This is a genomic window from Alkalihalophilus marmarensis DSM 21297 (genome assembly GCF_000474275.2).
Classification (GTDB): domain Bacteria; phylum Bacillota; class Bacilli; order Bacillales; family Bacillaceae_D; genus Alkalihalophilus; species Alkalihalophilus marmarensis.
The window spans coordinates 1-57,671 of the sequence record NZ_ATAE01000026.1; the positions used below are offsets into that span (position 1 = coordinate 1).

The 57,671-nt window shown below is 39.6% G+C and carries 57 protein-coding genes (1 of these 57 running past the window's edge); 7 read left to right on the forward strand and 50 right to left on the reverse strand.

Annotated elements, in window-relative coordinates; translation table 11 throughout:
- Window positions 1-112 precede the first annotated feature (112 nt).
- The gene (locus A33I_RS08670; RefSeq protein ID WP_022628078.1) at window positions 113-2,623 is read right to left on the reverse strand and encodes a transglycosylase domain-containing protein; all 2,511 of its coding nucleotides are present in this window, start codon (window positions 2,621-2,623) and stop codon (window positions 113-115) included.
- A 485-nt stretch (window positions 2,624-3,108) separates the two neighbouring features.
- Between A33I_RS08670 and A33I_RS08675 the strand changes: the two genes are divergently transcribed.
- Complete coding sequence (locus tag A33I_RS08675) at window positions 3,109-4,137, forward strand: peptidoglycan-binding protein (RefSeq protein WP_022628079.1); 1,029 nt, start codon at window positions 3,109-3,111, stop codon at window positions 4,135-4,137.
- 43 nt (window positions 4,138-4,180) lie between these two features.
- Here A33I_RS08675 and A33I_RS08680 read toward each other — a convergent pair whose 3' ends face one another.
- Entirely contained in the window at window positions 4,181-4,375 is a 195-nt protein-coding gene (locus A33I_RS08680; protein ID WP_022628080.1) for a hypothetical protein, read from the reverse strand.
- Between the two features lie 100 nt (window positions 4,376-4,475).
- On the opposite strand from A33I_RS08680, the gene A33I_RS08685 reads away from it, so the two are divergent.
- Window positions 4,476-4,871, forward strand: a complete 396-nt coding sequence (locus A33I_RS08685) for a GNAT family N-acetyltransferase (protein WP_022628081.1) — start codon at window positions 4,476-4,478, stop codon at window positions 4,869-4,871.
- A 49-nt stretch (window positions 4,872-4,920) separates the two neighbouring features.
- Here A33I_RS08685 and ald read toward each other — a convergent pair whose 3' ends face one another.
- Window positions 4,921-6,048, reverse strand: coding sequence for an alanine dehydrogenase (gene ald, locus A33I_RS08690; protein ID WP_022628082.1), 1,128 nt, complete (start codon window positions 6,046-6,048; stop codon window positions 4,921-4,923).
- Window positions 6,049-6,374: 326 nt separating this feature from the next.
- Between ald and A33I_RS08695 the strand changes: the two genes are divergently transcribed.
- A complete protein-coding gene (locus tag A33I_RS08695) occupies window positions 6,375-6,806 on the forward strand; it encodes a DUF2621 family protein (RefSeq protein WP_022628083.1) in 432 nt (143 codons plus the stop codon).
- A gap of 51 nt (window positions 6,807-6,857) precedes the next feature.
- Here the strand turns inward: A33I_RS08695 and A33I_RS08700 are convergent, their stop codons facing one another.
- Window positions 6,858-7,367: a CcdC family protein gene (locus tag A33I_RS08700; protein ID WP_022628084.1), complete on the reverse strand. Its 510-nt coding sequence runs from the start codon at window positions 7,365-7,367 to the stop codon at window positions 6,858-6,860.
- A gap of 229 nt (window positions 7,368-7,596) precedes the next feature.
- On the opposite strand from A33I_RS08700, the gene A33I_RS08705 reads away from it, so the two are divergent.
- Window positions 7,597-7,848: an aspartyl-phosphate phosphatase Spo0E family protein gene (locus tag A33I_RS08705; protein ID WP_022628085.1), complete on the forward strand. Its 252-nt coding sequence runs from the start codon at window positions 7,597-7,599 to the stop codon at window positions 7,846-7,848.
- 32 nt (window positions 7,849-7,880) lie between these two features.
- On the opposite strand, the gene A33I_RS08710 is transcribed toward A33I_RS08705, so the two are convergent.
- The 8 genes from A33I_RS08710 to A33I_RS08745 form a co-directional block, all read right to left on the reverse strand.
- Window positions 7,881-9,671 carry an ABC transporter ATP-binding protein gene (locus A33I_RS08710; RefSeq protein WP_022628086.1) on the reverse strand — a complete coding sequence of 597 codons (1,791 nt, stop codon included), beginning with the start codon at window positions 9,669-9,671 and terminating at the stop codon, window positions 7,881-7,883.
- On the reverse strand, window positions 9,671-11,425 hold the full coding sequence (locus A33I_RS08715; RefSeq protein ID WP_022628087.1) for an ABC transporter transmembrane domain-containing protein: 1,755 nt from the start codon (window positions 11,423-11,425) through the stop codon (window positions 9,671-9,673). Before A33I_RS08715 ends, A33I_RS08710 begins: the two co-directional genes overlap by 1 nt.
- A 199-nt stretch (window positions 11,426-11,624) precedes the next feature.
- Window positions 11,625-11,843, reverse strand: coding sequence for a YneF family protein (locus tag A33I_RS08720; RefSeq protein ID WP_012959284.1), 219 nt, complete (start codon window positions 11,841-11,843; stop codon window positions 11,625-11,627).
- A gap of 123 nt (window positions 11,844-11,966) precedes the next feature.
- A complete protein-coding gene (sirA, locus tag A33I_RS08725) occupies window positions 11,967-12,407 on the reverse strand; it encodes a sporulation inhibitor of replication protein SirA (RefSeq protein WP_022628088.1) in 441 nt (146 codons plus the stop codon).
- A gap of 140 nt (window positions 12,408-12,547) precedes the next feature.
- Window positions 12,548-14,545: a transketolase gene (gene tkt, locus A33I_RS08730; RefSeq protein ID WP_022628089.1), complete on the reverse strand. Its 1,998-nt coding sequence runs from the start codon at window positions 14,543-14,545 to the stop codon at window positions 12,548-12,550.
- A 211-nt stretch (window positions 14,546-14,756) separates the two neighbouring features.
- Complete coding sequence (locus A33I_RS08735; RefSeq protein ID WP_022628091.1) at window positions 14,757-14,999, reverse strand: DUF896 domain-containing protein; 243 nt, start codon at window positions 14,997-14,999, stop codon at window positions 14,757-14,759.
- A 137-nt stretch (window positions 15,000-15,136) separates the two neighbouring features.
- On the reverse strand, window positions 15,137-15,835 hold the full coding sequence (locus A33I_RS08740) for a YneB family resolvase-like protein (protein WP_420796755.1): 699 nt from the start codon (window positions 15,833-15,835) through the stop codon (window positions 15,137-15,139).
- Window positions 15,798-16,091 (reverse strand): hypothetical protein, encoded by a 294-nt coding sequence (locus A33I_RS08745; protein WP_022628093.1) that lies wholly within the window; start codon window positions 16,089-16,091, stop codon window positions 15,798-15,800. Before A33I_RS08745 ends, A33I_RS08740 begins: the two co-directional genes overlap by 38 nt.
- 148 nt (window positions 16,092-16,239) lie before the next feature.
- Between A33I_RS08745 and lexA the strand changes: the two genes are divergently transcribed.
- Window positions 16,240-16,863 carry a transcriptional repressor LexA gene (gene lexA / locus A33I_RS08750; RefSeq protein WP_012959290.1) on the forward strand — a complete coding sequence of 208 codons (624 nt, stop codon included), beginning with the start codon at window positions 16,240-16,242 and terminating at the stop codon, window positions 16,861-16,863.
- 142 nt (window positions 16,864-17,005) lie between these two features.
- Here lexA and A33I_RS08755 read toward each other — a convergent pair whose 3' ends face one another.
- The 3 genes from A33I_RS08755 to A33I_RS08765 form a co-directional block, all read right to left on the reverse strand.
- The gene (locus tag A33I_RS08755; RefSeq protein WP_022628094.1) at window positions 17,006-17,266 is read right to left on the reverse strand and encodes a hypothetical protein; all 261 of its coding nucleotides are present in this window, start codon (window positions 17,264-17,266) and stop codon (window positions 17,006-17,008) included.
- A 64-nt stretch (window positions 17,267-17,330) separates the two neighbouring features.
- Window positions 17,331-17,564 carry a hypothetical protein gene (locus tag A33I_RS08760; protein ID WP_022628095.1) on the reverse strand — a complete coding sequence of 78 codons (234 nt, stop codon included), beginning with the start codon at window positions 17,562-17,564 and terminating at the stop codon, window positions 17,331-17,333.
- A gap of 41 nt (window positions 17,565-17,605) precedes the next feature.
- Window positions 17,606-17,938 carry a hypothetical protein gene (locus A33I_RS08765; RefSeq protein WP_022628096.1) on the reverse strand — a complete coding sequence of 111 codons (333 nt, stop codon included), beginning with the start codon at window positions 17,936-17,938 and terminating at the stop codon, window positions 17,606-17,608.
- A 184-nt stretch (window positions 17,939-18,122) separates the two neighbouring features.
- Here A33I_RS08765 and A33I_RS20830 point away from each other — a divergent pair, with 184 nt between their 5' ends.
- Window positions 18,123-18,284 (forward strand): hypothetical protein, encoded by a 162-nt coding sequence (locus tag A33I_RS20830; RefSeq protein WP_022628097.1) that lies wholly within the window; start codon window positions 18,123-18,125, stop codon window positions 18,282-18,284.
- 35 nt (window positions 18,285-18,319) lie between these two features.
- Here the strand turns inward: A33I_RS20830 and glnA are convergent, their stop codons facing one another.
- From glnA to spoVK, 5 genes are all read right to left on the reverse strand, one after another.
- A complete protein-coding gene (gene glnA / locus A33I_RS08770; RefSeq protein ID WP_022628098.1) occupies window positions 18,320-19,669 on the reverse strand; it encodes a type I glutamate--ammonia ligase in 1,350 nt (449 codons plus the stop codon).
- Between the two features lie 107 nt (window positions 19,670-19,776).
- On the reverse strand, window positions 19,777-20,172 hold the full coding sequence (locus tag A33I_RS08775; RefSeq protein WP_022628099.1) for a MerR family transcriptional regulator: 396 nt from the start codon (window positions 20,170-20,172) through the stop codon (window positions 19,777-19,779).
- 171 nt (window positions 20,173-20,343) lie between these two features.
- Window positions 20,344-21,591 (reverse strand): methionine gamma-lyase family protein, encoded by a 1,248-nt coding sequence (locus A33I_RS08780; RefSeq protein ID WP_022628100.1) that lies wholly within the window; start codon window positions 21,589-21,591, stop codon window positions 20,344-20,346.
- 1 nt (window position 21,592) lies between these two features.
- Window positions 21,593-22,864 carry a GTPase HflX gene (gene hflX, locus A33I_RS08785; protein WP_022628101.1) on the reverse strand — a complete coding sequence of 424 codons (1,272 nt, stop codon included), beginning with the start codon at window positions 22,862-22,864 and terminating at the stop codon, window positions 21,593-21,595.
- 75 nt (window positions 22,865-22,939) lie between these two features.
- On the reverse strand, window positions 22,940-23,893 hold the full coding sequence (gene spoVK / locus A33I_RS08790) for a stage V sporulation protein K (RefSeq protein ID WP_022628102.1): 954 nt from the start codon (window positions 23,891-23,893) through the stop codon (window positions 22,940-22,942).
- A 174-nt stretch (window positions 23,894-24,067) separates the two neighbouring features.
- Between spoVK and A33I_RS08795 the strand changes: the two genes are divergently transcribed.
- Window positions 24,068-25,057, forward strand: coding sequence for a tyrosine-type recombinase/integrase (locus tag A33I_RS08795; RefSeq protein ID WP_022628103.1), 990 nt, complete (start codon window positions 24,068-24,070; stop codon window positions 25,055-25,057).
- A 43-nt stretch (window positions 25,058-25,100) separates the two neighbouring features.
- Here A33I_RS08795 and hfq read toward each other — a convergent pair whose 3' ends face one another.
- The 30 genes from hfq to A33I_RS08945 all read right to left on the reverse strand — a co-directional run.
- A complete protein-coding gene (gene hfq, locus A33I_RS08800; protein ID WP_012959300.1) occupies window positions 25,101-25,331 on the reverse strand; it encodes an RNA chaperone Hfq in 231 nt (76 codons plus the stop codon).
- 50 nt (window positions 25,332-25,381) lie between these two features.
- Window positions 25,382-26,320 carry a tRNA (adenosine(37)-N6)-dimethylallyltransferase MiaA gene (miaA, locus tag A33I_RS08805; RefSeq protein ID WP_022628104.1) on the reverse strand — a complete coding sequence of 313 codons (939 nt, stop codon included), beginning with the start codon at window positions 26,318-26,320 and terminating at the stop codon, window positions 25,382-25,384.
- A gap of 3 nt (window positions 26,321-26,323) precedes the next feature.
- Window positions 26,324-27,115, reverse strand: a complete 792-nt coding sequence (locus A33I_RS08810) for a class I SAM-dependent methyltransferase (protein WP_022628105.1) — start codon at window positions 27,113-27,115, stop codon at window positions 26,324-26,326.
- Window positions 27,116-27,144: 29 nt separating this feature from the next.
- Complete coding sequence (gene mutL, locus A33I_RS08815) at window positions 27,145-29,121, reverse strand: DNA mismatch repair endonuclease MutL (protein ID WP_022628106.1); 1,977 nt, start codon at window positions 29,119-29,121, stop codon at window positions 27,145-27,147.
- Window positions 29,122-29,153: 32 nt separating this feature from the next.
- Window positions 29,154-31,796, reverse strand: a complete 2,643-nt coding sequence (gene mutS / locus A33I_RS08820; protein ID WP_022628107.1) for a DNA mismatch repair protein MutS — start codon at window positions 31,794-31,796, stop codon at window positions 29,154-29,156.
- 142 nt (window positions 31,797-31,938) lie between these two features.
- A complete protein-coding gene (locus A33I_RS08825) occupies window positions 31,939-32,514 on the reverse strand; it encodes an outer spore coat protein CotE (RefSeq protein ID WP_022628108.1) in 576 nt (191 codons plus the stop codon).
- Window positions 32,515-32,761: 247 nt separating this feature from the next.
- Entirely contained in the window at window positions 32,762-33,190 is a 429-nt protein-coding gene (locus tag A33I_RS08830; protein ID WP_022628109.1) for a YlbF/YmcA family competence regulator, read from the reverse strand.
- The gene (miaB, locus tag A33I_RS08835; RefSeq protein WP_022628110.1) at window positions 33,190-34,815 is read right to left on the reverse strand and encodes a tRNA (N6-isopentenyl adenosine(37)-C2)-methylthiotransferase MiaB; all 1,626 of its coding nucleotides are present in this window, start codon (window positions 34,813-34,815) and stop codon (window positions 33,190-33,192) included. The genes A33I_RS08830 and miaB overlap by 1 nt, the downstream gene beginning before the upstream one ends.
- 186 nt (window positions 34,816-35,001) lie before the next feature.
- A complete protein-coding gene (locus A33I_RS08840; protein WP_022628111.1) occupies window positions 35,002-35,868 on the reverse strand; it encodes a 2-oxoacid:ferredoxin oxidoreductase subunit beta in 867 nt (288 codons plus the stop codon).
- Window position 35,869: 1 nt separating this feature from the next.
- Window positions 35,870-37,612 carry a 2-oxoacid:acceptor oxidoreductase subunit alpha gene (locus A33I_RS08845; protein ID WP_022628112.1) on the reverse strand — a complete coding sequence of 581 codons (1,743 nt, stop codon included), beginning with the start codon at window positions 37,610-37,612 and terminating at the stop codon, window positions 35,870-35,872.
- A 339-nt stretch (window positions 37,613-37,951) separates the two neighbouring features.
- Window positions 37,952-38,212, reverse strand: coding sequence for a stage V sporulation protein S (locus A33I_RS08850; protein WP_012959310.1), 261 nt, complete (start codon window positions 38,210-38,212; stop codon window positions 37,952-37,954).
- Between the two features lie 187 nt (window positions 38,213-38,399).
- Window positions 38,400-39,194, reverse strand: coding sequence for a TIGR00282 family metallophosphoesterase (locus tag A33I_RS08855; RefSeq protein ID WP_022628113.1), 795 nt, complete (start codon window positions 39,192-39,194; stop codon window positions 38,400-38,402).
- Between the two features lie 139 nt (window positions 39,195-39,333).
- Entirely contained in the window at window positions 39,334-40,899 is a 1,566-nt protein-coding gene (gene rny, locus A33I_RS08860; RefSeq protein WP_022628114.1) for a ribonuclease Y, read from the reverse strand.
- A gap of 162 nt (window positions 40,900-41,061) precedes the next feature.
- The gene (locus tag A33I_RS08865) at window positions 41,062-41,739 is read right to left on the reverse strand and encodes an ATPase (RefSeq protein WP_012959313.1); all 678 of its coding nucleotides are present in this window, start codon (window positions 41,737-41,739) and stop codon (window positions 41,062-41,064) included.
- On the reverse strand, window positions 41,732-41,983 hold the full coding sequence (locus tag A33I_RS08870) for a hypothetical protein (protein ID WP_012959314.1): 252 nt from the start codon (window positions 41,981-41,983) through the stop codon (window positions 41,732-41,734). The genes A33I_RS08865 and A33I_RS08870 overlap by 8 nt, the downstream gene beginning before the upstream one ends.
- A 14-nt stretch (window positions 41,984-41,997) precedes the next feature.
- On the reverse strand, window positions 41,998-43,425 hold the full coding sequence (locus A33I_RS08875; protein ID WP_022628115.1) for an AAA family ATPase: 1,428 nt from the start codon (window positions 43,423-43,425) through the stop codon (window positions 41,998-42,000).
- Window positions 43,418-44,410, reverse strand: a complete 993-nt coding sequence (locus A33I_RS08880) for a metallophosphoesterase family protein (RefSeq protein ID WP_022628116.1) — start codon at window positions 44,408-44,410, stop codon at window positions 43,418-43,420. The genes A33I_RS08875 and A33I_RS08880 overlap by 8 nt, the downstream gene beginning before the upstream one ends.
- A 138-nt stretch (window positions 44,411-44,548) precedes the next feature.
- The gene (gene recA / locus A33I_RS08885) at window positions 44,549-45,598 is read right to left on the reverse strand and encodes a recombinase RecA (RefSeq protein WP_012959317.1); all 1,050 of its coding nucleotides are present in this window, start codon (window positions 45,596-45,598) and stop codon (window positions 44,549-44,551) included.
- Window positions 45,599-45,831: 233 nt separating this feature from the next.
- The gene (locus tag A33I_RS08890; RefSeq protein WP_012959318.1) at window positions 45,832-47,451 is read right to left on the reverse strand and encodes a DEAD/DEAH box helicase; all 1,620 of its coding nucleotides are present in this window, start codon (window positions 47,449-47,451) and stop codon (window positions 45,832-45,834) included.
- Complete coding sequence (locus A33I_RS08895) at window positions 47,451-48,701, reverse strand: competence/damage-inducible protein A (protein ID WP_022628117.1); 1,251 nt, start codon at window positions 48,699-48,701, stop codon at window positions 47,451-47,453. Before A33I_RS08895 ends, A33I_RS08890 begins: the two co-directional genes overlap by 1 nt.
- 14 nt (window positions 48,702-48,715) lie before the next feature.
- Window positions 48,716-49,294, reverse strand: coding sequence for a CDP-diacylglycerol--glycerol-3-phosphate 3-phosphatidyltransferase (pgsA, locus tag A33I_RS08900; protein WP_012959320.1), 579 nt, complete (start codon window positions 49,292-49,294; stop codon window positions 48,716-48,718).
- A gap of 35 nt (window positions 49,295-49,329) precedes the next feature.
- On the reverse strand, window positions 49,330-49,824 hold the full coding sequence (locus tag A33I_RS08905) for a YajQ family cyclic di-GMP-binding protein (protein WP_012959321.1): 495 nt from the start codon (window positions 49,822-49,824) through the stop codon (window positions 49,330-49,332).
- A 206-nt stretch (window positions 49,825-50,030) separates the two neighbouring features.
- On the reverse strand, window positions 50,031-50,933 hold the full coding sequence (locus A33I_RS08910; protein ID WP_022628118.1) for a helix-turn-helix domain-containing protein: 903 nt from the start codon (window positions 50,931-50,933) through the stop codon (window positions 50,031-50,033).
- Between the two features lie 21 nt (window positions 50,934-50,954).
- Window positions 50,955-51,722, reverse strand: coding sequence for a DUF3388 domain-containing protein (locus tag A33I_RS08915; protein WP_022628119.1), 768 nt, complete (start codon window positions 51,720-51,722; stop codon window positions 50,955-50,957).
- A gap of 284 nt (window positions 51,723-52,006) precedes the next feature.
- Complete coding sequence (locus tag A33I_RS08920) at window positions 52,007-52,258, reverse strand: DUF3243 domain-containing protein (RefSeq protein ID WP_022628120.1); 252 nt, start codon at window positions 52,256-52,258, stop codon at window positions 52,007-52,009.
- 73 nt (window positions 52,259-52,331) lie between these two features.
- Window positions 52,332-53,054 carry an elongation factor P 5-aminopentanone reductase gene (gene ymfI / locus A33I_RS08925; RefSeq protein ID WP_022628121.1) on the reverse strand — a complete coding sequence of 241 codons (723 nt, stop codon included), beginning with the start codon at window positions 53,052-53,054 and terminating at the stop codon, window positions 52,332-52,334.
- A 23-nt stretch (window positions 53,055-53,077) separates the two neighbouring features.
- On the reverse strand, window positions 53,078-54,364 hold the full coding sequence (gene yfmH, locus A33I_RS08930; RefSeq protein WP_022628122.1) for an EF-P 5-aminopentanol modification-associated protein YfmH: 1,287 nt from the start codon (window positions 54,362-54,364) through the stop codon (window positions 53,078-53,080).
- Window positions 54,364-55,644, reverse strand: coding sequence for an EF-P 5-aminopentanol modification-associated protein YfmF (yfmF, locus tag A33I_RS08935; RefSeq protein ID WP_022628123.1), 1,281 nt, complete (start codon window positions 55,642-55,644; stop codon window positions 54,364-54,366). Before yfmF ends, yfmH begins: the two co-directional genes overlap by 1 nt.
- 33 nt (window positions 55,645-55,677) lie before the next feature.
- Window positions 55,678-56,403, reverse strand: a complete 726-nt coding sequence (locus tag A33I_RS08940; protein ID WP_022628124.1) for a GntR family transcriptional regulator — start codon at window positions 56,401-56,403, stop codon at window positions 55,678-55,680.
- 38 nt (window positions 56,404-56,441) lie between these two features.
- Window positions 56,442-57,671: the 3' portion of an FtsK/SpoIIIE family DNA translocase gene (locus A33I_RS08945; protein ID WP_022628125.1), read on the reverse strand. Its footprint extends 1,137 nt past the window's final position; 1,230 of the gene's 2,367 nt are visible here — the last part of the coding sequence; its start codon lies off the right edge, out of view — the gene reads right to left on this strand; its stop codon occupies window positions 56,442-56,444.

The following is a 57,671-nucleotide window of genomic DNA, read 5'->3' on the forward strand; positions in this document are numbered from 1 at the left end:
AAGCCCTATGGAATACAGAGCTAAAGCCGCTTAAATCCTTTTTATTATTTCCACTGTCTACTTGACAGGGGGCAGTTCATTATAGATTGTGAAGGGCTTTTCTCACTTTTATTTAATTATCTTCTTCCTCGCTATCACTGTCGCTTTCTTCACTGTCAGACTCATCATCTGAGCTGGAAGAACTTGATTCATGGTTTTCCTCGTCTTTTTCCTCTTCTTTCTCATCCTCTTTTTCCTGCTTTTTCTCCTCCTTCTCTTCTTTCTCTTCCTTCTCTTCTTTCTTTTCTTCTTCTACATTGTCTTCTTCATCAGACCCTTGCTCATCGTCATTTGAGGAATCATTCGGCTCTTCATTTGATTCATCGTCACTTGGGTCAACTTCAATATTCAACCCGTCCTCATCGACGACCTCACTCTCATTCTCATCGTTATCGGTCTCTTGCTGTTCTTCTTCTCTACGTTCTCTTTCTTCTGATCTTTCACGTTCTCTTCTTTGTTGTTCCTGTTTAGCTCTTTCTTCCTCTCGAGCTTCTTTTTGCTTTTTCTCCCATTCATCTTCTACTAGACTGTAAGCATCTTTAACAGTGGTCCCAGTGACAAATAGTTCTGTTACGAGATCACTTCTAGAAGAACTCGAGTCTGCACGTTCACCCGTTGAAGTATCTATTGTAATTTCTTCAACCGAATCAGGTTTTGCAAACTCTCCTGTTTCTTCATTTACCATACCGCTCATCACTTCACGGAAGATATGCTGAGCGATCTGACGGTCTTCTCTTGTTTTAATATAACTATTCTCATCAATCCTTGGATATCCTGTCCAAACTGCAGCTGTATAATTGGAAGTATAACCGGCGAACCAAACATCAGGGACGCCCTCATCAATATTGTATTTTTGCTTTGTTTCTTCATTAAAGTTGGTCGTACCAGTCTTACCGGCAACCGGCACTCCGCCAATGGCTGCGACCTGCCCTGTTCCTTCTTCTACTACACTCTTTAACATATCTGTTACCATGTAAGCCGTGTAATCACTCATTGCTTGAACTCCTTCAGGCTGCATGTTTATTTCTCTGCCGTCTGGAAAAACAACTTTTCTGACTGTATGCGGCTCATTATACGTCCCTTCATTTGCAAAGGCTGAATACGCACCTGCTAAGTCAAGTGGTGAAATCCCTTCATCAAATGACCCTAGAGCATAGGACTCATAGACAGAACCTTCAATATCAATCCCGATGTTTCTCGCAAATTCCTGGGCTTTATCTGCACCAACTTCTTGGAATGTCTTAACGGCTGGAATATTCCAGCTTTGTGTTAGGGCTTCCCTTATAGACATCATCCCGTGATATTGCCCATTATAGTTACGGATTACTTGATCACTGCCTGTATACGTCATTTCCTCATCTACAATTTGCTGATAGGTTGACCATTTCAAATGTTCAATTGCAGGTCCGTAACTTAAAATTGGTTTAATTGTAGACCCTGGCGAGCGTTTAATATGAGTAGCATAATTGGAACGGTTCTCACCAGCTTCTTGATTACGACCTCCGCCAATGGCTTTAATTTCACCTGTACGGTTATCGACCACCGTTACTCCAGCCTGGAATCTGTCATCAGGATATTGAACAAATTGATCGGAGTTAAGCACCTCTTCTACATGTGATTGAGCATCCGCATCATATGTTGTATAAATTTTTAACCCTCCGTTGTAGATCATCGAAGGCGTTAACTCTTCAATTTGTTCTAATTCTCTATACACTTGGTCCATAAACGCATCAGAAATCGATTCATCTTCTGAGCCTTTTTCTAACATATCTACTACCGGCATTCTTCTTTCTTCATCGTATTCTTCCTCTGTAATAAATCCATGTTCATGCATCACATACAGTACGGTATTTCGTCTTTCTTCAGCAAGGTCTGGATTTTGATAAGGGTCATATCCAGATGGACGCTGAGGAAGGCCTGCTAATAAGGCAGCTTCATTAATCGTCAGCTCATCCACTTCTTTATTAAAGTAAGCCTCAGCTGCTGTAACAATCCCGTAAGCACCATTTCCGAAATATATTTTATTTAAATAGAGTTCTAGAATCTCATCTTTTGTATAATGTCTTTCAAGTTCAAGGGCTAGATAGGCTTCTTGTACCTTTCGTGTCATTGATTTCTCCGCAGTTAAAAGTGAATTCTTCACTACTTGCTGAGTGATTGTACTTCCCCCTTCTGCTCCGAAACCATTCGTAATGTTAGAGACAACCGCCCCTCCAATACGTCTTATATCAAGTCCTGAATGATCATGGAAGCGAACATCTTCAATTGCTATAAACGCATCCTTCACATGATCAGGCACTTCTTCAATAGACATTGACTGCCTGTTTTCTCCATTACTTAAAGCAATAATCTCCTCGTTATTATGGTCATACAGAGTAGATGAGTTTGCGAATGCAAACGTCTCATCATTGATCTCTGGAGCACTTTGAACTAAACCATAAATTGTGAAGCTTCCAACCGCTCCTGCTATCACAAAGAGAACAGTTAAAACAGCTGCAATTTTAAATAATAGCCCGCTTCCTCTTTTATGTTTCCTTTTCTTTAGCTTCCTCTTTTCTACCCTTGTTTCAGGTTTATCAGCCATAAACCCTTCCCCCACTTTCAATATTTAGATAGTCGATTATTCGTTCCCTCTTTCAAGCAAGGTAAAACCTTGTAAAATATGGTTTTAGACAAGATTTACGTATAAAGGAGGATCATCATCTGACTCGATTTCCACTTTACGTTTTCGTAGTATAATATGTAGAGAGTTGAAAAATCTATCGAAACGTGAGCTTTTTGATCGTTTTTTGCATTTACTCTTATTTATAAAAATAATGCTCAAATCTATTGATATATAAAGGATAAAGGTGTAAGGACCTTAAAAATACCATGGTTTTACACCTTATTTCTTTGTTATTTTCTCACAAACGCATACATATTTTGGCGATCTTGCCACTGTTTATCTCGTAGCAATTTCATATATTACAAGTATATTGCAGTTTGATTAAGTAAACCGAGAATACTTGCCTAACTCATTTGATAGCTGTTACGATTACTAGCGTTGAACGAAGTAAGGAGGTATTCACTTTGAAAAAACAAACCAATTCAAAGCTTTTACGAAACTTCGGACTACCGCTTGCTACAGCTGGCGTGCTCCTATTTGCATCACCAGCCATTTCAGAGGCAAGTGACTTAGGAAGCAATCTCTTACACAAAGGCGTAGATGGCGAGAGTGTCCAAGTAGTTCAAGAACTCTTGCATGAAAAAGGCTTATTAGATGAAGCCGCTATAACAGGAACATTTTCAAAAGAAACATTTGATGCTGTTTCCACATATCAAGAAAAACATAACTTAGTAGTAGACGGGATTGCCGGTCCGCAAACAGTAGGTGCGATGAAAGTTCTAGAAAAAGGTGACGAAGGGGTATTAGTAGAAGACCTTCAACATCAATTAGTAGATCTAGGTTTCTATGAAGGAAATAAAGATGGCTTGTATGGTCCATTAACACAAGCAGCTGTTAAAGGTTTTCAAAAAGCTCAAGGAATTTCTGTAGACGGCATTGCCGGTCCTGAGACTTACTCTAACCTTTACTATTCAAATCCGGCCGGTAATCAAAAGGTTCCAGAGCCACAAACTCCTGTAGAAGAAGCTCCAGTTGAAACAGCTCCTGAAGTACAAGAGCCTGCTGAAGCTCCTGCTCAAGCTGAAGAAACGACAGAAGAGCCTGCTGCTGAAGAAACACAAGCAGAGGAGCCTGAAGCAGTAGAAGAACCTGCTGTCGAAGAAGCTGAAGAAACAACTGCTTCTGCCCCTGCAGAAAGCGAACAAGCAACATTTGAGATGGAAGCAACAGCGTACACTGCTTATTGTGAAGGGTGTTCTGGTGTAACAGCTACTGGAATCGACTTACGCGAAAACCCTAACAAAAAAGTAGTTGCAGTTGATCCTGACGTTATCCCTCTTGGATCACGTGTTCATGTAGAAGGATACGGCGAAGCAATTGCTGGAGATACTGGCGGCGCTATTCAAGGCCATAAAGTAGACTTGCACATGGCAACGAAAGAAGAAGCTATTAACTTTGGCCGTCAAACAGTCACAGTAACTGTATTAGATTAATATATGTAAAAAAGCACATCTGCCTATTGCAGATGTGCTTTTTCTATTTTGTCCAGCCCGGTTCATACGTATAAATGGCAGCCCCGCCATGCTGAGCATTCCCTCTAAAGCTTTTTACATCGTCCTGTGCTACTAATACCGAGCGAAAATCCAGGAAATCTTCTTTTGTCACCGTGTAAGATTCTATCTCCTTATTTCGTAATTGTTCAAGAATCGATTGTGCTTCTTCTTTCGTCAAAGGATTCTCCCCCTGCCTTTATCTGAATATTATGTTATAGTTAAGGATAATAAACAACGTACGATACTATTAAACTAAAGAACGGGGTGTATGTAAACCTATGATTACATATGAAGTGAATCGAGCGATATCTGCTGAGCAATTAGCTGATCTTTTTAAGCGTTCAACAATTAAACGGCCACATGAAGATACAGCCCGGCTCACTAAGATGATCGAGGCCTCCCCTCTTCTAATTACCGCGTGGGACGGGGAGCATTTAACAGGCGCAGCCCGTTCGCTGACCGATTTCTCCTATTGCTGTTATTTGTCTGATTTAGCCGTAGATGAACATTATCAACAGAAAGGAATCGGACGTGAATTAATCGAGCGAACGAGAGAAGAAATCGGAGTTGAATGCTCGCTGATTTTACTCTCATCCCCTGCAGCTCTTGATTATTATCCTAAGGTTGGTTTTAAAAAAGCAAATCACGCCTACTATATTCAACGGAAACAATAAAAGTCAGAGGATTCATATCCCCTGACTTTTTTATTTGCCAGATGTGTTTTTATGACTGTAGTGTTTTTAATGCTTCACGAGGAGCTAAGTACTCATACCCTAAATCACGAGCTACTGCTTCGTATGTGACAGTTCCTCCAGCTGTATTAAGTCCAAGCTCTAAAGCAGGATTTTCTTCGATTGCACGATGTACACCTTTATTAGCAATTTGGAGCGCATAAGGGATTGTCACATTCGTTAATGCAATCGTTGAGGTGCGCGGGACTGCTCCTGGCATATTAGCAACTGCGTAATGAACAACATCATGTTTTGTATAGGTCGGTTCATCATGTGTGGTGATACGGTCTACCGTCTCAATAATTCCGCCTTGGTCAATCGCCACATCGACAACCACTGACCCCGCCTTCATCGACTTAATCATTTCTTCTGTAACAAGCTTAGGTGCTTTCGCTCCAGGAATCAGCACCGCACCAATCACTAAATCTGATTCAGCTACCGCTTCTGCAATATTCAGCGGGTTCGACATCATCGTTTGAATATCAGTTCCATATAAGTCATCTAATTGTCTTAGGCGCTCAGGACTTAAATCCATAATCGTTACATCTGCCCCAAGACCCATCGCAATCTTAGCAGCATTCGTTCCAACAACACCCCCGCCAATGACTGTTACTTTTCCACGTTTTACACCAGGCACGCCTGATAATAAAATCCCTTTTCCACCTTTAGGCTTTTCGAGGAATTGAGCACCAATTTGAGACGCCATACGGCCAGCTACCTCACTCATTGGAGTAAGTAATGGAAGAGTTCGTCCCACTTGAACAGTTTCATACGCAATAGCCGTTACTTCTTTTTCAACTAATGCTTTTGCAAGCTCGGCTTCAGCTGCTAAGTGCAAGTATGTGAATAGAATAAGACCTTTCCTGAAATAAGCATATTCAGATGGGAGCGGCTCTTTCACTTTCATAATCATATCTGCTTTTTCCCAAATAGCAGCAGGGTCAGCTTCAATTTCAGCACCAGCTTGAACATATTGCTCATCACTAAATCCGCTTCCAATACCTGCATTTTTCTCGATTAATACATGATGCCCTGCCTGAACGAGCGTCATCACACTTGCAGGGGTCATCGCCACACGATTTTCATTGTTTTTTATTTCCATAGGTACACCAATTAACATGTAGACATCCTCCTTTGAACTCTTCAACATTTTCTTATTCTCAGTATAATCATTCTTAGTCAAACTGACCTTGTGGAAAATAATCAAACAACTCTGTCTCTTTTTGTATTTTTCCACAAATCACAAACTATTACTTCACAAATGTAAAAATTAAGATGATACCTGTTCTACCTTTCCCATTTTCGCCTTCCTCTACCTATTCTATCCCCTCATTCAACTGCCTTTTTACATTTTGTCAGCTTTTAAGGAGAAAAATTGGACACCAATAGCAGTTTTAAGTTGTTTATGGTAGGATAGAATCGATACGTAGAAGAGGTGAGAATAAAATGCCTACTTGGTTTATGTGGTTTATCGTACTATGGACCATCTTTTTGATTACAGTGATGTTTATCGGCGGATATTTCATGTTCCGTAAATTTCTTAAGCGTCTGCCTAAAGAAGATGGAAAAAGTATTCTAGATTGGCAAGACTACTATATCGAGAAGACGATTCATTTATGGGACGCAGAACAAAAAGCATTATTAAATGACTTAGTTGAACCCGTTCCTGAGTTGTTTCGAGACGTCGCTAAAGGAAAAATTGCGGGGAAGATCGGTGAGCTTGTATTAGAAGAAAATGCGAGTGTCTTAACCCAAGATTATATTATCCGAGGATACATTCTAGCTACGCCTAAACGTGATCATAAATTTTTAAAGAAAAAGTTAAAAGAAAAAGAAATCGATATGACACCATACAAACAATTGCTAGAATCATCTTAAACAAAGAACTCGCTCAATAGAGCGAGTTCTTTGTTTAAATTCGTATTCGTTTTATGTTTCCGCAGGTACGATTATTTTTTTAGGTGGATTATTTATTAATTCTGCTTCAAGTTTTCGATAGGATCGATACATCGAAATCCGCCACGGAATAATCATTCCATAGGCAAGTAAAAAGAACATGCCAGCGAGCTCTTCAAATTGAACAGCGTCCCCAATGATCAGTTTAAACGTAATTCGAGCAACTAATAGACCGACTAATATAAATGCAAACGCTTTTGAACGTTTTAAATAAATTTGATTGCGCTTAATTTCAAAATTAGAGGTTTTTATTAATAATATGGAAAAAATCATACCGACAGCTAATGCCTCAATCACCTGCCACCAAGCAGGGCGAGCTGGTTCATAGAGAAACATCAAAAAACCAGTAGACATAAAAATCGGAGGTAGAATAATTTTTTTTGCAGAAGCTGGACGTTTCGTTGCCTTAAGTCGAATAATAATAGCTAGAGTGGCCATTATAGCTGCCCCGATTGTTGACAATAATATATACGTATCACTCAATTTAGCTCACTCCTTTCTCATGAGCGTACCCATCCCTTTAAACATACCTTAAAGCGTCCTCTCTTTCAAACATTATTCAAATATTTAATAAAAAAAACTCCTTTTTGACAAACAAAAACGAAATACTCCCTTCTCTTATACTTAGGATTTCCCTTCCAAATAATTCAGATTGTGTTTACACGAGGAGAAGATTATGATATATGTAAGCGATTCGTGGAGGGTTGCACCTATGACAAAAAGGCAGCTAGAGGATTCATTAAATAAACAAACTAGAAATTTTAAAGAAGACTCAGTTCAGGCCGCAAATGAGAAAGTAACCGAAGAATCCATTGAAGCATCGATCGAAGAAAAACGGAACGAATTGATTAAAGTTGGGACGAGCAACGGTCTTCATTCTAAAAAAGCCGTTGAAGTAAGTCAGCAGCTAGACCAATTGTTAAATGAATACGATCGCTTACTAAAAGAGAAAATGACAAAATAGAACCGACTTAGCAGATGCCAAGTCGGTTATTTTTAACTTAGTTTAATTTTTTCATTAGACCCTTTTTGCAGGAGGTACATTTTGTGATAGAGACCTTCTCTTTTTAACAGCTCTTCGTGATTACCTCGTTCAACAATCTCTCCTTGATGGAGGACCAAAATTTGATCTGCATCTTTAATGGTTGATAATCTGTGAGCAATCGCAATCGTCGTTCTTCCCTCTTGCATTTTTCTAAGTGCCATTTGGATCGCTTCTTCTGTTTCTGTATCTACATTTGCCGTTGCTTCATCTAAAATGAGTACTTTTGGATTAGTGGCCATCGTTCTTGCAAATGATAAAAGCTGACGCTGTCCACTTGATAGCGTTGAACCACGTTCTGCTAAAACTGTGTCATATTGATTTGGCAAACGTTGAATAAATTCATCCGCCTGAACAAATTCTGCTGAAGCACGCACTTGTTCATCGCTAATACCATCCCGGTTCAACCGAATATTATGTGCGATCGTCCCCGTATATAAAAATGGATCTTGCAGTACGAGTCCGACCTCTCTTCTTAGTTCCTCATTAGGATAACTGTATAACGATTTGCCATCGATGATAATATCACCTTTACATAATGGATAGAATCGCATGAGCAGATTAATAATGGAACTTTTTCCGCTTCCGGTATGTCCGACCAGCGCAACCGTTTCTCCTTTTTTAACTGTAAATGAGATATTCTTTAACACATCCGTTTTCCCGTCGTAAGAAAAAGTCAAGTCACGAAATGTAATATCCCCTTGTTCGATTTTATGAGGATCTCTCCCCTGTTGGCTCGGTGCATAATCTTGATGGTCCATCAGTTTAAACACTCGTCCTGCTGAAACAATTGCCTGCTGAAATAAGGACAATCTCATCATCATTTGGTTAACTGGTTCAAAAAAGCGATCTAAGTAATTAACAAATGCATAAATAACCCCGATCTCAACAGGACTGACAAAGGATGTCACACCAAAATAGCTTAGCACTAAGATTAATGCGAGAATAGAGATAAGATCCACCATCGGCCGAAGTAGCAGCCCATCTAATTTCATGCTCTTCATACCAGCATCTAAATGTTCATCATTGACCCGCGAAAACTCTTTTCGCAACCGTTTTTCCTGCCTGAACATTTGAATAATCGCCATACCTTGAATCGATTCATTCATTTTCGCATTTAGTTGGCTTAACTTTTCACTCATATCCGCATAAAACGTTGAGCTCCATTTACGGTAGAGATGCATTAAGCCAAGCAAGATAGGAATTAAAAATAAGCAGTATAGCGCAAGTGTAGTATTTAAATAAAACATCGCTACAAAAACACCGATTAAAAACATGATGTTTTGGACAAAAGTTGCTAATACCGTTACATACAGCTCCTTGATTGATTCTGTATCATTGGTAATGCGAGAAATCAGCCCCCCTGCAGGAGTTTTATCAAAGAAAGCCAGCCCTAAACGCTCTACATTACTAAATACATCGACTCGCAGCTGTTGAATAATTCTAAGAGATACTTTTTGAAACAAAAAGGATTGAAAATAATTAACAAACACTGAAGAGATATGCAAACTTAGATACAGAACTGCTAAAAGTACAAGTTCATTAGTCGGAAAAACTTGTGGTGTGAGATAATCATCGATAAAAATCTTGACTAAAATAGGGCCCATTAGTTCCGCAGCTGTAGCAAGAAGCAGCAATGTAAAAGCAATCGATAACGTTTTAGCATGCGGCTTTGCATAGCCTAAGAGACGATAGAGGACCTGCCGTTGTTCTTTCTCTGTTAATACACGGTCTTTATGTTCCATTACTCCTCGCCACCTCCCCTGACTACAGACTCTAGCTGCTGTTGTTCATACATGCTGCGATACCATCCTTCTTCATTCATCAATTCTTCATGAACACCCCGCTCTATTACTTTTCCATCTGCTAAAACAAGTATTAAATCTGCATGTTTAATTGCACTTAAGCGATGGGCTGTAATAATCGTAGTTTTTCCTCGTCGGCTTTCTCTAAGCGACTTTAATATTTGTTCTTCTGTCTTTGCATCAACAGCTGATAAAGAATCATCCAATATAAGAATGTTAGGATCAGAGATAAGCGCTCTTGCTATCGAAATACGCTGCTTTTGACCTCCAGAGAGTGTCACTCCTCGCTCTCCAACAATTGTATCGTACCCTTGATCAAATCGAGTGATATCCTCGTGAATGTTTGCTAGTTTACAAGCTTGAACAATCTCTTTGAAACTAGCATCAGGCTTTGCAAATGCTACATTATCAGCAATCGTAGCTGAGAAAAGGAAATGTTCTTGCGGTACGAGTCCGAATGCTTTCTTTAATGCATCAAGGGAGTATTCATTTATTGAACGTTCATTAATTCTTATCGATCCATTTGAGACATCATACTCTCGCTGCAGCAATTTTATCAATGTAGACTTACCACTGCCTGTTTTTCCTACAATCCCGAGTGTTTGACCTTCTTTTAAAGTGAAATGCAGATCAGTCAATGCATTTTTATCTGTACCTGGGTATGCATAGGAGTTTAAGGAAACATCAATGTCTCCTTTTGCGACCGTATCAACTGTCGCCAGAACATCAGTAATATCTTGCTTTTCGCTTAACAAATGCTTAATACGATCATATGAAGCTCTTCCACGTTCAACAATGTTAAACAGCCATCCAAAGGCAAGCATTGGCCAAATCAACAGACCAAGATAGATGGTAAAACTCGTTAACTGGCCGATAGTCATTTCATCAGCGATCACATAACGCGCGCCAAATACAACAGCAAGAAAATAAGACAGCCCGACAATCAATGAAATTGTTGGATCAAACAAAGCATCTACTTTGGCAACCGAAACATTTTTTTTGACAACTTGCTCCGATTGCGCACGAAACCCTTCTATTTCACGTTCCTCTTGACCAAAAGCTTTTGCCACTCTGACCCCAGTAATACTTTCCTGTACATTGTCATTCAAATCAGAAAAAGCTGCTTGAGCCACATGAAATCTTTTATGAAGCAATGTTCCATAATAACTTGTTAAAAGCGCCATAAACGGCATCGGGATCAAACTGATCAATGTTAACTCCCAGCTGATGGTGAAGGCCATCGTTAAAATAACAAAGCCTCCCATTGTCAGAGAATCCACTAAAGTAAGCACACCTTGCCCTGCCGTCGCTTGTACAGCTCTAATATCATTTGTAGCATGCGCCATTAAATCGCCAGTCCGCTGTTTTTGATAAAATTTACTCGACATATTTGTGAAGTGTTCATATAACTGATTTCTTAAAAGACGGGCTAAGCGAATCGCCGCCCCAAAAATCATAATCCTCCATACAAAACGAAGCACATAGACGATGAGCCCTACACCTAGTAAAACTCCAACCCATGAAAGCAAGGTTGCTGTCGTCAACGTCTGCTCAGCAATATGATCCACAATCACACCCACTATATACGGGGGTAATAAGGTGAAAATAGAAACAAATGCTAATACTAAGATACCCAACCCATAAGAAACACGTTCACGTTTGAAAAACCACCACAAGTCTTTAAATACAGACATCTTACAAATTTCCTCCCCCAAAAAAACCGAAAGTAATTAATATTCCGTAAATTAAATGGATACGTATATGATAAATATTACATATTTCATCCACCTTTCTCATGTATTGGAGCTGCTATCTTATTTCCTTTTTATGTATGTAGCATAACATCTTTTTACAGTAGAAAAACACCCCAATTTGAGGTGCTTGTCCGATACATTATTTCGTTTGTTGCTTTTGCATTGCTTTCATCATCTGATTTATCTTCTTTTGTGATGGATTTTGACCCATTTGCATCATCATCACTCGAAGCATTTGCTCATTAATTGGCGGGTTCTTCTTTAGATAAGACATCATCGTCTTACGTGCAATAAAGAAACCGATAGCAACACCCGCAAGTACTGCGATCGTGTAGCCTAAAATATGAATCCATGGCATACGTCCAACGTCCTCCTTCAAACAAAATAAACCGTTCAAGCTTAGCCTGAATCAACCTACATTATTATATCGTAACGAGACCGTTTTTAAAAGCTCCTTATGAAATTTGTTCCTATTTGTCGCTTAGACAAACTTAACTTGCTTAATAGGATTAAGCCATCCAAAACGATGAGTTTCAAAATTGATGGCAAAAAAACAAGGGTCTATTTTTCTCAGCACTTCAAAAAACATCGTTTCTGCTTCAATTTCACCAGTCGACGTTAATGATAAGTGTTCCTTATGGATCAGTAATTCAGCGCAACTTTCAGGTTGGGCAAGGTCAAGCACATGGATATGTTTATTTACTTTATAGGAGGATAAATTTGAAAAAGCAGCCATCATTTTTTGCTGCAACAACAAACCAGGCATCGGCTTTGAAATATACTCTATCTGCAAATCAATAATTTGCTTTTGTTCAGATGAAGCCATCGTTCTTTCTAAAAATAAATGAAATAGTTTTGACTCTTGTCCAAAATAGTGCTGCGCAACGTCCTCTTCTAGTAAAAACAATTGATAATGTCTCATTCGCTGCACCCCTTTCATTCATCTCTTTACGATAAGTATAGGGGATGCTTCCTAAAATCATTGTCTTAAACTGGCGAGGAATTTCACTAGTTTTGTCGAAGAAAAAGACCGCCTAAACAAGAGGCGGTCTTCATCATTCATTATTTATTTAATAACACTTTTGCTTTAGCAACCACATTATCTACAGTAAAGCCATACTCCTGCATAATGCGATCTCCTGGTGCTGATGCTCCAAATTGATCAATTGCAAGTACATCGCCGTGATCCCCAACATATTTATGCCAGCCAAGAGATGCTCCCATTTCAATACCTAAACGAGCTTTTACATTTGGAGAAATAACTTCATCCTTGTATTCTTTTGGCTGTGCTTCAAAGCGATCCCAGCTTGGCATGCTGATAACAGATGCATGAATGCCTTCTTTTTCAAGCACTGCTTGCGCTTCTACTGCTAGAGGAACCTCTGAACCAGAGGCTAATAAAAGTAAGTCTGCATCTCCGTTTGCATGAGATACAATATAAGCACCTTTTTTTACACCTTCATAAGCCGTTTCTTTGGTTCCTTCAATAGTAGGAAGGTTTTGACGAGTAAGAACTAATGCTGTTGGTGTATCTTTTGATTCAAGCGCTAACTTCCACGCTGCAACCGTTTCATTGCTGTCACCAGGACGAACAACAGATAAACCAGGCATTGCACGAAGAGCTGCTAATTGCTCAACAGGCTCATGTGTCGGACCATCTTCACCTACAGCAATACTATCATGTGTAAAGACATAAATGACTGGAAGATTCATTAATGCAGATAGGCGGATAGCCGGACGCAGGTAGTCAGAGAACACAAAGAATGTTGCTCCGAATACTTTCACTCCACCGTGCAGAGCCATACCATTTACAGCTGCACCCATCGCAAATTCACGAACACCAAACCACACATTGCGGCCGCTGTAATCTTCACGAGTAAAGTCACCAAGATCTTTCATCATTGTTTTATTTGAAGATGCTAAGTCAGCTGAACCTCCGATAAGTTGAGGAACATGTTTAGCGAATGCATTTAATGCCTCACCTGATGATGCACGAGTTGCTACGCTTGACCCGACTTCATATATTGGAGCATCTTGATCCCAGCCCTCAGGAAGTTCACCTTTAACAGCTGACTCGAATTGTGCAGCAAGCTCAGGATAAGCCTCTTTATATGTTGCAAATAACTCATTCCAGCTTTCTTCCGCTTTTGCACCTTGTTCTTTCACATTATTATAAAACTCTTTAACGTCTTCAGGAATGTGGAAATCTCCATCACCTTCCCATTTATATGCTTCACGTGTAAGCTTTACTTCATCAGCACCAAGCGGAGCTCCGTGAGAAGCTGATTTACCAGATTTGTTTGGAGAGCCGTAGCCGATCACCGTCTTCACTTCAATTAACGTAGGACGATCATCTTCTTTAGCCGCTTTAACCGCGCGGTTAATTTCATCAATATTATTTCCGTCTTCCACACGAATAACTTGCCATCCGTATGCTTTATAACGATCTTCAACGCTCTCTGAGAATGAACGGTTTAATTCACCATCAAGTGAAATATCATTTGAATCATACATTACAATAAGGCGGCCTAACTTTAAGTGTCCTGCTAGTGATGCTGCTTCTGCAGAAACACCCTCCATTAAATCTCCATCTCCACAAATACTGTATGTGTAATGATCAACGATGTTGTACCCATCACGATTATATGTACTAGCTAAATGACGTTCTGCCATTGCCATCCCTACTGCCATTGCCACACCTTGTCCTAACGGGCCGGTAGTAGCTTCTACTCCAGGAGTATGTCCAAATTCAGGGTGACCAGGTGTCTTACTTCCCCATTGACGGAATGATTGTAAGTCTTCTAGAGAAACATCGTATCCAGTCAAGTGGAGAAGGCTGTAAAGCAGCATAGATCCATGACCAGCAGATAATACAAAGCGATCACGGTTTGCCCAATCAGGGTTTGAAGGATTATGCTGCATATATTTTGTCCAGAGACTAAATGCCATCGGAGCTGCACCCATTGGCATACCTGGATGACCTGAGTTCGCTTTTTCAATACTATCAATTGATAATGTGCGAATGGTATTAATTGCTTTTAATTCAACATTTGTTGACATGATTTCGTTCATCCTTTCCGTTACTGAAAACGTTGTATTCGTGTTTCATCATATACTTTCTTGCCCGTTTTAACAAGCGGATTCGACAAATTCTCACCGGTTTGTTGCATTTTACACTCACCTTACTATTTCTCAACTACAGAAGTCTTATCCTATATATAAGAGGTGTTTTTATAGAAAAAGAAAAACCCTCTTTATAAAAAAGAGAGTTTTAATGGGTAAAGCCGCCGTTCTTCTTTTGTTTACTATCTTTCAATGCTTGAGGTGTCACATCATTTCCCTCTTCATCTACTACTTTTACGGAGTGCAGCTGATTTTTGAAGGATTTACGGAACGTTTGGATATATTCTTTTCTAAGAGCTTGCTGCTCTTTTTCCTCTGATTTCGTTAAGCCTGTTGATTTTGATCGTTTAGAAAGCTCATTAATTCTAGCAATCTTATCTTTTGATAGCATTTGATTCACCACCTTTAAAATGAACACGCGTAAATATGATCACATTTAAAATGTACATATCTAAATATGAACAAATCCTACTGTATCATGAATCTATAAACACTATCAAGTGAGGTGATTGAGCTTTACGAGCTAATTTAGCTGTTTAAATCTTCATTTGATTTCGCTTCTTCATATTCACGATATCGGCGATGGACAGTGGCTTTTGAAACATCATAACCAAAACCTCTTAATGTCGCAGCTATATCATGAAAAGTTAATTTACGCTCACGAAGCCGGACAATATCTTCAATGGGTACTTCCTTTTTATCTCTGCCGCCCATTCTGTCGCCGCTTAGATTATCTTGAGGTCTATATCCCCTTTCCACCGCTGCCCTCATCCCTCGCTTTATTTTCAAATTATGTAATTTACGTTGATACTCTTCAACAATTGAGACGATATCAAGAACCATCGAATCTGCTTCCGATAGGCGCAGCTCTCCCTCATCCTGAATCGTATAGATTGTAATATTATCTTTTCGGAGCTGATGAAGGATAGCCATCTTCGCATGTCCGCGCCCAAGCCGAGTATCATCTTGGACCAAAACTGATTGTGCTTTATCTTCCTTAATAAGGTCTAGTAATTTCAATATTCCTTCACGATCGATTTCATAACCGCTTGCTTTCTCTTCAATTACGTGCACCACTTCTAGCCCGTAATCTTCAGCTATCTTTTCTAATTCACTTTTCTGTCTTTCGATGGATGTTTGCTGTGTTTCTTTTTTTGTGCTTACTCTACAATAAATAATAGCTTGGTTATTATTTATCATTTTGCTTGTCTTTTTGTTCGTACGCATAGGCATACAGATTTTCAATCTCCTTTGTTGATTCATCTTTGTTAAAAGCATCTAATTGGCCGGCTTTTATAACTTCACCGTTTGAGAGCGGCTCTTGCTCATTATTAACTAATTCATACTCTTGTGCAATCGTATTTGTCTTATCCTCTTGGTCTGTATTTCCACCTGAGAAAAGAATCGAGCTATACATAAACATCAATGCGAAAACCGCAGTAATCATAATAAATAATTCTTGTCCTGAAAATTTTCTAATCATTTTCATCACCCCATAAGAATGTTTGTTCCCATTTACTATAAATGAGAACACTCGTTTGTGTCAAGCTAATTTTAGAACTTATGTTTGCATTACGTATGTTCGCATGGTACAATTTAGTCAAGAAGGAAACAAAAGCGAGGTGTTATTCGTGTCAAAACTATCAAAACGTCAACAAGAAATCCTAGATTACATTAAGATAGAAGTGAAGAAAAAAGGTTATCCCCCTTCTGTACGTGAGATTGGAGAAGCGGTGGGACTAGCGTCAAGTTCAACTGTTCACGGCCATTTATCTAGACTTGAGAAAAAAGGTTTAATCAGACGAGACCCTACCAAGCCTAGAGCAATCGAAGTACTAGAAATGGATGAGCTGGATCCAGTTGTTCATGAGAAGAAAACAGCTTACGTTCCGATTGTAGGTAAAGTCACTGCCGGTATGCCTATTACCGCCATCGAGAACGTTGAAGAATACTTGCCTCTTCCTGATCACCTGGTAACAAATGATTCCGTTTATGTTCTTGTTATCCAAGGAGATAGTATGATAGAAGCCGGTATTTACGATGGCGATATGGTTATTGTCCGTCAGCAACAAACTGCTAATAACGGCGATATCATTGTCGCAATGACGGAAGAAAATGAAGCGACAGTGAAACGCTTCTTCCGTGAAAAAGATTACATTCGATTACAGCCGGAGAATTCTACTATGGAACCAATCTTGCTAAAAGACGTAACAGTTCTCGGAAAAGTCATCGGAGTGTTCCGTACCCTTCATTAAAGATTCAAATAAAAGCTTGTCCTCAAATACGCTTGTTCTCTATATTATGAGGACAAGCTTTTTTTATGATTGTATTTATAAAAAAGATGAAAAGTTTACAAGCTAGAAAGCTTTCAAACTTTTCATCTATATGAACAAGAGTTTAAAACGCCCACGGCCTGATGAGCGGAGCATTGTGATCTTCTTTGCTCGTTTTATACCCTCTTCGTCTAAACTGCCGGTCCATCTCTCTTACCATCGTACGATATTGATTCTGATCCAACCGTCCATCTGCAAATAAGTAACATGCAAAGGCATACGCTAAAGCAGAAGTGTCAATATTTACGGTTACATCAACATCTGAATTTCCACTTTCATGAACGAAAGCTTTCGTTTCTGTTTGATTACGATTACGATGTTGCATCGTCATTCACCTCTCTTATGTTGAAATGGGCATTAGCTATGCTAATACCCATTAAATAACGGAATTATCTACGTGAACGTGCACGTGCACGAGCATAAGCTTCTGCATCTACGAAAACGTCTACTTCTGAGTTACCGCTGTCATCTACATAAGACTCATTAAAGTTAAAGTTGTAGTTCTTATCCTTTAACGTATTTTCATTATCTACACGGTTGCGGTTCTTATTATGACTATCAACTTCTGCATTTAACCAAACACCAGCAACATCACGACGTCTTTCTCTTTTCTTACGACCCATTTTATTCTCCTCCTCATTTATGGTCTTAACTTCTCAGCTGCCTACCAAAACCAATTCCAGCATTTACAGCAATGTTTTCTTCTGCGGTCGCCTGCTACAGGACCTCTATCGTGATCCTTACGGCGCCTGCGATCTTGATCACCTGCTACTGGGCCGCCGCCATCGCCGCTGCGTGCATTTGCTCTAGCAAACGCCTCAGTATCTACAAATACATTAACATTAGAGTTTCCACTATCTTCTACATAGGAATAGTTAACGTTATAGTTGTAGTTCTTATCTTTTAAAGTATTCTCATTTTCTAACTTATTTTCATTCTTGTTATTTGCCCATACGTCAGAGCCACCGTGATCACATTTCTTATGACACCACCACATAACTTTCCCTCCTTTTTTCTTGGAATACTTATATGTATGTCATGTAGTATGATAGCGTATAGACAAGACTCTAGTTTTCGTTTTATTTTTTTACAATATTTATAAATGGCAGGCATTTTATTGTGATAAATTAAAAGAAGTAATTGTCTTTTGGAATGGAACGTACTTAATGGAGGTTTTGTTTGTGAAAGAAAAAGATTTAGATTTAAAAAAGAACTTGAACGAAGATGTATTTGAAATGATTCGGAGGTATGAAGAAGCCGGGAAAACGAAAGAAGAGTTTTTAGAAGACCTTAATGTAATTTATCAAGAGTTTCTAAAGGAAAATAAAAATAATGAATTTTAAAAACCCCTTTAACTATGTTAAAGGGGTTAGTTGTATTAATAAGAAGACATATATTGCTCGCGCTCCCAAGGGTGAACTTGTGTGCGGAACATGTCCCACTCGATTTCTTTTGCTTCCACAAAGTGCTCAACTGCATGCTCACCAAGAGCTTTTACAAGAACTTCATCTTTAACAAGTTTATCAAGAGCATCTTTAAGTGTGGCTGGAAGGTCGTTGATACCTTCTTCTACACGCTCTTCTTTACTCATTACATAGATGTTACGATCTGTTGCTGGTGGCGGCGTCATTTTCTTTTTGATTCCATCTAGACCTGCAGCAAGAAGAACAGCCATTGCAAGGTAAGGGTTAGCAGCCGGGTCTGGACTACGAACTTCAATACGAGTACTCACACCGCGAGAAGAAGGAATACGTACTAGCGGGCTACGGTTTTTCATTGACCAAGCCACATATACAGGAGCCTCATATCCTGGAACTAAACGTTTGTATGAGTTCACGATTGGGTTCGTAATAGCTGTGAAAGCTTCAGCATGCTTTAGAGTACCGCCTAAGAAATGCATAGCTGTTTCACTAAGCTGCGAATCTGTAGACTCGTCATAAAATACGTTGCCGGTTTCGTCAAATAATGACATGTTACAGTGCATACCAGAACCGTTTACACCAAATAACGGCTTAGGCATGAACGTCGCATGTAAACCATGCTTACGTGCAATTGTTTTAACTACTAATTTAAATGTTTGAATATGGTCACACGCTGCAACCGCATCAGCATATTTAAAATCAATTTCATGCTGGCCTGGAGCAACCTCATGGTGAGATGCTTCAATGTCAAAGCCCATATCTTCAAGTTCTAATACGATGTCACGGCGGCAGTTCTCACCTAAATCAGTTGGTGATAAATCAAAGTATCCACCTTTGTCATTAAGTTCAAGAGTCGGTTCACCGTTTGCATCATTCTTGAATAAGAAGAACTCTGGCTCAGGACCAATATTGAATGCAGTAAAGCCCATATCCTTAGCTTCAGCTAAAACGCGCTTTAAAATACCACGAGGATCGCCTTCGAATGGTGTTGGCTCTTCACCTGGCTCACCTGGTTGATAAATATCACAGATTAAACGTGCCACTTTACCTTTTTCCGGCGTCCAAGGAAAGACAACCCATGTATCAAGATCTGGATATAGATACATATCTGATTCTTCAATACGAACAAACCCTTCAATTGATGAACCATCAAACATCATTTTGTTATCTAATGCTTTTTCAAGCTGATCAACTGGGATTTCTACGTTTTTAATTGTTCCTAATAGATCAGTAAATTGTAAACGAATAAATCTTACGTTATCTTCCTCAGCAATTCGCATAATATCTTCGCGTGTGTACTTTGACATTGTTATGTATTCCCCTTTCAAATTCTTTAAAAATGTATTTGTAGAATCGGTTCCCTAAACTAGATTACCCTGATTCCATTCTCACGAAACCGATTCATACAGCCTTTTTAATGGAAAAATCTAGATAACTGACCTTGAATAATTGATGCTCTGCCGTTTCTTCCTGCCATCATTAAATCTTTTTTAAGATGATTTCTTAATTCTCGGTCAGAAAGCGGCTTTTTAGAAGCTTCTTCTTGATCAGTACTCATTTGTACTTGCTGTTTCATTTGAATAATTTGTTTAATTCCTGAAATGTTAACCTTTTGATCTAGCAATGCTTTAATCTCTAATAATCGATCTACATCATTAAACGAGAATAATCGTTGATTCCCATCGGTTCTAGCAGGCTTTATTAATTCATGCTGCTCATAATAACGAATCTGCCTAGCTGTAAGTTCTGTCAGCTTCATTACTATCCCTATCGGAAACAAAGGCATGCTGCGACGAATTTCATCATTCATCTTGCCACCTCCTTGTCTTCTCATAGATTAGTATAAACAATGTCAGCTTCTTTGTCAAACTGATGTTAGCTTACCTAACACAATTTTTTTCAATATTTTCTCTTTAAATAGAAAGTTCAGAAATATATCCAGTGAAAAAAGCGTTCAACCGACCAGATTGAACGCTCTCTTTTATATAATTCGATCAAGTGCTTGTAAAACGGCAAGCTTTACGTGTTCATAAGTAAGTCCGCCTTGCACGTACGCAAGGTAAGGAGGTCTTATTGGACCATCGGCAGTTAACTCGATGCTTGCCCCTTGAATAAATGTACCTGCTGCCATAATCACGTCATCTTCATACCCCGGCATGTAACTTGGCTGCGGTTTCACATGCGCATTTATAGGAGAAGCAGCTTGGATCTCTTGACAGAACGCTATCATTGTTTTAGCATCTTTAAAGCGAACAGATTGAATTAAATCTGTACGTCTTTCATCCCAATGAGGAGAAGTCTCCATCCCTGCTTCTTCTAAGCATGCCGCTGTAAATACAGCGCCCTTTAAAGCTTGAGATACTACATGGGGAGCTAAGAAAAATCCTTGGTACATTTCTAGCAGGCTGTATAAGCTAGCACCTCCTTCAGCCCCAATACCAGGTGCAGCAAGACGATAGGAAGCCAGTTCAATTAATTCCTTATCCCCGACAATATAGCCGCCAGTTTTAACAAGGCCGCCGCCAGGATTTTTAATTAAAGAGCCGGCAATTAGATTAGCCCCCACTTGAGTTGGTTCTAATGTTTCAACAAATTCGCCGTAGCAATTATCAACAAAAACAATTACGTCCTCTTTAATTGAGCGTACAAAGTCAATCATTTCTTTAATTTCGTGGATGAAATAAGAAGGACGATCCCCGTAGCCTTTTGAACGTTGAATCCCTATCATTTTTGTATTAGTATGAATCGCCTCTTTGATTGCATTTTTATCAATCCAGCCATCTTCTACTAACGGAACGGCTTTATAGCTTATTCCAAATTCCTTTAACGATCCATTTCCATTACCTCTGATTCCAACGATCTCTTCAAGGGTATCATAGGGCTTTCCTGTGATGTATAATAGTTCATCGCCAGGCCTAAGCACTCCAAATAATGTCGTAGCAATCGCATGGGTCCCTGAAATGATCTGCGGACGAACGAGTGCGGCTTCACCGCCGAACACATCAGCATAAACACTTTCTAAAGTATCTCTTCCTGCATCATCATATCCATAGCCAGTAGAGGGTGTAAAATGAAAATCAGATACTTGATGCGCCTTAAAGGAAGCCATTACCTTTGCTTGATTGAAAAGAGCGGTTTCTTCAATCTCACGGTGGTGGCCGGCAATGTTTTCCTCTGCTTTTTTCGTTAGTTGCTTAAGCTTTTCTTGATGTGTAAAAGTTTCGTACATTTTATGACTCCTTCAGTAAACGTTCTTTTAACTGACTATAAATAGATGTATTTTCTAAAGCATGTCCTTCAATGACATAAGCTTCCCTGGATTCATCAAATTGCTGGGTATAAATCATTGTTTCTTGTCTAGCGGCAGCTAAAATATGACCTTCATCTGCTTTAATGATTGATCGATAAGGCATCATCATTCCCTTTAATGCTTGTTCAATTTTCACCTTTAAAGCGAGCAGATCTTCCTCATTATAAGCACTCATTATGATTGAGTCTTTTGTATGAGTCGGAATAAAAACATCCGTTTTTTGATCGGCTTTATTATAGATTAGCAGCTGTGGAATGGAATGTGCTTCTAGTTCTTCTATTAATTTAATTACCGTTCTTTCATGTTGTTCATAATCCGGATGAGAGCAATCAACAACATGTAATAATAAATCCGCTTCTTTTAGCTCTTCTAACGTGGAGCGGAATGATGCAACAAGGGTCGTTGGCAAATCTTGAATAAATCCAACGGTATCAGACATTAACACTGAAAATCCACTTGGAAGGTGAAGCTGTCTTGTCGTCGGATCAAGCGTGGCAAATAATTGATCTTCTTCAAGCGTGTCGGCTTTTGTTAACCTGTTTAAAAGAGTTGATTTCCCTGCATTTGTGTATCCGACTAAAGCAAGTTGTATAACTGCATTCTTTTTTCGTTTTTCACGATATCTTACCCTGTGATTAACGACAGCTTCAAGCTGCCGCTCAATTTCATTCATTCTCCTTCTAATATGACGCCGGTCCGTCTCAAGCTGCGTTTCCCCCGGACCTCTTGTTCCGATTCCGCCTCCTTGTCTTGATAGAGCTAGACCTTGTCCAGATAATCTGGGTAGCAGATATTTAAGCTGGGCTAATTCCACTTGCAGCTTACCCTCTCTGGATTTTGCCCGCGAGGCAAAGATATCAAGGATCAACTGAGTTCTATCAATAACCGCTATACCGCACTCGGCATGAAGGTTTCTCATTTGACTTGCTTGTAACTCATCATTGAAAATAACAAGATCAGCTTCTGTCTCTTCTATAAGATTTACAAGCTCCTGCACTTTCCCTTTTCCGACATACGTAGAAGGCTCAACCTTTTCTCTTTTTTGCGTGATCGTTCCTACGACTTTTCCCTTGGCGGTTTTAGCAAGGCTCTCAAGCTCTGCGATCGATTGTTCAAACTCTTCGTCCTCTCGATTCACTTGGCACCCTACAAGTATTACATGCTCAATATTCCTTTGCTTTATATCTTGCATATTTGGCACATCCTCACTTCAACATCGTAATGTTATCTAAAAAAGCCAGGCACACACACGCCCGGCCTCTGCTCATTACTTAAGCTTAACATGAGAAGCATCAAAATTAAAATCTTCTTTTTCTAGAGTCACAAGGGATTCACGATCATACAGCCCCTCTTTTAATAACCGAACAGCCTGCATACGAATAGCTTCCTCTATTATATTACGAATATATCTACCATTTGAAAATGTTTTTTCTTGTTCCAGCCTTAATTTTCGCAAATGTTCTTTTACGTGTCTCTTTGCCTCGTCCGTAAGCTCATACTCTCTTTCAATCACCATCCTTGCGGCCATCTCAAGCAGCTCTTCTGAAGTGTAATTTGGGAAGTCAATTGCAATTGGAAACCGTGATGGGAGTCCTGGATTTAACGAAAGAAAATACTCCATTTCTCTTTGATACCCAGCTAAAATCAACACAAATTCATGCTGTTGGTCTTCCATCGCTTTCACTAGAGTATCAATGGCTTCCTTTCCAAAATCCTTCTCTCCCCCGCGCGATAATGAATAAGCTTCATCAATAAATAATACCCCGCCATTTGCTTTCTTAATGACCTCACGTGTTTTTTGAGCCGTGTGCCCAATATATTCCCCTACTAAATCCGCTCTCTCCACTTCAATTAATTGACCTTTCGCTAATACATTCATTTCATGAAAAAAAGAAGCGATCATACGAGCAACCGTTGTCTTTCCCGTCCCTGGATTTCCTTTGAAGATCATATGGAGCACTTGCTTAGAAGCTCTAAGTCCTAATTCTTTTCGTTTTTGATTAATATAGAGCCATGCATAGATTTCTTTTATCAGCCTTTTCACTTCATTTAATCCTACGTACTCTTCAAGCTCCTTTTCAAAACGATCTAAAATTTCATGTTTTTGGCGATCTTGCTCAGATTTAAATAAGGAATCTGCTTCATTTGTATGTGGAGTCTGTTTGTGGTTTAAAACAACATTAATACGCCCATTCTTTCTCGTATTGACTCGGTCATTCATGCAAAACACCCCTTTATTACCGAGTTCGGTGCATTACTAGACAGTATCTATTCATTCTTATTCATACGCTAAGTGGAATGAAAGTGTGACAAATGCCTAGAAGGATGAGGATTAAAATGAAAATATTCCTATTTTTTTGCTATAATACATTCATAGAAAGGGAGGGATCCATACATGTCTGTTTCCACACCTGAATTTATTACAGATTATATTGACTCTCTATATGAAAAGGGACGGAAGGAGACTACGATAAAACGATATCGTTATGACCTTCTAGATTTCCTTGAGTGGATGAAGGATCACAATAAACCATTAACAATAGAGGGCTTTGACTCTCTTTCAAATGATGAAATTGCCCTTTTCTTTGACGAGTTAATTAAACATCGTTCCTACAAAATACGTACAACAAGAAGAATTTATTCCGTGATTCAACAATTAGCCAGATTTTATATAAAAAAAGGACAACTTCAGACACACGCCATTCTTTTCTACACTCAGCCAGAATTGATTCAAACTCCCTTACAACGAAAGGAATGGGTAAGCTCTGCTGAAGCCGGCCAGCTCTTTTCTGTCGTTCGTTCTTATGAAGGATTAAGCGAAAATCAAATGAGAGCACGCCCACTATTAATTGCTCGTAACGAATGTCTTTTACATTTATTATTACATTATGGATGTTCTCTGCACGAGGCAGCTTCCCTTACCACTCGTGATGTACGATTTGAACGTAATGAGATACGTGTCCAATCTGAAAAAGGGATATCAAGAATTGTACCGATCACTCACGAGCATAAACAGCTTGCCTACAACTACTTAAAGACGATCCCAGAAGCAGTAAGACCTAAGCTTTTTTCAGATGATCCCTTTTTTGTAGCTTTTGATTTTCAACGCGGTACGTTCCGCTGGTTATACGAAGAAGATCAACCGAAACAATTAACGATTATCTCTATTCAAAAAATGATTCGACAGGAAGTGGAAAGAGCGGGGCTGCGGAAAGGAATTTCAGCGCAGCATTTAAGACACACCTATATTCTTAGAAAACTACTAAATGGTGACGATGCGATCTCCTTGCAGCAGCAGCTTAGCTTTAAATCACTTCTATCACTTAAGCGCTACACTCTTACAATCAGTCAATTGACAGAAGAGCAGAAACGAGAATTACAATAAAAAAAGCTTTGGACAAAAGTCCAAAGCTTTTATAAATGATTTCTTATACTTCATCAGATTTCAATTGAACATTGCGTTGAGGAGCGAAGGTTGAGATCGCATGTTTATATACAAGCTGCTGCTTCCCTTCAGACTCGAGAATAATCGTAAAATTATCAAAGCCCTTAACATGGCCGCGTAATTGAAAGCCGTTTAATAAAAAGACAGTTACTGAGATGTTTTCTTTACGTAGTTGGTTCAAAAATTGATCTTGAATATTGATGGATTGTTTCATTAGAAGTCCTCCTCTTTATATCTCTATCCTTGTTTATTCGAGTTCTTTTTTCAATTTCCTTCTAAAAATTTTTCTACTGTGAAATTTACAATGTCTTGATAGTGCTTTGTCGGCTCATCGACAGACACAGAATACCATGCAGCATCCGTTTTATTTTTGAACCAGGTGAGTTGTCTTTTGGCATATCTTCTCGAGTTTTGCTTTAACACCTCAATCGCTTCATCCCTTGTATAAAGTCCGTCAAAATAAGCATAAATCTCTTTATAACCAATCGCTTGAATCGATTGACAATCACGAAGCCCTTGATCATAAAAGTGTTTCACCTCATCAAAAAGTCCAGCTTCTACCATTAAATCTACTCGTTTATTAATGCGGTCATATAAGTCTACACGATCCATTGTTAACCCAATCATCACTAAATTATACAAGGATTCTTGTTTTTCTTCGGTTTGCTGCTCCGAAAATAATTCCCCTGTCACATAGTTTACTTCTAGAGCCCGGATGACCCTCCTTACATTATTAGGATGAATCTTTTCACATGCTCTAGGATCGATCTCCATTAGTTTTTGATAGAGCGCTTCGTTACCGTTCTTCTCGGCTTCTTCTTCAAGCTTTTTTCGATACGTAACATCTGTCGGAACTTCGGCAAAATCGAATCCGTGTGTGACAGCATTCACATAAAGCCCTGTACCGCCAACCAAGATTGGCAGCTTTCCTCTCTTAGTGATATCAGTAATAAGCGGGCGGCATAATTCTTGGAATTCAGCTACTGAAAAAGGCTTGTCCGGCTCTTTAATATCAATGAGATAATGTGGGATGCCCTCTTGTTCCTCTTTTGTCACCTTAGCCGTTCCAATATCCATACCCTTATATATCTGCATCGAATCTCCGCTAATAATTTCGCCATTCATTGTCTTTGCCACATGAATGCTAAGAGCCGTTTTACCAACTGCTGTTGGACCGACAATCGCCATTAATCTTTCTTTCATTCCTTACACACCTCTATTTGTAGTAACATCAATAAAACCATAGTGGAAAGCTGCATGCTGGCGTTTCATTTGCTTAAATCCAAACTTGTTAAAGCGTTCACTTTGCCAATGGTCTTTAAGAACGACTTTCTTTTTGGCTACACGTTTTGCGTGAAAGAGCACTTCTTCATCAATATCATCATGACATGCTATGCCTTTTAACCCTTTTATTCCTGCAGAGGTTTCAACATGCACCTCAAACATTGGGTCAAAGTAAACGACATCAATTGAAGAGGAAGAGGCTTGTTGTAAATAGGGTAGATGATGAGTATGAATTACGTTGATCTCCCTCATCCGCTTAATCATCTCTTTTGGCCCTTCCTGCCATTCTTTAAGACCTTCTTTAACAATATAAGCCGCCTCTCGATTTGCTTCTAACCCAGTGACACATCCTTTTTCACCAACCGCAAGCTTTGCCATTAAACTGTCAGAAGCAAGCCCAAGTGTACAATCAAGAAAGCTCATCCCCTCTTTTAAATCCGCCACATCAACGAGTGGATCCCTCATCCCTCTTAACCATTGCTTCACACGAAACATAGCAGAACTCGGATGATAGAAAAAAGGCTCCATTCTATCTTCTGTATACAACGTTAACCTGCTTTTAGCGACGACAATCACTTTGCTTTTGTGAGTGTTCAACAGCTCATCTACTGATGCATCATCCCTCTTTATGAACAAACCATTAAGGTGACTGGCTACTTCTTTCGCTTTTCCTTCTAATTTGCTTGCTTGTTTCCTTGCAGTCGTTACGATCATGTTTTCCTCTTCTTTCTGAGTATTAGCTTCTACATCACGCGCTTAAACATTTTCTCAAGTTCATATGAAGAGAAATGAATAAGAATCGGCCTTCCGTGAGGACAAGTAAAAGGATCACTGCTTTTCCGCAATGATTCAAGCAGAGCAAACATTTCATCTTGCCTTAAATGACGATTTGCTTTTATCGATGCTTTGCAGCTCATTAAAATAGCCGCCTCTTCTCTTAAGCGTTTAATATCAATTTTTGCCGTTGTAAGCAGGTGGTCAATAATTTCTCTAATCGTTTCTTCTTCAAGACCTTTAGGCAGCCATACAGGATGAGAACGCACAATATAGGTTTTAGAACCAAATTCTTCTAAAAATACTCCTACTTGTTTCAAATCATTTAGATGCTGCTCAATAATGATCGCCTCTTGGTTCGTACACTCGATCGTCATCGGAACTAACAACTCTTGCGTTTCCCTTGGTACTTCTCCAACTTTTTCTCTATAATACTCATATTTTATTCGTTCCTGCGCAGCATGTTGATCAATCAGATACATTCCGTTTTCATTTTGAGCCACAATATACGTTCCATGCATTTGCCCAACTGGATACATCACCGGAACCCTGTCATGAAGCTCGTTTGTTTGTTTCTCATGTGCACTGCTCGTAAAGTCGCCCTCTGTGTTATGCGTCTTTAACATTTCTAGGGAATCTTCTTGATTTTCTTCAAGATAATCTTCTTTAACCTTCCTTTTTTCAACCTTATTTTCTTCTACCTTACTTCCTTCAGCCTTATCGGATATTTTCACGCCAGCTCCGTCTTTTTCTCTCGTTCCAGCTTCCTTAACGATTGACGGCAGAGCATCCTTCGCATGTTTCCCCTCTGTTTGCTCACTACCATTATTTACTTGATTTAATAGTGATTGATCAAATAGTGATGAATCAGTATTTGCAGAAGCCTTCTCAAATGGAAGTGTCTCCTGGTAATGTGTTTGTTTAGGTTTTTCGGTGGTATGTTTTATTTCAGGGATAAGAGTTTGTTTATTAAAAGCTGATTGGATAGACGAGGTAATAAGCTTAGCTAGTTCATCTTCTTTACTCAAACGAACTTCAAGTTTTGATGGGTGAACGTTCACATCAATTAACGTAGGGTCCATCTCAATACTTAGCACAACGACCGGGTACCTTCCGATCGGCAATAATGTATGAAATCCTTCTTGAACTGCTCTAGCAAGATGAAAATTACGTATATATCTTCCGTTAATAAATAAACTCATGTATTGTCTGGACGCTCTTGTTACTTCAGGCTTTGCAACATACCCCTCGATCGAATAATCAAGAGAGGTACCCGAGACAGCAACCATTTCTTTGGCTACATTTCGTCCGTAAATCGAGGCAATAACCTGCCTCACATCTTTATTCCCGCTCGTCTTAAGCATCTCTTTACCATTATGATAGAGGGAAATAGCCACATTTGGATGAGCTAAGGCCAGACGATTGACGACATCACTTACATGGCCCGCTTCTGTGTGAACTGTTTTTAAATACTTCAAGCGAGCAGGGGTATTATAAAATAAATTCTGAACGATGACTTCTGTTCCTTTACGGGTTTTTGAAGGGGTGCGTGAAGTAATATGGCCGCCTTCTAAAGTCAGCTCTACACCTGGTCCCTCACCCGTACACGTTCTCATCGTTAAATGTGACACAGACGCTATACTCGGCAACGCCTCGCCGCGAAACCCTAATGTGCGAATTTGGAAAAGATCGCGGTCGGTTTTAATTTTACTTGTCGCATGTCTATAAAATGCCGTTTCTACATCATCAGCTTGAATCCCATCGCCATTATCAAGGATGCGAATCGATGACATTCCGCCTTCCTCCATTTCGATCAAGATGTTCGTACTGTTTGCATCTAACGCATTCTCAAGCAGTTCTTTTACAATTGAAGCCGGACGCTCGACTACTTCTCCAGCTGCAATCTTGTTAGACAGAAACGCATCTAATTTTACAATTTGAGCCATCGATTCTTCCTCCTCTCACATTTTTATCCTGCTTACTTCAGCTCTTGCTGGCAGTCATTTATTAACTTCATTATTTCAAAAGGGGATAAGTTCATCAGATCTGCCTCTTGAATCTTTTTAAGAACATCCATTTCTTTTGTATAAAGTTTATTTCTGTCATTTTTCTTTTCAACAGTTTTTTGATTCTTATTATCTATCAGTTCTTCTCCAAATAATGAAAGCTGTGTGACGGGCTCTTTCACTTTTGAATTATCGGTTTCATTCCCTATTTCCACTTCTGTTGAAATGGAAGCTTTTTGGTTTTGCCCTTCAAGTACTTTTAATAATTGTTCAGCTCGGCTCGTCACTTCTTTTGGAAGCTCTGCTAATTGTGCCACATAAATTCCGTAACTTCGATCAGCTTGTCCATCTACTACTTTATGCAGAAAGACGACCTTACCCTCTTCTTCTACTGCTGATACATGGACATTTTGAACATGCTCTAACTCATCACTAAGGGCTGTCAATTCATGATAATGAGTTGAAAACAATGTCTTTGCTCCAATCTCATTATGAATATATTCTATGATGGCTTGTGCAAGGGCCATTCCATCATACGTCGATGTGCCTCGTCCAATCTCATCTAATAATATTAAACTGCATTCCGTTGCTTTACTTAGAGCGTATTGCGTCTCAAGCATTTCAACCATAAATGTACTTTGTCCGCTTGCTAAATCATCAGCGGCTCCAATTCTTGTGAAAATTTGATCGAAAATGGGAAGCTCTGCTTTTTCTGCAGGAACAAAACATCCGATCTGAGCCATGATGGACAGGAGGGCGAGCTGGCGCATATACGTACTCTTACCAGCCATATTAGGTCCGGTAATTAAGAGCATTTCACGCCCTGGGTGCAGAGCTACATCATTTGGAACATATTCTCCTTTTTGAATAACTGATTCTACAACTGGATGACGCCCTCCTTCAATCAGCACATCACCTACCGGACGTAATACCGGCTTTTGATAATGTTGTTTCTCACTCACCGTTGCAAAACCTAAAAGCACATCAATTTCACTGATTGTTTGTGCGAGTGCCTGCAAGTGAGGGACATAGTCTTTTACCTGTTCTCTAATCATGACAAATAAATCATATTCCAGCTGTTCCATCTTTTCTTCTGCTTCAAGAATTAATGCTTCTTTTTCTTTCAGTTCTGGTGTGACAAAGCGTTCAGCATTAGTCAGCGTTTGTTTTCGCTCATACCTGCCTTCTTCAAGCAGATGTCTGTTTGCTCGGGTCACTTCTAAATAATATCCGAACACTTTATTGAATCCGACTTTTAATGATTTAATGCCTGTCTCATGTCTTTCTTTTTGTTCGAGTTCAGCAATCCATCTCTTTCCGTTCACACTTGCATCCCGGTACGTATCAAGCTCTTGATTAAACCCTTCTAAGATCATACCCCCGTCCTTAATAGAAATTGGAGGGTCTTCTACGATGCTTCGCTCAAGCAAGTCAATCACTTGTTCAAACGGCGCTTGGTTAGTAAACCAGCGATCTTTAAAAGAGTCATCTAAACTCGTCACTTTCTCTTCTATCAAAGGAATCTTTTGTAACGACTTCTTCAACTGAACTAACTCTCTTGCATTTACATTTCCATAAGCAATTCGCCCTGCTAAGCGTTCAAGGTCATATACTTGTCTTAGCTCATCACGAATCTCTTCACGCAAGAAGTAATCATTCATAAATGCAGTCACTGCTTTTTGACGCCCGCTTATTTTTGCCTCATCAAGTAAAGGTCTTTCAATCCAGCGTTTTAATAAACGTCCGCCCATTGCAGTGACCGTATGATCTACAATGCTCAAAAGCGAACCTTTCTTCTTTTTCTCGCGCAGCGTCTCAACAAGCTCTAAATTACGCTTCGTATGCAAATCAAGCTTCATATATTCTTCTGCATGATACCACTCTACTTTTTGAAGGTGGTCAAGTGATCGTTTCTGAGTGCGGCTTAAGTAATTTAATAATCTTCCATACGTAGTGACAAGCTTAGATTGCGAGAGGTCTTCAACTAAATGCTTATATCTCTCATCCAGCGCTGCTTCTTCCTCATAAGAAACCGTAACACCTAAGAGGCGCTCTAATTCTGTTAACTGTTCACGTTCTACATTCGGGCTCACAACGATTTCTTTTGCACCAGTTGCACTTAACTCTTGCAGCAGTTCTGTTTGTCCTCCTTGAATCATTGTCACCGCGCCTTCACCAGTTGTCAGATCACAACGTGCGATTCCAATTGATTCATCTTCAAACATACTGAAACTCGTCAAGTAATTATTCTCTTTCTCTCGAATCATTTTTCCGTCCATGACTGTTCCTGGTGTGAGCATCTTGACGACTTCTCTTTTCACTACACCTTTTGCGGTCTTTGGGTCCTCCACTTGTTCACAAATAGCTATTTTATAGCCTTTTTCAACCAGCCTAGACATATATTGATCAGCAGAATGATAAGGGACACCGCACATCGGAATTCGGTCCTCTCCTTGCCCTCTGCCTGTTAATGTGATCTCTAATTCTTGTGCTGCTTTTACAGCATCATCAAAAAACATTTCATAAAAATCGCCTAAACGAAAAAATAAAAAGGCATCCTCATATTGTGCCTTAATTTCTACATATTGCTGCATCATTGGGGTTAGTTGTGCCATTATTCTCCTCCACCGTTCCTAAAAACATTCACCTTATTATAACACAGGGCCCTGCTCATCGCATTAGATCACAACACCGCTGAAGACTATCTACTTGTGCACAAAAAAAGTCAGAAAGATAAGCTCCTTCTGACTCTAGTTATTAATTATCCATTTCTTTATGCAGGAAATTCGGGTCAAGCTTCTCATATTCTTCATCACTAATGTCATCAAACTCATCATCTTCCACATCAAACTCTTCGATCATTCCATCAGGATTTACAGCCACCGCCATCTTTGTTTCACCGATACAGTCTACAACAAATTCTCTTTCTACCTCAACATTTACGTGTTCCCCGTTTTCTGAGATCGATGCTTCAAGAGTATTTGGCTGCTGCAAGGCCCGTGCAAATACTTCCATATCGTCTGATAATACGTTTTCATCCTGCATGGATAGTGGAATCACATCCGTATAGTTTACCGTTTGAGTCGCCACTTCCGTTTTGGTGTTGTCGTTGTAGGAAAACCATAAATTAACATCATAGCTTCCATCTACTTCTACATTGCTTCCTTTTTTCTGCGCACCGTATTTGTGGTTAATAATCCAGCAACCTAAAATACTTGACGGTTTGTGTGCAGGTTTTATTTTATGTGTAGCCTCAGAGAATTTTCGCCCCTTCCCACAAACCGCCTTTGTGATAATTTCCCGATACATTCCGTCATTTCTTGTTTGTGCCATGTAATTGAACCTCCTATTCTCTTATCCGTCCCATGGTGGTCGTGTCGGCTACTGCCTACTTACTCCCCCATTTTCTTTCATGCCCATTGTATGCGGGCTAATTAATGAATGTGCGAAAAGAATATCATACCTGTTACTCTTTCCTTATCACGTTATGAGGCAAGATTAGGTTTTAGTACAGGAAATCAACTTACGTAAACAAAAAAATAACCTTACATTCCTCTAGGGAACATAAGGTTACAATCTGTTATTGGCATCCGCCATCAAAATAAGGACTTTTTGTTGTCGTCCCTTTTAAAAGGTCTCCGCCCATCGATGTAATAATTTCATCAGTCACTGTTTTAGAGATTGTTTTTGACACCATTTGAAGTAGTTCATTTACTTCAATTTGGCTTTGCTTAAATTCTTGAACAAGAGGAATTTCATCAATTTCCTGGTGAAGCGCATCAATTTTTTGATCAACTTCTTTTAATGCTTCTGCTTTATTGTAATGCTGCAGATTCACAGCTTCCTTTTGAAGCTTTTTGATCTCAGCAATCAGCTCTTGTACTCTCAGGTGTTCATTGATTTTTTTCTCTGCTTGTTTAAAGAAATCTACTTCTTCCGTTTCAGCCATCATTTTCGCAAGTTCTTTTGCTTTCATTCGAATATCTTCTCTTGTATATGTTGCATTCATTATACATGCACCTCCGCATTTTCAACCAATTCTCCAGTTAATGACCATGTTTTTGCTTCATTTACTTTTACATACACAATCTCGCCTATAATTGACTTCGGACCTCTAAAGTTAACAAGACGATTTGTTCGTGTACGGCCTGCTAATACATCAGGATCTTTCTTGCTTTCACCTTCAACGAGTACTTCTACGACTTGGTCTTGATAATCAAGGTTTTTCTTAGCTGAAATTTCATTGACTAAGGCATTTAATCTTGCAAGACGTTCTTTTTTCACTTTCATAGGGACATTATCCTTCATCTTAGCAGCAGGCGTTCCCTCACGAGGTGAATAAATATAAGTGAAAGCACTATCAAACTCAATTTCGCGTACAAGTGATAAGGTGTCTTCAAACTGCTCTTCTGTCTCATTTGGGAAACCGACGATTAGATCCGTTGTAAAGGATGCATTAGGAATAGCCATTTTGATTTTATGAGCAAGCTCTACATACTGTTCTCTTGTATATTTTCTTGCCATAAGCTTTAAGATATCTGAATTTCCGTGCTGAACAGGCAAGTGGATATGTTCTACAAGATTGCCCCCTTTAGATAAAACCGAGATCAAATGGTCATCAAAATCTCTTGGGTGGCTTGTTGTAAAGCGTACACGTGGAATATCAATTTTATGAATATCATCCATTAAATGTCCCAGGCGGTAATCACGGTCTTTCAGATCTTTTCCGTACGCATTCACATTTTGACCTAGCAGGGTAATTTCCTTATAGCCTTGGCGAGCGAGATCACGAACCTCATCAATAATATCCTCAGGCAGACGACTGCGCTCTTTACCGCGGGTATAAGGTACGATACAGTACGTACAAAACTTGTCACAGCCATACATAATGTTGACCCATGCTTGAGTTTTACCCTCACGCTTACGGGGCATATTCTCTACAATGTCCCCTTCTTTTGACCAAACTTCAATCACCATTTCTTTTCCATAAATAGCGTTTTGAAGAAGGCTTGGCAAGCGGTGAATATTATGTGTACCAAAAATAATATCAATATGCTGATGCTTTTGCATAATACGGTTTACGACATTCTCTTCTTGAGACATACAGCCGCATACCCCTAAAATCACTTCCGGTCTTTCTTTCTTTAAAGACTTTAGGTGCCCGATTTCACCAAACACTTTATTTTCCGCATTTTCACGAATGGCACACGTATTAAGCAAAATGACATCTGCATCTTTTGTGTCATCTGTTTCAGTAAAGCCCATTTCCGTTAGAAGGCCGGCCATGTTCTCTGAATCATGCGTATTCATTTGACAGCCATACGTGCGGATGTGAAATGTCTTTCCCCTGCCTATTCCTTGCATGGATTCAGGAATTAAATCATCTGGTCTAAGGACTTGTACATCTTCTTTCCCTCGACGCTTCCCTTGCTTATAATCAGGTTGGTCAGTGATTTGAATATCACGGCCTTGAATACGAATAATTTTTTTATTTTCTTCTTCTGAAATAATTTTTGCATGTGAGAAATCGAAATACTTACTGTAATCTTTTTTCGCACCGTCTGAGGATTTTACGTCCTGTTCGGATTGACTTTCTGTATTTCCTAAGCGTCCTAAACGCTGATCTTCATTCATCGTTCTATCTCCTTCCACCTGAATCGATCAGAAACGTTCCAATTGCAATCGTTTAATCATATTATCCTAATACATAGTTCAATTGTATATTATAAAGATGTTTCTTGTGAAAAACAATGAAACTTGTATGACATCAATGCCTTCTCTGTATAGAAAAGAGTCTGGCATATGCCAGACTCTTTATTCTTACATAAATTCAGCCATCATTTTATTGAATTTCTCTTCATCTAAAGCGAGGTCATGAGTCGCTAATGGCTGGTCTGAATAGCCATCTAGAAGCTCTTGGTATGAAGGCTGTTGACTATTTTGATAGATTAACCCTGTTACTAACCCATTATGCTCCATCAGCGTCTGCATTGCAGTCATTCGGTTAGATGCATCATACTCTTCCACATCGCTTAACTTAGTGATATTTTGTTTAAACCAATCATACGTATTCACCTTGTTAAATGTCACACATGGACTGAAAACGTTAATTAAAGAGAAACCTTTATGATTGATTCCTTGCTCAATTAATGATGTTAATTCTTTAAGATCACTTGAGAAGCTTTGCGCCACAAACGTAGCACCTGCTGTAAGAGCCATTTCCATAACATTAAGAGCTGATTCAACAGAACCGTTTGGTGTACTCTTTGTTTTAAATCCGACATCACTACGAGGAGACGTCTGGCCTTTTGTTAGACCGTAAATTTGGTTATCCATGACGATATAGGTCACGTCAATATTACGGCGGATTGCATGGATCGTGTGTCCCATCCCAATTGCGAATCCATCTCCGTCACCACCAGAAGCAATAACAGTTAAGTCTTTATTAGCCATCTTTACCCCTTGAGCAATCGGCAAGGCACGGCCATGGACCCCATGAAGACCATACGCATTAATATAGCCAGAAATACGTCCTGAACATCCGATCCCTGATACTACAGCAAGGTTATCTGGCTCTAAGCCGACATTTGCTGCCGCACGTTGTATCGCTGCTTGAACAGAAAAGTCTCCACAACCTGGGCACCAATTTGGCTTTATTTTGTTACGAAACTCTTTAAATGTCGCCATCTTAGACCAACTCCTTGCATGATTGATGTAATTCATTCGGCAAGAATGGATTTCCATCATATTTTAATAGATTTTGAATTTTGTCCGTTCCGATATTCATCTTAATAATCGTAGCAAGCTGAGCTGTCGCATTATTCTCTACTACAACGACTTTTTTAGCACGGTCAATCAAAGGCTTTAGTTCATCTGCTGGGAACGGGTGCAAGAGACGCACTTGAGCATGGTTCACTTTTACCCCGTCAGCCTCAAGACGCGGCATTGCTTCTTGAATCGTTCCGCGGGTGGAGTTAACACCAATTACTAACAGATCTGCCTCGTCATGCTTGGCATCTACATATAAAGGATCTTTAAACTGTTTTGGCAGATTATTCACTTTGCGCATACGTTTATCCATTTGCGCTTTACGATTTTCTGGACTTTCTGATGGTTTTCCTGTCTCATCATGTTCAACACCCGTCACATGATGCACACCATTTTTCATCCCTGGAATCACACGTGGTGAGATGCCGTCTTCTGTTACTTCATAGCGCTTAAAATACGCACTGTTTTCTCTCTCAGGAAGCTCTGCTGCAAGATCTAGTTTGCCGCGGCGAATCTCCACTCGATTAAAATCAAGAGGTTCAACCGTTTGTTTCCCAAGTGACAAAGCTAAATCAGTCACAAGGATAACTGGGCATTGATATTCTTCGGCTAAATTAAATGCTTCTACTGTATCATAGAAAGCTTCTTCTACCGAGCTTGGAGCGATAACAATTTTAGGGATATCTCCATGAGTGCTGTAGATCATCGCCATTAAATCAGATTGCTCTTGTTTCGTTGGAAGTCCTGTACTAGGGCCTCCACGCTGAGTATCCATAATCACAAGCGGGGTTTCAGTCATACCCGATAAGCCGATCGCCTCAGCCATTAAAGAAAGACCAGGGCCTGCAGATGCTGTAAATGAACGTACACCGGCATAGTTTGCACCGATCGCCATTGTACACGCTGCAATCTCATCTTCAGTCTGAATCACTGTTCCGCCAAATTCAGGGAGCTTCTTAATCATATATTCCATAATTTCTGATGCGGGGGTAATCGGATAAGCTGCCATAAATCGGCTTCCTGCAGCTACCGCACCCATCCCAATAGCATCATTACCAATCATAAACATGCGTTTTTTTCCATCCGCTTTTTCCAGCTGTAAGTTTGGCAGGTTTCCATCTGCTTCATCTTTAAAATGAGCCGCTCCTGCATGAATTGCTTCCATGTTTTTATCAACAATGGATTGCCCTTTTTTCAAAAAGATTTCTTCAACAACTTCACGGTATTCATCAGGCTCTAATCCTAAAATCGCACTAGAAGCACCAACTGCAACCATGTTCTTCATTAATGAAGTGCCAAGATCATTCGCAATCTCTGTGAAAGGAACAGCGAATAAACGGGCTACACTACCTTCAGGCAGCACTGGATTAAATTTAGCATCTGCAATAACAACGCCTTCCTCACGAAGCTCATGAATATTGACATCTATTGTTTCTTGGTCAAATGCTACGAGAATATCTAAGTCATCCGAAATCGAATTCAGCGGTGTCGTACTAACGCGGATTTTATTATTTGTGTGACCACCTTTTATACGTGATGAAAAGTGACGATATCCATATAAATAGTACCCTAAACGGTTAAGTGCCGTTGCAAAAATTTCACCGGTACTTTCAATACCTTCACCCTGCTGCCCTCCAACTTTCCAAGACAATTGGTTTCTCATCTGCTCCACTCCTTTGGCTGTAGCCATTTTTCTCTATGTTCTATCTAAGTAATAATAAAAACTGAGTAATATTAAAAACTGAATAATAATGAAAAGTATTAAATAAAATAAGTGTATCATCATTCCGAGTAATTTAATAGATTTACTAAAAATTGATTAAATGAAAGATTTACTTTCAAACGTCATAATGATAGTCCTTCTCAAAGAAAAAAGCAAGTTTTTTCACCTTTATTTGACAGAGTTCCTTCTATAGTCGAAAGGTGGAGAGAAATAAAAAAAGCGCAAGCCTATACGGCCTGCACTTTTTTTAAATGATCATTGTCAGTCATTTACAAATGACTATCTTGGTTCAATAATAAGCTTAATGGCTGTCCGTTCTTCTCCATCAATTTGAATATCCGTAAAAGCTGGAATGCATACTAAATCAATACCGCTTGGTGCAACAAACCCTCTAGCAATCGCAATAGCTTTAATCGATTGGTTGAGAGCTCCTGCTCCAATTGCTTGAATTTCTGCAGACCCTTTTTCACGGATAACACCGGCTAGAGCGCCAGCTACAGAATTTGGTGTAGATTTTGCTGAAACTTTTAATACTTCCATTTCTTGTACCTCCTCATACGTGTCTCAATTAGGTTATCTAGCCTTAGACGATGATGAACAGTTAGTTACTTAAATCACAGCACCTAGCCTTGTACAAGATGATGCTCTACTTCATACGTATTTCCACAACCCTACACTTATTCCTGTCTTTTTTTACAAATGAAGCGAAGAAAGGAGCCATCATCTATTATTGATAAAATGGGTGATCCTCATTTATGAGTATTCGCTCGATAGATGTTGCGAGACCAGTTTTAGGATCTGCATCAATCACCACTCCACTTAATTGTTCCCTTCCTTCAGCAACTTCAAACCTAACAGGCATAGACGTTAAAAATTTATAAAGAACAGCTTCCTTATCTACACCGAGAACGCCATCATAAGGCCCTGTCATCCCTACATCACACATGAAGGCCGTTCCTTTTGGCAGCACTCGATTATCTGCAGTTTGGACATGTGTATGAGTTCCTACAACAGCAGTTACTCTACCATCTAAATACCAGCCCATTGCCTGCTTTTCACTCGTTGCTTCTGCATGAAAATCCACAAAAATGAATGGCGTTCGTTTGGACACTTCTTCAATGATTTCATCAGCTTTTTTAAACGGACAATCCGTTGGCTGCATAAATGTTCTGCCCATAAGATTTACTACTGCGACTTCTAATTGATTAATCTTAACCAACGTATAACCTGCACCAGGTGTGCCTGCCGGAAAATTCGCAGGTCGTACAAGTGTTTTCGCATGATCGATAAATTCAAAAATTCCTTTATTATCCCAAGCATGATTACCGAGTGTAACGGCTTGGGCACCTGCTGATAGAAATCCTTTGTAAATCTTTTCTGTAATTCCTCGACCGGATGCCGCATTTTCCCCGTTAATAATTGTAACAGCCGGCTTGTAATGCTGTTTTAATTTCGGTACATATTCATCAATCATTTTACGGCCTGGTGCACCGTATACATCACCTATAAATAAAATTCTCATAATAACCCCTTTATGCATCTTCATTATGCTTAATCATTGTAATCAATCATTAAATTCAAATCATTGTATGTAAATCATAGCATGCTTTCAAAGTCGTTGCATCTTCAGACAAAAAGAAATAAAGTGGCAAAATGCCACTTTATTTAGCATACTCAACTGCCCTGGTCTCACGTATAACGGTAACGCGAATATGTCCTGGATAGTCAAGTTCATCTTCAATTTTCTTAGTGATATCTCGAGCGAGTTTATGAGCTCTCGTATCATCAACCACATCCGGTCTTACCATAATACGCACTTCACGACCAGCTTGGATCGCATACGTCTTTTCTACCCCTTCAAATGACTCTGAAATTTCTTCTAGTTTCTCTAAACGACGAATGTACGTCTCAAGTGTTTCACGACGTGCACCTGGTCTTGCTGCAGATAGGGCATCTGCCGCTGCTACAAGTGTCGCTATGATAGAAGTTGCTTCAGTATCACCGTGATGGGAAGCAATGGAATTAATGACAACCGGGTGTTCTTTGTATTTCGTAGCCAGCTCCACACCAATTTCAACATGGCTTCCTTCTACTTCATGGTCAATTGCTTTACCGATATCATGAAGTAAGCCGGCACGCTTAGCTAATTTCACATCTTCACCTAATTCAGCAGCCATCAGACCTGTTAAATGTGCAACCTCCATAGAGTGCTTAAGCACATTTTGTCCGTAACTAGTTCTGAATTTTAATCTACCTAAGATCTTAATGAGATCTGGATGCAAGCCATGAATACCCATTTCAAAGGTTGTCTGCTCTCCATATTCACGAATTGCTTCATCAACTTCACGTCTTGATTTATCAACCATCTCTTCAATTCTAGCAGGATGAATTCTTCCATCTTGTACAAGTTTCTCAAGCGCTGTACGAGCAATCTCACGACGAATAGGATCAAATCCTGATAAAATAACTGCCTCAGGAGTATCATCAATAATAAGGTCTATCCCAGTTAATGTTTCTAATGCACGGATATTACGTCCTTCACGACCAATAATACGACCTTTCATTTCATCGTTCGGTAAGTTGACAACTGATACAGTTGTTTCTGCAACATGGTCAGCAGAACAACGCTGGATTGCAAGTGATAATACTTCTCTTGCTTTCTTATCTGCTTCTTCTTTTGCTTGTGCCATTCGCTCCTTGATAATAAGTGCCGTTTCATGAGCAATCTCTTGCTCAACTTCGGTACGAATTGCCTCACGAGCTTCTTCCCGAGAAAATCCAGAGATGCGCTCAAGCTCTGCTTGATGCTTGTTCAAGACTTCCTCCACTTTGCTATCCATCTCTTCAACTTGTCGTTGTTTTTTGGTGAGAGACTCCTCCCTCTTGTCCAAAGACTCCTCTTTCTTATCTAAGGTTTCACTTTTACGGTCAAGAATCTCTTCTTTTTGAACCAAACGATTCTCTTGTTTTTGAATCTCATTTCTCCGTTCACGAATGTCCTGTTCAGCTTCTATGCGAATTTTGTGAGCCTCATCCTTCACTTCCAGAATGGCCTCTTTCTTACTCGCTTCAGCTTCACGTCTAGCATCTTCAACAATTTGTTTTGCTGCATGTTCCGCGCTGGAAATTTTCGCTTCTGCAATGGATCGTCTAACAAGATATCCAACAACTGCACTTACTGCAGAGACAACAAGCAAAATGGAGATGAACATAACCATACTTTCCATATTCTTTCACCTCCCCTTGCTATCTAATTGTTGGTTCCAATTGTGTCATACTTTCATTAATTTAAAGATGCATACGATAGTATACAGTGGTTGCGGAATAAATAATATGACAAAAAAAATACACCGCATTCTCCCTAATTGTAAGCCTCGATACTTGTGATGTCAAGTGTTGTCAATCCTGATGACTTCACTGATTCCATCCTGTATTGATACTTGATAAGCCAAGTCCCCAGACTCTGCTAAATGCTGATTATGGGTGATCATAATGATTTGTCTGCCAAACATCGTACTCAAAGATTTTAAAAATTCATATAAATAATATACATATTCCCCCGACACATGTTTCCCTGGCTCATCTAAAAGCAGCGGTCCTTCAACTTTGGGCTGAATCGTTTCCATGAGTGCTACGCGTAAAGCTAACGTAACAATATCAACAACCCCGCCTCCCCGTGCATCTTGAGGTTTTGTTTTTACCTTAATCCCTTCATAGTCTGAAACAACATAAAATTCAGCTACTGCTTTATTACCTTGCTCTTCTATTTCTATTTGAAAAGAAAATAGAGGTCCGAATACATACTGAAGAGCATTTGTCACTAACGTCTCCATTTGCTGTTTGGCTTGTTCTCTAGCATACTCCGCAGATTGCTGAAGTAAAAGTCTAGCTTTCTCATACGTTTCAATTGTTTCTTTATACTCTAAGACAGACTGTTCTTTCTTCTTCATCTGCTCTATAAGTAAACGCCTCTTTGCATCTTGACGTGTCCATTCATCATGGGCCTTTTTCAGTGAGAGCTCTATTTGGTTCATTCTCTCCTTCCTAAGGTCTCCTTGATTATTCATTATTAATTAGCTCCCGAGGAATAAGTGCCCATGTGTCATTTAACGATTGTTCAATCTCACGTTCCAATCGATTAATTTCGTCATCTAATGAGTCCGGGGAGACACCTAAGTCTTCTAATTCATTTAAGAGACGAGTTCGTTGATTTTCTAGCTCCTCTAATTTAGCTTCCGCTCTGTATCTCATATCCCTTGCTTTATCAATCGCTTTTCTCATCGTAGTTAAATCTTGTTCAACATGTTTCATAATAGCCCTCCTGATTATTGATTTTTGAGCCCTTGCTCTAAACTGCTCCCGCAAGTCGGGCATGTTCCAATATGCATTAATTGTTCCTCAAATTCTCGTTCTAACCTTTGCATTTCTTCTGTTTTTTGATTCATAAAACGATTTCCTTCAATGATTCTAGTATTCACCTCATGCATCAGTTCCTTTAATTGCTTAAGCCTTTGATAATTCATCAGCTTATGCTCTAATTTTTCTCTATGGCTCTCTGCTTCCTTCGTATGCTGGACTTTTTTATACATATCGTTCGTTGTTTCTACTGCTTTCTCCACTTGTTTATACAGTACATGAAGTTGTCTTAATTGCTCAACTTTAGCTCTTTTCTTTTCAATGACAGCAAGGATTGACCAATCTTTTTCCTGGATAAAATCAGTTTGCGCCAACTGGCGGTTAATCTGATTTTTTTGTTCAATCATTTGACTGTAACGTTGCTTTAGTTTTATTAGCTCTTGCTTTTGGCTTACCTTATCTTGTATAAGCTCCCAAGCTCCTTGAGCATCCGAAATATGCTTCGTTTTATCAATCCATTCTCTGCACTTATTAATCGACTGCCCTACCAGTTCAATCTCAGCACGTTTATGATCGAGTGACTTGGCGTAGGCATGTGTTTGTTTTATATGATTCCAGGCTTCCTCCCATAAGTGAACCTGTTCTACTAATTGAAACTGTGTAACAGTCTCCTCCTTTTCTTTTGAAAGCTTTTGAAGAGCAGACTTAAGTTCATAGAGGTTATCAAGCTTTCGTTCGGCTTGTTTCAGCTTATCTAACTTTTCTCCTGCTTGATCAAGCTTTGTCCGCTGTTTATCAAGAGTTTGATATGGCTCTAGTTCTCCTGTAAGGTGCTCTAGTTCTGTTTCTTCCATTTTCACTCGCTGATTAAGGCCCGAAAGATCTTTTGACGTATCTCTGATAGCCATATCAAGAAAATGCGCCCCGCTAATTCTTCCAATTGTTTTTGCACGCAGAGAAGATGTCTGCTCTAATAAAAAAGGACCATCTAATTGTTGAGAAAGGTGGATGATTAAATCATGATCTCTATCTACTCTTAGCGGCTCCATGCCATGTGCGTCAAGCACCTCTTGTGGAACATGTATGCCAAAGCCCTCTAGTACAAGATCTTCTTTATTTGGTTCTTTAATTATGTATCGATTTTTTGAGCTTGTCCTCTCTCTCACAATCGTTACCCCATGAGTAAAGGTAAGCGTCACCCTTGCAAAATCAGCCCCAACTCTCATAAAGTCCGTTCCTCTTGGCTGATTAAACAATACCCACCTTACCCCTCGTATTATAGCCGTTTTCCCACTATCAGACTGTCCAACTAATACATTTAATCCCGCAGAAAATTCAATGGTTGTATCTAAATGAGATTGAAAGTTTTCTAATCGAAGCGAAGCGATATTATTCATCGTCTCCCCCCTTCCAGGTCTCCTCTATGATCGTAATCCTTCGTAAAGCTTCTTGACGAACTTTTTCTTCAACATTTGATAAAGCAGCAATTTCAGCTATAATATCTCCCATTTTTAGCGACTTAAACTCTGATTGTTCTTTTACTTGCTGTACAAACTCATGTAATTTTTCTTCTTGGTGCACAGCTTTTTCTAAGTACGTACGATCAAGGACGTCGTCCCCTTTTTCAGCCGTTTGTAATGGGTGAAGCGTAAGATTGATTGCGCCAGTTGAATCAATCGTACCTAGAACATACTGGGGGATTCTGCTAATCTCGGTCCAGTGGTTATTTACCCTTGCCATCGCACCAGGGTTACATATATATTTACCATCACGTTCTTTAAGCCCAAAGCCTCCATGAAAATGGCCTGTTAATACGATATCAGCACTCGTTCCCCATATATGATCAATTAATGTGTGGGGAATTCCATCTGGCAATGCTTTTTCTACTAACATACTGTGTACTAAATGAATCATGACGTCTGCCTCGTGCTCATTATTAGGATAATAATCAAGCTTAGGGTCACGTTGGTCAAGATCATAATGATATGGTTGACCGGAGATTTGCACTCTCACACCGTTCTTTTCTATTAATACAGGCGCATCAGGCTGGATGACCGTCATTAATCCAAAGGAATCTAAGAGCCCGAGCATTGTTCGTGAGATTGTTTCTGGGTTATGTCCATATGTATCATGATTCCCTGCAATTGCATAGATAGGCATTTCGGCTTCTTTAAATAGACGAGCAAACTGACCAACAACATTTGGAGAAAGGTCCGGACGGTCAAATACATCTCCTCCATGCAGGAGGACATCTACCTTCTCTCGGTTAGCAATCGTTATCACTTCTTTAATTTTAGCGGTCATCGTTTCTACAAATGAATCTTTTCTATTTTTAGGAGTCGTCCCTCTAATATGGGTATCCGTTATATACAAAAATTTCATCGCACACCTCGAATGTTAAAAGAATAAGCACCTAAACTAGGTGCTTATTCTTTATTTCAATATAATTTTCGCTAGAGCTTATTTCATCGACCGTGTCAAAGTATAGATTAAATGATCACAAGCTCTATTTCAATCTGATTATTTTAAGTCTAATGGTACATCTTCAAATTCTTCATCAGTAGCTGGGTCTACTTTTATTTCTCCGTTTAACCCGTGATGATCACGAATAAGCGTTTCAATTTCAGAAGCAACATCAGGGTTTTCTTTTAAATATTGCTTAGAATTTTCTCGGCCTTGACCAAGACGCTCCTCTTTAAAAGAGTACCATGCTCCGCTTTTTAGAACAATATCAAGATCTGCAGCAATGTCTAAGATAGAACCTTCGCGTGAGATCCCTTCTCCGTACATAATATCTACTTCGGCTTGTCTAAATGGTGGCGCTACTTTATTTTTAACTACTTTAATCTTCGTTTTATTACCGACCATATCGTTACCCTGCTTCAACGTTTCTGCACGGCGGACCTCAAGGCGGACAGAAGAATAGAACTTCAGTGCACGGCCTCCTGGTGTTGTTTCTGGGTTCCCAAACATAACCCCTACTTTTTCACGGATCTGGTTAATGAATACAGCAATCGTCTTCGACTTATTAATTGCCCCTGATAATTTACGAAGAGCTTGAGACATAAGTCTAGCCTGCAGACCAACGTGGCTGTCTCCCATATCCCCTTCGATTTCTGCTTTTGGTACAAGAGCCGCCACACTATCTATGACGATCATATCAACCGCTCCGCTGCGCACTAATGCTTCTGCAATTTCAAGAGCTTGCTCACCTGTGTCCGGCTGTGATAATAGCAATTCATCAATATTCACACCAAGTTTCTGAGCATAAACCGGATCAAGCGCATGCTCTGCATCAATAAATGCCGCTTGGCCGCCGTTACGCTGAATTTCAGCAATTGCATGCAAAGCAACCGTCGTTTTACCAGATGATTCCGGTCCGTACACTTCAATAATCCGGCCGCGAGGATACCCGCCTACTCCCAGTGCAATATCAAGTGCCAGCGCACCACTGGATACCGTTGATACACGTTGATCGACTTGCTCTCCTAATTTCATAATTGAACCTTTACCAAATTGCTTTTCGATTTGGCGAAGCGCCATATCAAGAGCTGCTTTACGATCACCCATTGAACATCTCTCCTCTATATATAAACTAATCTATTAATCATATTGTTGAATGAAAGAATCTTACTTGTTCATCATACCCTCTTTTAAGTCATTTGCCAATAGTTTTTACGAACATTTATTCGGTTTTTTTATGAGAGTAAGGTTTGAAGCTTATAACGAAGGGAAATTCAAAGGTAGAGAAGAAGAGAAATGCTAGACCAAACTTTCAGGTAAGAGAGGTCTAGCATCAAACGTTAAGAAGAACGAGCTTTTGTAGGGCGTGGTGTACGATTGTCACGTTTTGGACGCGGTTTAGCTGGTTCAAGGTTTACACGAGCCCCATTAATTCTTGAATAACGCAGGGCTTCATAAACAAATGGCGCTACATCTTCAGGCACTTCAACAAAAGTAAAGTTCTCGAAAATATCAATACGGCCTATGGCTTTTCCAGGAATACCAACGAGTTCAGATATTTCTTCAATTAAAATTTTAGGACTCATATTCACATTACGGCCGACATTAATAAAGAAACGCACCATTCCCTTAGCTCCGCCAGTCTCGCCAAAATTGTATCCTGCTTCCTCAGCTGCAGAATCATTTGAGAAATTCATTTTTAACAGGGCAGCCACTACATCCTCAGGACTGTGGTCAGCTAACACTTCTTGTACGAGCGGTTTAAATAATTCAAATTCCTTTCCACCTGTATCAATTGTATCATGAACAAGCTTCTTCCATGAACTTTGCTGCTTTTCTACTACATCTTCAATTGTCGGCACATCTTGTGAAGGAATGGCCATTTTTATTTCCTGTTCAATTGAGCGAAGATGCTTCATTTCACGCGGAGTAACAAGTGTAAGAGCCAGCCCCTTACGTCCAGCTCGCCCGGTACGGCCAATTCGATGAACATAACTTTCCGGGTCTTGCGGGATATCATAGTTAATTACATGAGTTACATTATCCACATCAATACCACGAGCAGCTACATCCGTTGCAATTAGAAATTCTATCGATGAATCCCTAAACTTCTTCATCACCGCATCGCGCTGCGACTGTGTTAGGTCACCATGAAGCCCATCTGCTAAGTATCCTCTTGCTTGAAGGGCTTCTGTTAATTCAGCAACACCCTTTTTGGTACGGCAAAATAAAATACCAAGATCCACTTCTTCACTATCAATAATACGACAAAGGGAATCAATCTTATTACGTTCAAGCACTTTATAGTAAAGCTGATCGATAGAAGGGGCCGTAACTTCCCCTTTATTAATAGTCACAGTTTTTGGAGTCGTCATATAGCGGCGAGAAAGCTTTTTGATGGCAGGAGGCATAGTTGCTGAGAATAAAAGCGTCTGTCTTGCTCCTTTTACTTCTCGCAAAATCGACTCAATATCATCAACAAATCCCATATCAAGCATTTCATCCGCTTCATCTAACACAATCGTGTGAACTTTATTTAATTGCAACGTTTTCCGGCGGATATGATCAAGAATTCTTCCTGGTGTTCCGATCACAACTTGCACGCCTTGTTTTAATGCTTTAATCTGATGGCCGATCGATTGTCCGCCATAGATAGGCATTGTTCGAATTCGTTTATGTGCAGATAGTTTTTGCAATTCCCCTGATACTTGAATGGCAAGCTCTCTTGTTGGAGTTAGAATCAATGCTTGAACATAGCGCTCTTCGGTCACTTTATCAATAACAGGAATACCAAATGCGGCTGTTTTTCCCGTCCCTGTCTGTGCTTGTCCGATAACATCTCCTCCTTCAAGAATAACTGGAATAGCTTTTTCTTGAATAGGAGATGGTTCTTCAAAACCCATGTCCTTAATAGCGCGTTTAATTGGTTCTGAAATCTGAAAATCACTAAAATATGTCATTATTCTATATTCCACCTTTTCAGTTCGTTCAACAAATAAAAACAACCATAGTTTATCGTCCTCTGACGAATGGCTTCTCTGTTGCCGCTTAGTTTTAACTTATGTACGGCCGCTTCATCGTTCGGGCCGCATATTCCGACATAAACTTCTCCAGGCTTTTTACCATCTTGTGTACCAGGTCCAGCAACGCCTGTGAAACTGATCCCAATATCTGATTGAAGCTTCCGTTTAACAGCTTTAGCCATTTCCAAGGCACATTCTGCACTTACCACTCCGTTTTCAGCAATAATTTTATTCGGTACACCTAAATGATTTTCCTTCACTTTTGTTGCGTAAGAAATAATACTTCCATGAAAAATCTCAGAGGCTCCTGAAATGGAAGTGAGTGCACTTGAGAAAAGGCCTCCCGTTAAGCTTTCAGCAGCCGCAATATAGTATTTATGTTTTTTAAGCTGCTTAGATAAGACTTCCATTAACGTTGTCTCACCGTACCCATAAAAATATTCTCCGACACGAGAAAGGATGTCTTTTTCTACTTGATCAAGGAGCTGGATACTTATGTTTGGGTCATAATGTTTGACTGTCAGCCGCAAAGTAACCTCACCCTCGCTAGCAAGCGGTGCAATCGTAGGGTTGGTTTGGTTGACAAGCAAATCGTCAATCATTGCTGCTAATTTGGATTCGCCTATCCCAAAAAACCTGAGGACTCGGGATGTAATTTTCTCCTGTGTCACATTGTCTTTCTCAAGCAGCGGTCTTAATTCAGACACCACCATTGGCTGCATTTCTTTTGGAGGGCCGGGCAGCAACACAAACTTACATTGATCGGTCTCCAAAACCATTCCAGGAGCCATTCCATTATGATTAACCAATACATGACTGTCTTCAATGACAAGCGCCTGTTTTTTGTTATTTTCTGTCATGACCTGCCCTCTTTTTTCAAAAAAAGAAGTAATAGCATCTAACGATTGTTGGTGATACACAAGATCTTTCCCGCAAATCTCGGCAACGGTTTCTTTCGTTAAATCATCTTTAGTGGGACCTAGCCCGCCAGTTAATATAACTAAATCAGATCTCTTAGAAGCTTGGTTGAGAACGTCAGTCAACCGTTCTTCGTTATCACCAACCACGACATGATAAAATACATCAATTCCATGCTGAGCTAGTTCCACGGATAAGAAAGCAGCATTTGAGTTCACGATCTGGCCAAGTAATAATTCGGAACCAACGGCAATAATTTCCGCTTTCATACTCTCCCCCCCTTTTACTTAGATTTTAAAATAACATGACGATTCTTCATGAAATAATCAATTCCAGAAAGCAGCGTTAAGATCGTAGCAATCCAAATTGAAATCATTGCAAAAGGGATAGATAATGCTTCAAACGGCAGATTATACAGCATAAGAGCGGAGATACCGATAATCTGCCACACTGTTTTCCATTTACCTAAATTGCTGGCTGCAATTACTTGACCATCTGCAGCAGCGACAAGCCTGATACCTGTCACTGCAAACTCACGGCTGATAATAACAATAGCCATCCAAGCAGGAAGAGCACCAAGTTCTACCAGGCCTATTAGAGCAGCAGTAATTAATAATTTATCTGCTAGCGGGTCTAGAAACTTGCCAAAATTGGTTACAAGGTTTAACTTTCTAGCATAATACCCGTCTAACCAATCTGTTGCCGCAGCAAATATAAAAAGCAATGCTGCAATAAAATGAGCCACAGGTATCTCAACGCCTAACCATTCCCACTGTCCCATCGGAAGCGGTGCAAGCAGAAACACCATAAAAATCGGTATTAAACAAATTCTTGAAATCGTAATTTTATTAGGTAAATTCACCAAACGTCCCTTCTTTCGTCAGTTTCCTATGTACATTATCTCATGTTGACAAATTGAACAGGGAAGTCGAAATCCTGCTGCTTCATAACTTGGATTACATGTTGTAAGTCATCGATGCTTTTCCCTGTTACCCTAACTTGTTCGTTTTGAATTTGTGCTTTTACTTTAAGCTTTTCATCCCGTATAAGTTTAGTGATTTTTTTGGCACGGTCTGCACTCAACCCTTTAACTAAGGTGATGACTTGACGTACTGTACCGCCATGTGCACGTTCAATTTTCCCAAAATCCATTGCTTTTTGTGAAAGGCCACGTTTTATAAATTTTGATTGCAAAATATCAATAACACTTTCTAGTTTGTATTCATCATCAGAAATAATCGTAATATGATCATCATCTGTTCGTTCAATTGAACTTTTAGACCCTTTAAAATCATAGCGGTTTTTAATCTCTTTCATTGCTTGGACAATGGCATTGTCTACCTCTTGACCATCAATATCTGAAACAATATCAAATGAATGTTCTTTTGCCATTTGTTTCACTCCATTCTCTCTATCTCTTTTCTAAAGTCTACCTCATATTGTACCATATTATGGACTAAGTTGAGAAACAAGTCGGACTTCTCTAATGAAGTTAATCTTTCTTAGAATTATCTGATTCTGAAGTTCTTCTGCCTTGTGTTTTATGCACTCTAAGGCTGACAGCTATCAAAAAAAGAAATGGCTGCTTGCCATTTCTTTTAGTCATTCACGCTGCTTGTAATATTAATTTTTTGATGGATGATCTCTAATGGGAAGTCAACCTCTTCATCGTTAACGATCAACGTTACATTTTGTGAGGCGCCAAAGTTAAATTCAACTTCTTCTTCTCCTTTGAAGTCATACTCTAATTCTTCTCCACTTGCTGGCTGACCCGAGAAGAACATATTACCTAAACCGTTTTTCACATCCACATATGAGCTGTCGCTAAATTGAATCACTACATCGAAACGATCAGCTTCCAGTTCAAAATAAGAAGTATTACCACTGCTGTTTAAAAGGTTTAATGTTGAGGTTTCTGACGAAGTTTCCTCTTCTTCTTCCTCTTCCTCTACAGCAGGCTCTTCTTCAACTGCATCTTCATTAGCCGCTTCTTGATCTCCTTCTGCCTCTTCATCAGCTTCAGGCTCCGTTGCTCCTTCAGAGAAATCAGCATCGACATTTTCTTCTGGATCAGGGGCAATCGCAGCATCCCTCTCACCGCCGATACTTTGAGTTACAAGCCAAATACCAAGAGCAATGACGACCAAAAAGGCAAGCGCAATGACAGCCGGTAAGAATGCAGGCGCTTTAGATGATTTCTTTGGCTGACGTACGGGCGATTTAGACCGCTCAGACCTTGATGGCAAATCAATTGATTCTTTTTGGGGGTTTGGGAGTTCATTTCTGTACTGATCAAACAATGGTTCAGGATCTAACCCAACTGCTTCTGCGTATGTTTTCACAAACGCACGGGCATAAAAGAGTCCGGGCAGCGTATCAAAACGCCCCTCTTCTATAGCAAGCAGATATCGCTTTTGAATCTTCGTACTGCGCTGAAGGTCCTCAAGCGATAACCCCTTTTCCTCACGAGCCTCTCTTAAATGTTGTCCTAATTCTGACATTTCAAACACCTACCTACAACTTTAACTAATATCAAATGATGAAAAGCCAGATTCCATTACTTCGTAAGAAATCGTCTCCTTTTCATTATTTCTAAGTTCAATAATACAATCAAAATCTTCTAGTTCGTATTCCGTTTCACGGACAAAAATATCAGGATGCTCAACCACTTTAACTGCCGGAAGACGCATAATATCCCTGACTAATGTACGATGTCTTTCAGTAGAGCGCATTGTCGAGACAATTCCGTCAATAATAAAGATATGGTCTTCGCTTAATTCATCATCCGCTAATTGATTACGGACCGTTTGCCGCAAAAGCGTAGAGGATATAAACGACCAGCGCTTATTAGCACACACACTTGCTGCTACAATTGATTCTGTCTTTCCTACTCGAGGCATTCCTCGAATCCCAACCAAGTAGTGGCCGTCTCGCTTATACAACTCAGCCATAAAATCAACCAACAGTCCAAGTTCTGTACGAATAAAACGGAAGGTCTTCCGATCATCAGCGTCACGCTCAATATAACGCCCATGACGAATAGCCAGCCTGTCACGAAGATGAGGTTCACGAAACTTCCTTACAGTAATGCTGTCAATTGTATGTAAAATAGCGTGAAACCTAGCAACTTGATCATCACTTTTACTTCTGATAAGCATACCGCGGCGCATATCGTCTACACCGTTTATTGTCACGATATTAATTTTCAGCATCCCAAGTAATGAAGATATATCTCCTAACAACCCTGGCCTGTTATTATGAATTTGATATTCTAAGTACCATTCTTTCATCTATTAACGTCACCTTTCGTTATAGAATAAAGCCGTATTTAGGTAACACATTTGACAAACATGATTTCAATTTTTTACTTCCTTTTAATGATAATGGATTTTAGTTGTAATTGAAAGTGCTTTGTCACTTTAATCGCTAAATGAATAAAAAGGATTACGAATTCATATTTTACTATAATCTATCTTTACTTCATACACTTTTATTTGCAATCTAAAACATTTTTTGTATAAGACCGTGTTTAATCATAGAAAAAACGCCGCAGCTACTGCGGCGTTTTCCTATACTACCCTTCGTTACGAACAAGCTTTACCATCATGTTTGCAATGGCGTGCTGCTCGCCTTCATCTGCCACTTTCCATAGCTCAGCTAAAATACGCTCTTGTTCATTTTTAGGCTCGACTTGCTGTGCAAGATATTCACCAACTTGATAAGCAACATCTGATACCACATTTTCATTCATGCCCTCGTGTTGAGCTTGATTAAGACGATCACCTAAAAAGTCTTTCCACTGATCCCAATTATCGAGTACAGACATAATAGCCCCTCCTTGAGTAGAAATGTATTACAAGCTTATTTTCTCAAGAGAGGGCTTTTTTTATGCATGACTTTTAACAATACCATGCTCCATTTACAGATAAAATTTGTCCGTTTATGTAATTCGATTTATTAGAACATAAAAAAGCAACTGCATGAGCAACATCTTCTACCGACCCAATTGCACCAGCAGGTATATCTGAAGTGAGGGCTTCAATATCTTCTTTTGTGTATTCATTCATCATGTCCGTATCAATCGCACCAGGAGCTACTCCATTAACTTGAATATTACTTAAGGCAACCTCTTTAGCAAGGCTTTTTACAAAACTATTCAAGCCCCCTTTTGCACTAGAATATGCCACCTCACATGCCGCACCTGTTATCCCCCAGATGGATGAGACAGCAATCACTTTTCCTTCTTTTTGTTGAATCATGGATCGCATAAGTGTTCGCGTTATCTTTATTGGGTTAAGTAAATGGATATTCATGATCTGATTAAGTCGTTCATCCGTAAGGTCTGTAAATAGTTCAGTTGAGCTTAGTCCACCGTTATGAATTATAGTATGAATAGGTATGTGTAGTTGTCCTAAGAGCTCATCTGCACCATTAATATGACTCAAATCCGCTTTCACAATCCATACCTGAGCACCTTTTTCCCTGCAAGTATGCGCAACCTCTTCGATCAACTTCTTGTTTTGATAATAATGTAAAAAGAGAGCGCACTCAGGTGCAGCCAGCTCTTTTGCAATTGCTGCTCCTATCCCGCGCGACGCTCCCGTAATTAAAATTGATTTCATCTTTAGATTTATACCCTCCGCTCTTACTTTTCCGCTCTTACTTGGCATACTGTGAAGCGCTTGAAGTCAAAATGTTCTTCTAGCACTTCACTTAGGTGCTCTTTAGTAATTCCTTCAAGTACTGGGACTACATCAAATAGAGTCATGTCATTGAATTGATAACGCGTAAATTGATTAGCAATATATTCCGGAGAATTAAGCGAACGAAGAAAAGATCCTATCTTTTTCTTAATCGCACGATTTACAACAGACTCATCAAGTGCTTCTTGTTTAAATGTTGTAATCATTTCTTTGATCGCTTCAGCTAATTCATCCGGCTTCTTCGTATCTCCACCAAGAATGGTAAAGCCAAACCCTTCTTCGGCCGAATAATCGAAAGAAAACGAGTCATCAATTAACCCTTTCTCATACAGTTTTTGGTAATTAGCTGAACTTTGACCAAACATTAAATCAAGTAAAATGTTAATAGAAAGCTCATGCTTTAATAAATCTTCCCCTTGTCTAGATGGATTCGCTTCTTTAAATCCAACTAAGCACTTCGGAGTCTGAACCGGCATATGAATGACATTTTTCTCAGTTGCAACTTCATTAGGCTCATCATCAAAGACTCGGTTGATCGTCTCTGGTGCAGCAAAAGACTTATTCCCTTGATTCTCTTTTACTTGCTTCATGATGGCTTGTGGGTCAACTGGACCGATGATAAATAATAACATATTATTTGGATGGTAAAATGTTTCATAGCAAGTATATAAAAGATCTTTCGTAATGTTGGAAATGGATTCAATCGTTCCGGCAATATCTAACTTTACTGGGTGATTCACAAACATATTCTCAATCACACCGAAGTAGGCACGCCAATCAGGGTTATCATCGTACATCGTAATCTCTTGACCGATAATCCCTTTTTCTTTTTCCACACTTTCTTCGGTAAAATAAGGATGCTGAACAAAGTCCAATAAGGTTTCTAAATTCTTTTCAACATTTGTTGTACTTGAGAATAAATACGCCGTTCTTGTGAAGCTTGTAAAGGCATTGGCAGATGCACCTTGTTTACTAAAGTCCTGAAACACATCGCCATTTTCATCCTCAAACATTTTATGCTCTAGAAAGTGCGCAATTCCATCGGGTACATGAATCGTATCATTACCACCAAGAGGGGTAAATTTATTATCAATCGACCCATATTTTGTAGTGAAGGTTGCAAATGTTTTATTAAATCCTTCTTTCGGAAGAATATACACATCTAAACCATTTTCTAACTTCTCATGGTAAAGCGTTTCTTTAAGCTGTTCAAAAGTAAGTTGTTTCATTATGAAGCTTCACCGCCTTTTAAGAAATAAATGGTATCTAACTCTATTTTTTGAGCGGCATGCATTACATCTTCTTTTGTGACTTGATCTATTTCTTTAAGCAGATCTTCAAGAGTACGGTTATGTCCGCTTACAATTTGGTGATAACTTAGTTCCACATATCCACGAGCAACATCAGACGTTTCTAGCAGCTGATTTTTCAGCATTGCTTTCGTTTGATCTAATTCAGCCTTCGTAAAATCACCTGAACACATTGCTTCAAGCTGCTCTTTGATAATCGTAACTGCACGGTCATACTTCGCAAATTCAATTCCGCTCATGACCATCATGACACCTTTGTGACTTTCATATCTTGAAGCGGCATAGTAGGCAAGGCTCTCTTTCTCACGAACATTGATAAACAATTTCGAGTGAGAGAAACCTCCAAATAGCCCGTTGCATACTTGCATCGCTACATAATCATCATCTTTATAGGTTGTATATGTACGATACCCCATATGCAGCTTTCCTTGCTTAACATCTTGTTCTTCTATCACGACATTTTCTTTTTCTACTTTTGGGCTCTCAGAACTAGGCGGCGTTTGATCAATTGGCTCGCGTCCATTGATATTGAAATAGGTTTCCACTTTAGCAATGGCTTCATCTGCTTCCATTGCTCCTACCACGTAAAGGTCTATGCGGTCTTTTTTTAGAAGCTGTTGATAATATTCATACAGCCCCTCAGCTGTAATCGCTTCCACTTCTTCCACCGTTCCATATGAAGTAAGTCCAAACGGCTCATTTTTACACATTTCTTCAGTAATACGAACATTTGCATAGCGCATTTTATCATCATATACAGATTGAATACGCTGCACTAGCGAACGCTTTTCATTTGCTACAATAGAGGCATTAAACGCATTCTCCTCCACTAGCGGATCAAGCAAGACCTCAGAGATTAATTTAATCCCTTCTTCAAAAAGAGGCGTTTGATCAGTTAAAAAGGTTTCATTGGCTACATCTAATCGGATTGTTATGACATGCTGCTCGCCCTTTTTTTGAACATCAGATGCAAGCATCGCTCCGTAAAGTTCATCAAGGCGGCCGCGAACCTCTTTTCTAGAAGGAGATTGAGCGGTCCCATTTTGCAGGACATGAGGCAATAGTGCACGCATGGCTACGGTTTCTCTATCTAATGGAGCTTTTATCATTAACATTAATGTATTCGTTTTATAACGATCGGTTTTAATGGTATGAATGCTTATTCCTCTAGATTCCTTCGTTTTCTCCATCAGCTGCATAAAATCATCTCCTTTTTACCATTCATGCCTAGTTTATGCTTTGACTCGCTTTCTTACTACGTGGAACTTAAATTTATCTGCTCTAAAGTAATTTAGTGAGTAAAGCAGAGGCCGCTCACTTTGATCATAATGAATTTGCTTAAGCAGTAAGAGCGAAGATTCAGGATCACATTGAAGGATCTCAGAGACACGCTCGTGAAAACCAATCGGTTCGATGTAGGTCACGGCATAACTTATGGAGTGACCAATTTCTTCAAGATAATTAAAGATTGACTTAGTTTCATGAATAGAATGGTTCTCAAGCAATTGATTTGGGACTTTATCTAAACAATATACAACAGGCACTTGGTCTGCTGTTCTTACACGCTCAATTTCCATTACTTCTGTTAATTCTTCTTGATTAAAGCGGCGTCGATCTTCATCCGCTGCCTCTCTTACAGCAGAAGATAAAAAGATCGTACCAGGCTCCATATTTGCCTGTTTGATCATATCTGTCACACTATATAACTCTTCTATCCCTGCTGAGAAAAGTGGTTTGGTGTGAACAAACGTCCCGACTCCGTGACGTCTGATCACGACCCCTTCCTCTTCAAGAAGGCGAAGCGCCTCCCTGAGCGTTGCGCGGCTGACTCCTAGCTGCTTTGATAGTTCAAATTCAGAAGGCAGCTTCTCTCCTTCCTCATACACTTTATTTTCAATATCATCTTTAATACGATCAATAACCTGTAAATACAACGGACGATGATCTGCTTTAATCAAAGTCTCCACTCCTTTAGAACTTATTCTCTCTCTCCACTTTATGATGTAGCATCTATATCTTCATTTTCTACTTTAGAAACAAGAACTTCTCTTGGTTTGCTTCCTTCATAAGGTCCGACTATACCCCTTACTTCCATTTCATCAATTAAACGTGCTGCACGTGTGTATCCGATACGAAAACGTCGTTGAAGCATAGATACTGAGGCGGTCTCCATTTCTGTTACTAATTGTACCGCATCATCATACAACTCGTCCTCTGCTTTTTCTTTCACTTCTGGCGCATCTGTTGGTGTCATCTCTTCTTGGTACTGTGCTTTTTGTTGTGATATGACAAAATCAACGACTTCTTCCACTTCACCATCCGATAAGAATGCTCCTTGAATCCGTGTGGGTTTAGTTGCTCCCATTGGCAGATACAGCATGTCGCCTCGTCCTAACAATTTCTCCGCTCCACCTGAGTCTAGTATGGTCCTTGAATCCGTTTGCGAGGAAACGCCAAAAGCTATTCTTGATGGAATGTTCGCTTTGATCACACCGGTAATAACATCTACTGATGGTCTTTGTGTCGCAATAATCATATGAATACCTGCTGCCCGCGCCATTTGCGCAAGTCTTGCTATGGAATCTTCTACATCACCAGAAGCAACCATCATTAAGTCTGCCAGCTCGTCTACGATCACAACAATATAAGGCAGTGTCGGCTGCTTTGCATCCTCTAGTTTATTTTGCTTATTGATCAATTCATTATAACCTTCAATGTTCCTCGTTCCCGTATGAGAAAACAGGTCATACCTTCTTTCCATTTCAGCAACCACTTTTTTTAACGCCTGTGAAGCTTTTTTAGCCTCTGTTACAACAGGTGTTAAAAGATGGGGAATTCCATTGTACATATTAAGCTCGACCATTTTAGGATCAATCATCATCAGCTTTACTTCGTGAGGTTTTGCTTTCATGAGTATACTAGTAATAATACCATTAATACACACACTCTTTCCGCTGCCTGTCGCTCCAGCAACAAGAAGGTGGGGCATTTTATTTAAAGGCGCGAGTACTGGCTCTCCTGATATATCCCGACCTAGTCCGACTGCTAGTACATTTTCATCCTTTTTTGCTTTCTCTGAATCGAGCACTTCCCTTAACGTCACAATGGCTACTTCTTGATTAGGAACCTCTATCCCAATCGCAGATTTACCTGGAATAGGTGCCTCCATCCGAATATCTTTTGCTGCTAAAGCAAGAGCTAAGTCATCTGCTAGGTTTACAATTTT

Bases quoted from the DNA above. Each gene is read 5' to 3' on its own strand.
- A33I_RS08670 (WP_022628078.1), bottom strand. From the start codon at position 2,623: ATGGCTGATAAACCTGAAACAAGGGTAGAAAAGAGGAAGCTAAAGAAA.
- A33I_RS08685 (WP_022628081.1), top strand. From the start codon at position 4,476: ATGATTACATATGAAGTGAATCGAGCGATATCTGCTGAGCAATTAGCT.
- ald (WP_022628082.1), bottom strand. From the start codon at position 6,048: ATGTTAATTGGTGTACCTATGGAAATAAAAAACAATGAAAATCGTGTG.
- A33I_RS08695 (WP_022628083.1), top strand. From the start codon at position 6,375: ATGCCTACTTGGTTTATGTGGTTTATCGTACTATGGACCATCTTTTTG.
- A33I_RS08705 (WP_022628085.1), top strand. From the start codon at position 7,597: ATGACAAAAAGGCAGCTAGAGGATTCATTAAATAAACAAACTAGAAAT.
- A33I_RS08710 (WP_022628086.1), bottom strand. From the start codon at position 9,671: ATGGAACATAAAGACCGTGTATTAACAGAGAAAGAACAACGGCAGGTC.
- A33I_RS08715 (WP_022628087.1), bottom strand. From the start codon at position 11,425: ATGTCTGTATTTAAAGACTTGTGGTGGTTTTTCAAACGTGAACGTGTT.
- A33I_RS08720 (WP_012959284.1), bottom strand. From the start codon at position 11,843: ATGCCATGGATTCATATTTTAGGCTACACGATCGCAGTACTTGCGGGT.
- sirA (WP_022628088.1), bottom strand. From the start codon at position 12,407: ATGAGACATTATCAATTGTTTTTACTAGAAGAGGACGTTGCGCAGCAC.
- tkt (WP_022628089.1), bottom strand. From the start codon at position 14,545: ATGTCAACAAATGTTGAATTAAAAGCAATTAATACCATTCGCACATTA.
- A33I_RS08735 (WP_022628091.1), bottom strand. From the start codon at position 14,999: ATGCTATCAAAAGATAAGATTGCTAGAATTAATGAGCTTTCTAAACGA.
- A33I_RS08740 (WP_420796755.1), bottom strand. From the start codon at position 15,835: ATGCGTACGAACAAAAAGACAAGCAAAATGATAAATAATAACCAAGCT.
- A33I_RS08745 (WP_022628093.1), bottom strand. From the start codon at position 16,091: ATGATTAGAAAATTTTCAGGACAAGAATTATTTATTATGATTACTGCG.
- A33I_RS08755 (WP_022628094.1), bottom strand. From the start codon at position 17,266: ATGCAACATCGTAATCGTAATCAAACAGAAACGAAAGCTTTCGTTCAT.
- A33I_RS08760 (WP_022628095.1), bottom strand. From the start codon at position 17,564: ATGGGTCGTAAGAAAAGAGAAAGACGTCGTGATGTTGCTGGTGTTTGG.
- A33I_RS08765 (WP_022628096.1), bottom strand. From the start codon at position 17,938: ATGTGGTGGTGTCATAAGAAATGTGATCACGGTGGCTCTGACGTATGG.
- glnA (WP_022628098.1), bottom strand. From the start codon at position 19,669: ATGTCAAAGTACACACGCGAAGATATTATGCGAATTGCTGAGGAAGAT.
- A33I_RS08775 (WP_022628099.1), bottom strand. From the start codon at position 20,172: ATGAATGATGAAATTCGTCGCAGCATGCCTTTGTTTCCGATAGGGATA.
- A33I_RS08780 (WP_022628100.1), bottom strand. From the start codon at position 21,591: ATGTACGAAACTTTTACACATCAAGAAAAGCTTAAGCAACTAACGAAA.
- hflX (WP_022628101.1), bottom strand. From the start codon at position 22,864: ATGCAAGATATAAAGCAAAGGAATATTGAGCATGTAATACTTGTAGGG.
- spoVK (WP_022628102.1), bottom strand. From the start codon at position 23,893: ATGAATGACCGAGTCAATACGAGAAAGAATGGGCGTATTAATGTTGTT.
- A33I_RS08795 (WP_022628103.1), top strand. From the start codon at position 24,068: ATGTCTGTTTCCACACCTGAATTTATTACAGATTATATTGACTCTCTA.
- hfq (WP_012959300.1), bottom strand. From the start codon at position 25,331: ATGAAACAATCCATCAATATTCAAGATCAATTTTTGAACCAACTACGT.
- miaA (WP_022628104.1), bottom strand. From the start codon at position 26,320: ATGAAAGAAAGATTAATGGCGATTGTCGGTCCAACAGCAGTTGGTAAA.
- A33I_RS08810 (WP_022628105.1), bottom strand. From the start codon at position 27,115: ATGATCGTAACGACTGCAAGGAAACAAGCAAGCAAATTAGAAGGAAAA.
- mutL (WP_022628106.1), bottom strand. From the start codon at position 29,121: ATGGCTCAAATTGTAAAATTAGATGCGTTTCTGTCTAACAAGATTGCA.
- mutS (WP_022628107.1), bottom strand. From the start codon at position 31,796: ATGGCACAACTAACCCCAATGATGCAGCAATATGTAGAAATTAAGGCA.
- A33I_RS08825 (WP_022628108.1), bottom strand. From the start codon at position 32,514: ATGGCACAAACAAGAAATGACGGAATGTATCGGGAAATTATCACAAAG.
- A33I_RS08830 (WP_022628109.1), bottom strand. From the start codon at position 33,190: ATGAATGCAACATATACAAGAGAAGATATTCGAATGAAAGCAAAAGAA.
- miaB (WP_022628110.1), bottom strand. From the start codon at position 34,815: ATGAATGAAGATCAGCGTTTAGGACGCTTAGGAAATACAGAAAGTCAA.
- A33I_RS08840 (WP_022628111.1), bottom strand. From the start codon at position 35,868: ATGGCGACATTTAAAGAGTTTCGTAACAAAATAAAGCCAAATTGGTGC.
- A33I_RS08845 (WP_022628112.1), bottom strand. From the start codon at position 37,612: ATGAGAAACCAATTGTCTTGGAAAGTTGGAGGGCAGCAGGGTGAAGGT.
- A33I_RS08850 (WP_012959310.1), bottom strand. From the start codon at position 38,212: ATGGAAGTATTAAAAGTTTCAGCAAAATCTACACCAAATTCTGTAGCT.
- A33I_RS08855 (WP_022628113.1), bottom strand. From the start codon at position 39,194: ATGAGAATTTTATTTATAGGTGATGTATACGGTGCACCAGGCCGTAAA.
- rny (WP_022628114.1), bottom strand. From the start codon at position 40,899: ATGGAAAGTATGGTTATGTTCATCTCCATTTTGCTTGTTGTCTCTGCA.
- A33I_RS08865 (WP_012959313.1), bottom strand. From the start codon at position 41,739: ATGAATAATCAAGGAGACCTTAGGAAGGAGAGAATGAACCAAATAGAG.
- A33I_RS08870 (WP_012959314.1), bottom strand. From the start codon at position 41,983: ATGAAACATGTTGAACAAGATTTAACTACGATGAGAAAAGCGATTGAT.
- A33I_RS08875 (WP_022628115.1), bottom strand. From the start codon at position 43,425: ATGAATAATATCGCTTCGCTTCGATTAGAAAACTTTCAATCTCATTTA.
- A33I_RS08880 (WP_022628116.1), bottom strand. From the start codon at position 44,410: ATGAAATTTTTGTATATAACGGATACCCATATTAGAGGGACGACTCCT.
- recA (WP_012959317.1), bottom strand. From the start codon at position 45,598: ATGGGTGATCGTAAAGCAGCTCTTGATATGGCGCTTCGCCAAATCGAA.
- A33I_RS08890 (WP_012959318.1), bottom strand. From the start codon at position 47,451: ATGACATATTTTAGTGATTTTCAGATTTCAGAACCAATTAAACGCGCT.
- A33I_RS08895 (WP_022628117.1), bottom strand. From the start codon at position 48,701: ATGAAAGCGGAAATTATTGCCGTTGGTTCCGAATTATTACTTGGCCAG.
- A33I_RS08905 (WP_012959321.1), bottom strand. From the start codon at position 49,824: ATGGCAAAAGAACATTCATTTGATATTGTTTCAGATATTGATGGTCAA.
- A33I_RS08910 (WP_022628118.1), bottom strand. From the start codon at position 50,933: ATGTCAGAATTAGGACAACATTTAAGAGAGGCTCGTGAGGAAAAGGGG.
- A33I_RS08915 (WP_022628119.1), bottom strand. From the start codon at position 51,722: ATGAAAGAATGGTACTTAGAATATCAAATTCATAATAACAGGCCAGGG.
- A33I_RS08920 (WP_022628120.1), bottom strand. From the start codon at position 52,258: ATGTCTGTACTCGATAATTGGGATCAGTGGAAAGACTTTTTAGGTGAT.
- ymfI (WP_022628121.1), bottom strand. From the start codon at position 53,054: ATGAAATCAATTTTAATTACGGGAGCGTCGCGCGGGATAGGAGCAGCA.
- yfmH (WP_022628122.1), bottom strand. From the start codon at position 54,364: ATGAAACAACTTACTTTTGAACAGCTTAAAGAAACGCTTTACCATGAG.
- yfmF (WP_022628123.1), bottom strand. From the start codon at position 55,644: ATGCAGCTGATGGAGAAAACGAAGGAATCTAGAGGAATAAGCATTCAT.